We start from the raw sequence: 56,942 nt of genomic DNA on the forward strand, positions 1-56,942 counted from the left end.
CGACTCGCACTACACGTACGCCGGCGAGGCCTCCGCGCACGACGCGCTGCTCTGCATCCAGACCGGCAAGAACCTCTCCGACCCGGACCGCTTCCGGTTCGACGGCACGGGCTACTACCTGAAGACGACGGACGAGATGTACGCCGTCGACTCCTCCGACGCCTGGCAGCAGGGGTGCGCGAACACGCTGCTGGTCGCCGAGCAGATCGACACCACCGGGATGTTCGAGAAGCGCGACCTGATGCCGAAGTTCGACATCCCGGACGGCTTCACGGAGATCACCTGGTTCCAGGAAGAGGTCCGGGTCGGCATGAACCGCCGCTACCCCGGCGGCGTCCCCGAGGACCGGCAGAAGCAGGCCGAGTACGAGATGGACGTCATCATCCAGATGGGGTTCCCGGGATACTTCCTCGTCGTCGCCGACTTCATCATGTGGGCCAAGAACAACGGCATCGCGGTGGGCCCCGGCCGTGGCTCCGCGGCCGGTTCGATCGTCGCGTACGCAATGGGGATCACCGACCTCGACCCGATCGAGCACGGGCTGATCTTCGAGCGGTTCCTGAACCCCGAGCGTGTCTCCATGCCCGATGTCGACATCGACTTCGACGAGCGCCGGCGCGTCGAAGTGATCAGGTACGTGACGGAGAAGTACGGCGCCGACAAGGTCGCCATGATCGGTACGTACGGCAAGATCAAGGCCAAGAACGCGATCAAGGACTCCGCCCGCGTCCTCGGCTACCCGTACGCGATGGGCGACCGGCTCACCAAGGCCATGCCCGCCGACGTCCTCGGCAAGGGCATCGACCTCTCCGGGATCACCGACCCCAAGCACCCTCGCTACAGCGAGGCGGGCGAGATCCGGGGGATGTACGAGAGCGAGCCGGACGTCAAGAAGGTCATCGATACCGCCAAGGGCGTCGAGGGACTGGTCCGGCAGATGGGCGTGCACGCCGCAGGCGTCATCATGTCCAGCGAGCCCATCGTCGACCACGCCCCGGTCTGGGTGCGGCACACCGACGGCGTCACCATCACGCAGTGGGACTACCCGCAGTGCGAGTCGCTCGGCCTGCTGAAGATGGACTTCCTCGGCCTGCGCAACCTCACCATCATGGACGACGCCGTCAAGATGGTGGAGGCCAACAAGGGCGTCAAGCTGGAGCTGCTCTCCGTCCCGCTGGACGACCCCAAGACGTACGAGCTGCTGTGCCGCGGTGACACGCTCGGCGTCTTCCAGTTCGACGGCGGCCCGATGCGCTCCCTGCTGCGCCAGATGCAGCCCGACAACTTCGAGGACATTTCCGCCGTCTCGGCCCTGTACCGGCCGGGCCCGATGGGCATGAACTCGCACACGAACTACGCCGAGCGCAAGAACGGCCGCCAGGAGATCACTCCGATCCACCCGGAGCTGGAGGAGCCGCTCAAGGAGACGCTCGGCCTGACCTACGGCCTGATCGTCTATCAGGAGCAGGTGCAGAAGGCCGCCCAGATCGTCGCCGGGTACTCGCTCGGCGAGGCCGACATCCTGCGCCGCGTGATGGGCAAGAAGAAGGCCGACGAGCTGGCGAAGAACTTCGTGCTCTTCCAGGCGGGTGCGAAGAAGAACGGCTTCTCCGACGCGGCGATCCAGGCCCTGTGGGACGTGCTGGTCCCGTTCGCCGGGTACGCGTTCAACAAGGCGCACTCCTCCGCGTACGGCCTGGTCACCTACTGGACGGCGTACCTCAAGGCGAACTATCCCGCCGAGTACATGGCGGCGCTGCTGACCTCGGTCAAGGACGACAAGGACAAGTCCGCGGTCTACCTCAACGAGTGCCGTCGCATGGGCATCAAGGTGCTCCCGCCGAACGTCAACGAGTCCGAGTCGAACTTCGCCGCCCAGGGCGACGACGTCATCCTCTTCGGGCTGACGGCCATCCGTAACGTCGGACAGAACGTCGTCGACTCGATCATCCGGTGCCGCAAGGCGAAGGGGAAGTACAGCTCCTTCCCCGACTTCCTCGACAAGGTCGAAGCGGTCGTCTGCAACAAGCGGACCGTCGAATCACTGATCAAGGCCGGCGCCTTCGACGAGATGGGCCACACCCGCAAGGGCCTCGTCGCCCACCACGAGCCGATGATCGACAACGTGGTGCAGGTCAAGCGCAAGGAGGCCGAGGGACAGTTCGACCTCTTCGGTGGCGGCGAGGAGGACAGCGACGAGCCGGGCTTCGGGCTCGACGTCGAGTTCTCCGACATCGAGTGGGAGAAGTCGTATCTGCTGGCCCAGGAGCGCGAAATGCTCGGGCTGTACGTCTCCGACCACCCCCTCTTCGGTATCGAGCACGTCCTGTCCGACAAGTCCGACGCGGCGATCTCCCAGCTCACCGGCGGCGAACACGCCGACGGCGCGATCGTCACCATCGGCGGCATCATCTCCGGGCTCCAGCGCAAGATGACCAAGCAGGGCAACGCCTGGGCCATCGCCACGGTGGAGGACCTGGCCGGTTCCATCGAGTGCATGTTCTTCCCCGCCACTTACCAGCTGGTCTCCACCCAACTCGTCGAGGACACCGTCGTCTTCGTCAAGGGACGGCTCGACAAGCGCGAGGACATCCCGCGGCTGGTCGCCATGGAGATGCAGGTCCCCGACCTCTCGTCGGTAGGGACCAACGCACCGGTGGTGCTCACCATCCCCACGGTCAAGATCACGCCGCCGATGGTCGCCCGCCTCGGCGAGGTGCTCAGCAACCACCGCGGCAACACCGAGGTGCGGATCAAGCTCCAGGGCCCCCGGAAGACCACCGTCCTGCGGCTGGACCGGCACCGGGTCCAGCCGGACCCGGCGCTCTTCGGCGACCTGAAGGTGCTGCTCGGCCCGTCCTGCCTGGCCGGCTGAGCGACCACCGCACTCGCCACCGCACACACAGGAAGGGCGCCCCGCGAAGGCGGGAGCGCCCCTCTCCGGTTACCGGCTACAGGCCGGACCGGGGAAAAACAGGTCAGTTGTGGCCGAATCGCCGCTGGTGCTTACGGGCAACATCAGCAGGGCTGCCCTGGGCCTGCGACTGGGGCTTCATCTGCGACTCGTAAGCCGTCGACTTCGCCTCCTCCGCACCGCGCTCCGCGGCGGACACGCGGTCCTGCTGGCTGCTCTGCTTGCGGTTCTTGTTCTTGGCCATGGTGTTCCTCCTGTGCGGAATCTCGGGGCCAGGACCGCTGTCAGACTCACATATCAGGATATAGCCCGCATGTTGGATCATTACCGTGCGTAGTAAAGGGGTATCATGCGCCGATTTACCGATCCGCCACGCCGATGATCGAGTTCCGGCCGTCAAGCCCCCTGCTGTCGGGCAGACTCGAAGGAAACCCTGAGCAAAACCCATTCCCGATTTCTGGAAGAGGGTGGAACGCGTGGACCGTTGCGTCGTCCTGGTGGACGCCGGCTATCTGCTGGGAGCAGCCGCGAGTCTGCTGGCAGGAGAGCCCGCCCGTTCCCGCATCACCGTCGACCATGCGGCGCTGATCCAGGGCCTGCGCGAGCGAGCCGAGGCCGATACGGCGCAGCCGCTGCTGCGGATCTACTGGTTCGACGGGGCCCCCGACCGCGTACCCCAGCCCGAACACCGCAGGCTGCGGGTCATGCCCAGGGTGACCGTGAGGCTCGGGGCGCTCACCCGCAGTGACGGGCGATGGGCGCAGAAGGGCGTCGACGCCGCGATGCACGCCGAACTCACCGAGCTGGCCAGAAACCGCGCCTGCTCCGATGTGGTCCTGGTGACCGGCGACGGTGATCTGCTGCCCGGACTGATGTCCGCCAAGGAACACGGCGTCGCCGTCCATCTGTGGGCGGTCCAGGCCGCCGACGGCGACTACAACCAGTCCGAGGACCTGGTGGCCGAAGCCGACGAACGCAGGGTGCTCGACCGGGCCTGGATCACCCAGGCCGTACGGGCCAAGGACAACGGCGGCAGCTGCGCCCCGCCGCCCGCCCCCCGCCCCGAGATCGCCGCGATCCTCTCCGCACCGCTGCCCGAGGCGGCCCTCGCAGCCTCCGCCGAGCGGGCCTCGGAGGCCCAGGCGGCCGCCGCCCGCAACGGCGCGGCGGAGCCGGCCGTCAACGACACCGTGCACGCCCCGGTCGCGCACGGCGGCAGGGGCGTCCCCACCCCGAAGGATCTGGCAGGCAGCCTCCGCGGCCCCGGCGCCCTGCCGGCGCACGCCGCCCCGCCCCCGGCGAGCGCCACCCTGCGCTGGTCTTCGGAAAAGGGCTGGGTGGAGCGCGGGGGCCAGCTCGGCGAACCCGCCGAGACCGCGTCCCTGCCCACCCTCGCCCAGCTCACCTCCGCCGAGCAGCGCTGGGCGGACCGCGAGGAGGACATCACCACCGTCGGCGGCGACCCCTTCGAGGTGGGCCAGGTCTTTGCCCGGCGCTGGATGGAACGGCTGCCCGAGACCGTCCATCTGCAGAAGCTGTCGACCATGTACCCGCGTATCCCGCACCGCATCGACGGCGAGCTGCTGCGGTACGCGGCACGGTTCGGCCTGCTCGCCCACAAGGACGACCAGATCGACGAACACGACCGGTACGCGATCCGGGCGGGTTTCTGGCGCGAGATCGACGTACGTGCGGCGGCCGAACACGCCCCCGCGGCGGAGTAGTCCGGCAGCCCCGGGCGCAATACGGGGCATCCGACCCCGTACCCTCATACCTCGTGAGTACGGGCACAGCACAGGCGCAGACGGCGACCGGGACCGTGTGCGCGGTGCGTGATCTGGTCAAGACCTATCCCGCCGCCCGCGGCCGCCGCGGCGCACCCGCCACCCCGGAGGTGCGCGCCACCGACGGGATCAGCCTCGACGTCCGGCGCGGCGAGATCTTCGGACTGCTCGGGCCCAACGGAGCCGGCAAGTCCACTCTCGTCCGGCAGCTCACCGGGCTGATGCGGCCCGACTCCGGCAGCGTCGAGATGCTCGGCCACGACCTCGTACGCCACCCCGAGCGCGCCTCCCGGCTGATCGGCTACCTCGGGCAGGAGTCCACCGCCCTCGACGAGCTGACCGTGTCGCTCGCCGCCGAGACCACCGGGCGGCTGCGCGGGCTCGCGGTACGTGACGCCCGCGCCGCACGCGACGCCGTACTCGACGAGCTCGGCCTCACCGACATCGCCGCACGCCCCCTGAAGAAGCTCTCCGGCGGGCAGCGGCGGCTCGCCTGCTTTGCCGCGGCGCTGGTCGGGGAGCGCCCGGTGCTCGTCCTCGACGAGCCGACGACCGGGATGGACCCCGTCGCCCGGCGCGCAGTCTGGGCCGCCGTCGACCGGCGGCGCGCCGAGCGCGGTGTGACGGTGCTGCTGGTCACCCACAACGTGATCGAGGCCGAGACCGTCCTCGACCGGGTCGCCGTCATCGAACGCGGCAAGGTCATCGCCTGCGACACCCCGGCCGGGCTCAAGGAGCGCGTCGCGGGCGAGGTCCGGGTCGAGCTCGTGTGGCGCGAACGCGCGCCCCTGGACGTACCCGAAGTGGCCGCCCTGCGCGCCCTGGCCCAGGAGTCCGGGCGCCGCTGGGTGCTGCGGCTCGGGCCGGACGAGGCGCGCGCGGCGGTCGCGGCGGTGACGGGCGGGGCGGCGTTCGCCGCACTGGACGACTTCACGCTGGCGACGCCGAGCCTGGAGGATGTCTATCTGGCGCTCGGCGGGAATACGACGCAGGGGCTGGTGAAGGCGTGACCGGCGTGATCGGGTACGGATGCAGGGCCGGGCAGGGACCGAACAGGAGCAGCGCCAGGTGACGAGCATTGTTCCTGCAGAGGTGGCCGGTGCCGAGCCGGTGACCGAAAGACTTTCCCCCGCCGAGGACGGCGCGGGCGCCGTTGTCGCGCAGCTCGCGCCGCGCGCCAAGCTGTTCCCCTCGCTCGCCGCCGTCTACCGCGCCCAGCTGTCCCGGGCCAGGGTCGCCCGGATCCCGCTGCTCTTCGTGGCGACCTTCCAGTCCATCGGGATCATGATTCTGATGCGCGGGGTCGTCGACGGTGGTTCGGAGGCACGGGCCGTGGTCGCCGGATCCAGCGTCCTCGTCGTCGCCTTCGTCGCGCTCAACCTGCTCGCCCAGTACTTCGGGCAGCTGCGGGCCAGCGGCGGGCTGGACCACTACGCCACCCTGCCGGTGCCGCCCGCCGCGGTGGTGCTCGGTGCGGCCGGGGCGTACGCCTCCTTCACCGTGCCCGGCACGATCGTCACCGCGGTCACCGGGAGCGTGCTCTTCCAGCTGCCGATGACCCATCTGTGGGTGCTGGTCGCCGTCATCCCGCTCTCCGGGGCCGCGCTCTCCGGGCTCGGCGCCGCACTCGGACTGCTCGCACCCCGGCAGGAGCTGGCCACGCTGCTCGGGCAGCTGGGCATGTCGGCGGCGCTGCTGCTCGGGGTGCTGCCCGCCGGCCGGATGCCCGCGCCGATCGGCTGGGCCCGCGATCTGCTGCCCTCGACGTACGGGGTGGAGGCCCTGTCCCGGTCGTTCGGCGCCCATCCCGACTGGGCGGTCATCGCCCTCGATCTCGGCGTCTGCGCGGTCGTCGGCGTTCTCTCGCTGGCCGTGGCGACCTGGGCGTACCGCAGGGCAGCGGTCCGGTGAGGCGCGACACAGGGACGCCTGGCACGATGGCAGGGTGACTGCACCTCTGACGCCGCCCCACCGGCCCTCGCCCAACGATCCCTGGCACATCCCGCCGAAGGGCGATGGCTCCCACCCCGGGATGCTCCCGGAGTCGCAGGAGGAACACGACCTTCGGGCGGACCTGCGGCGGGCAGCCCTGATCACCGTCCTGTTGACGGTGGCCGGCGTCGCGCTCGGACTGCTGTGGCTGTGGCTGGCGCCGCGCGTCCCGCTGGTCTCCGACAACCAGGCGGTCTTCCTCAGCGACAGCGAGGGCGAGCAGGCGATCGGTTCCGACGGCACGTTCGTGCTGCTTGCGCTCGCATTCGGAGCAGTGGCTGCGGCGCTCGTCTTCTGGTTCCTCCGGCGGGGCGGGATCGCGCCCGTGGTCGGCCTCGCCCTGGGCGGGCTGCTCGGGTCGCTGGTCGCCTGGGGGATCGGCGTCTGGTTCGGGCCGGAGCGGGATGTGGTCGCCCACGCACGTGAGGTCGGCAAGGGCGTGGTGTTCGATGCGCCGCTCGAGCTGCATGCGAAGGGGGCGTTGCTGGTGTGGGCGCTGGCGGCGATGGTCGTACACCTGGCGCTGACGGCGATGTTCGGACCGCGGGATCCGGAGCCTGAGTGGGGGAGCTGGGGGGCGGAAGCACCTGGTGCGGCGCCGGGGCCTCCCACGAAGCCGTAGGGAGCCGGGGGCTGCTGCGCGGGCCCCTCGCCCCGCCCCGCCCGTTCCCGAAAACGGGGCTCCGCCCCGGACTCCGGTCCTCGACCGACGCGACGGGGTCGATGCTCCGAGTGGGCTCGGAAGGGCGCTTACGACCGGCCGATCGGCGCGAACAGCGCCCCCGTCAGCGACGCCAGATCCGCCGGGGACAGTTCGACCTCCAGGCCGCGGCGGCCGGCCGATACGCAGATCGTCTCGTGGGTCTGTGCCGACGCGTCCAGCACCGTCGGCAGCTGCTTGCGCTGTCCCAGGGGTGAGATGCCGCCCCGCACATAGCCCGTCGTACGTTCCGCCGCCGCCGGGTCCGCCATCGCTGCCCGCTTGCCGCCGACCGCCGAGGCCAGGGCCTTCAGGTCCAGGGAGCCGGCCACCGGGACGACCGCCACGGTCAGGTTGCCGTCCACGTCGGCCACCAGCGTCTTGAACACGCGGTCCGGGGAGACACCGAGCGCCTCGGCGGCCTCCTCGCCGTAGGAAGGGGAGGCCGGGTCGTGCTCGTACGCATGGGTGGTGAACGGCGTGCCCGCCACGGTCAGGGCGACCGTCGCCGGGGTACCGCCGGAGCCGGACTGCTGCTTCTTCGACTTCTTCGCCACGGGGCAGGGTCCTCGGGTGGTGGAGGTCAGTTGGGGTGGGTGGGGGCCCTGGTCAGGTCCACCGCGGGCAGCGACGGCAGATGGCGGATGACCGCCGTCTCGGACCGCAGCAAGGTCAGCTCCTCGCGCAGCCGCGTCGCCGTGTCCGGTGCCTGCAGCAGCCGCTGCTTGGTGGGGATGTCCAGGACGGCCGCGGCGGCCACCAGATAGGAGACGACCGACGGGTCGTCCGGCAGTTCCGCGCCCGTTGTCAGCGAGCGTTCGCTCGCTCCGGCCAGCCGCTTCTGGTAACTGCGGAACGCCCGCAGCACGCCCTCGGCGAGCGCACCGGCCTCCTCGCCGGAGTCCTCGTCGAGCTCTTCGAGTTCGGCCGTCAGATACGGGCCGCTCGCGTCGACCGAGAGCAGCTTGACCCGGGTCGTGCCGGTCGCCAGGACCTCGAAGCTGCCGTCCGCCCGCTCCCGGATCTTCGCCGCGTCGGCGATACAGCCGACCCGGTGGAAGGTCTGTACCGGGTCGGGGCCGAAGCCGTCCGAGGGGCCGCGTTCGGTGGCGGCGGGCGCCATGGCGGTGTCCGGCATGCCGACGGCCGTCGGGGCGGTCTCGCGGCCGTCGCGGATGGCGACCACGGCGAAGCGGCGCGGTTCGTCCTCATCGGTCTTCAGCAGCTCACGCATCATGGCGCGATAGCGCTCCTCGAAGACGTTGAGCGGCAGCACAAGGCCGGGGAACAGCACTGCGTTCAGCGGGAAGAGGGGCAGACGAGCGGTGGTCACAACGGTCAAGCGTAATGGCCGTGCGACCGGCCGTGGTCGGCCCGGTTCCACAAGGGCGTCGCGGAGGCCACCTGGAGCCGCGCCCCGTCCCGCGCATCCAGGAACTGGCCCAGCGGATCGTCGGACACCAACGACCACGGGAACGACGCCGCATGGGGTCCGATCAGCCGGAACTGCTCCAGTGCCTCGTTCCACCGGCCCCGCACGACCAGTACGTACGCCAGCAGATTGCGGACCTCGGCCGGCCAGGGATCGCCCGGCTCGAACGCGGCGGAAAGCGTGATCGCCAGATCCGCGGCCGTGTCGATCCGCTCCTCCAGCACCGACGTCGTCTTCACGTCCGGACCGGCGATCAGCAGCGCGAACGCGGCCCGCACCGGCAGCGCCTGCACCAGCGAGCTGGGCAGCGAGTCCTCGGCGGCCCGTTCGGCGAAGTCGAAGCACTCGCGGTGCGAGCCGTACCAGGCGGCGGAGAGGTACTGCAGCGCCGCGACATGGCAGCCGTAGTGGTGCGACGAGCGCCGGATCGCCTGCTCCCACAGCGCCTCGAAGGTGGTGTGCGAGGCATGCGTGCCGCGCGCGTGGTCCAGGGCGAGCCGCCAGGGCACCGGGTCGCGCGGATCGCTCTCGGCCGCCGCGGTGATGAGCGGACCCACGTCGCGCAACCGCTCCGCGCGGGCGGGCGACTCCCAGGCCCGGCGGACCGCCAGCTCGGCCTTGACGAGCAGCGCGTCCGGGTCGTCCGGGGCGGTGGCGAGCCAGTCGTTCAGCCAGCCGTCGCGGTTGCGGGCGAAGGTGGCGAGCCGGCTGAGGTAGCGGTCCCGGTTCTCCCACTCGGCCGCGTCCCGGGTGCCGGCGAGGAGCTTGGCAGCCGGCTCGTACTCGCCCAGGGCGGCGGCCACCAGAGCCGGGGAGAGCCTTTCGTCCGGGGCGTCGAGCAGCACCGCGTCGTCCGCGGGCAGTCCCGTGGACAGCCGCGGCGAGTGCCGGATCATGCGCGCGGTACGGAGCAGAGCGCGAAGGAATGACATGGTGCAGACCATTGAAAAGCGCTGGTCGGGGCAGCGCCAGAGGGGCACTGTGAAGCTTTGGTGCCGAGTACATGGGTTGCCCCGAAGGCGGTCAAGAAAAAGTAAAGGAATGCATGGAATCTGGCCTGATCCTGTTGTTCCGGCGGTGGGCGTCCGTCTCTTCGGCCGTCGGTCGGCCGGTCGTTCGAGCGTCCCGGCGAAGGGCGCCGGGACGCGTGCCGGCCGGGCGGCGGAAGAGGCTTGGGCGTTGGGGCGGAGCGGATGCGCCGCCCGGACCCGGCGAGGCCGGTCAGCCCCGGCGCAGCAGCCGGGACGCGCCCGCCGCCACGGTGGTGGCCAGTATCCAACCGAGCAGCACCAGCGCGGCCGACGCCCACTGCCAGCCGTCCTCCATCCGCCAGTACCCGTCCTGTCCGAGGTTGATCACGGGCACCAGCAGATCCAGTGCGTAGAGCGCCGCGTTCCACTCCGGGTGCTCGTCCCGCTTGATGGGCGCCGGGTCGTACTGCGAGAAGGCCACCGCCCCCGCCGCCCAGAGCACCGCCATCCACACCGCCGCCCGTCCCGGTCGGTAGCCGTACGCCACCGTCCAGTCCTGCAGGATCCCCCACAGCTTCGCGGCGGGCGGCAGCGTCTCGCGCCGCCGCCGCTGCTTGGCGAGCAGAACCTCACGGGCGTCCGCGTCCTCGCCGCAGTTGCGGAGCACGGTGGCCAGCCGCTCGTACGGCTCCGGCACGTACTCGGGGGTCGCCGCCGCCACCCACTCCAGGCGCCGGGAGAGCGGGAAGTGCCCGTACGGGACGAGGTTCTCGTACACGAAGCCGCCCATCGCGAGCCCGCCGGGCCCCGGCCAGCTGGTCGACACGTCGATCAGCGTGACGACCTTCGCGCCGTTCAGCACGACCCGGCCCTCCTCCGGCCGCTCCGCGTTGAACCGCAGCTCCGGGGCGACGATCCGGCGCAGCGACAGCTCCTCGTGGGGCGCCAGCACGAACCGCGCCTTGTGCAGATCGACCGCGTCGCCGAACCGCCCGTCGTCCAGCCGCACCCCGCCGCGGCACTCGAAGATCTGCGAACGGGTGCCGTGCGCCGGGGTCGGGGCCATGACGATGCCGTACGGGGGAGTGGTGCCCTGGTTCCCCGTGTCGACGCTCACCCAGGCCTCGGTCATGTATAACGTGCGCTCCACGGTCAGCTGCGGGGCGTTCAGCGCCCGCCGCCCCGGCCCGGCCCGCAGCCGGCTGCCGCGCAGGCTCATCGAGCCGCCGACCTTCGCCCCGCGCAGACTCAGCTCACCGCGTGCCTCCACCATCTCGGCCTGCAGGTCCTGCGCGACCGTGAGCCCGTCCCCGGCCAGGGCGCGGCCCTGCCGGTCGGCCCCCAGCTCGATCTGGTTGAGCAGCAGATCCGTGCCTATGTGGGCGTCGGTGAGCCGGATCCCGCGCTCGATCCGGCAGCGCGGCAGATGCAGATCGCCCTCGGTGCGCAGCCGGGCCGCATCCAGCCGGGGCACCGCACAGCCGACCATCCGTAACGTCGTGAAATGGCACTCGGGCAGCACCATCTCGTTCTCCAGACGGCAGCCCGTCAGCTCCACGTACGGCGCGACGCGCCCGCCCGCGAGATCCAGCGTGCCGGTGATCCGTACGCCCCGGAGCTTCAGCGCGGCGACACGCCCGGGCCGGGCCCGCGGACCGCTCAGCAGCAGCCGGGCGACGACCCGCGCGTCCACACTGCGCTCCGCGCCCCAGCCCGTCGGCGCGAACGGATCGTCCCGGAGCGGATCGCGGGCGCGCAGATCGTAGGTGCTGCCGCTTCGGAAGGCCTGCCACATGCCCAGCTCGGCCGCGCTGAGAGTGTCCGGAATGTCGCCGTTCTGCGGTTCGGCCACCGTGGCCCCCTCCGCTTGCAGTTGTTATTCCCTCTCTGTTCCCTCTGTGTGACGCCGTGAACGCCGGTGGTCAGCAGTGGCCGGGAGTAGTCGGCTGTGACCGCCGAGGCATGTATCAGTCAGTGATACGGGCGAACTGTCGCCGATGGCGGTCTGAGAGAATTGCGGTGTGATCTCTCGAATCGATCTGCGCGGCGGTGCCCTCCCCGAGGGCGGCGACCTGCGCGACCTGCTGCCCCGGGCCGAGTTCGACGTGGAGGCCGCACTGGAGACGGTGCGCCCCATCTGCGAGGACGTACGCCATCGTGGCTCAGCGGCAGTGATCGAGTGGGGAGAGAAGTTCGACGGCGTACGGATCGACTCGATCCGGGTCCCGGCCTCGGCGATCGCCGAGGCGCTGGAGCGGCTGGATCCCGCCGTACGGGCCGCCCTCGAGGAGTCGATCCGCCGCGCCCGCCTCGTCCACCACGAGCAGCGCCGCACCACGCACACCACCCAGGTCGTCCCCGGCGGCACGGTCACCGAGAAGTGGGTGCCCGTCGAGCGCGTAGGTCTGTACGTGCCGGGCGGGCGCTCCGTCTACCCGTCGTCCGTGGTCATGAACGTCGTACCGGCCCAGGAGGCGGGTGTCGAGGGCATCGCCGTCGCCTCCCCGCCGCAGAAGGAGTTCGGCGGCCTGCCGCACCCCACCATCCTCGCGGCCTGCGCCCTGCTCGGCGTCGACGAGGTGTACGCGGCCGGTGGCGCCCAGGCCATCGCGATGTTTGCGTACGGAACGGCCGAATGTCTTCCGGTGAACCTCGTCACCGGCCCCGGCAACATCTATGTCGCCGCCGCCAAGCGCCTCCTCAAGGGCCGCATCGGCATCGACGCCGAGGCAGGGCCCACCGAGATCGCGATCCTCGCCGACTCCACCGCCGACCCGGTGCACGTCGCCGCCGACCTGATCAGCCAGGCCGAGCACGACCCGATGGCCGCCGCGGTCCTCGTCACCGACTCCGAGGAGCTGGCCGTTGCCACCGAGGCCGAGCTGAAGCCGCAGGTCGCCGCGACCAAGCACGTCACCGACCGGATCGAGCCCGCGCTGGCCGGCCGCCAGTCCGCGATCGTCCTGGTCAACGATCTCGAGGACGGTCTCAAGGTCGTCGACGCGTACGCCGCGGAGCACCTGGAGATCCAGACCGCCGACGCCGCCGCCGTCGCCGACCGCGTCCGCAACGCCGGAGCGATCTTCGTCGGCCCGTGGGCCCCGGTCTCGCTCGGCGACTACTGCGCGGGCTCCAACCACGTCCTGCCGACCGGTGGCTGCGCCTGCCACTCCTCGGGCCTGTCCGTGCAGTCCTTCCTGCGCGGCATCCACATCGTCGACTACACGCGCGACGCGCTCGCCGAGGTCGCCCACCATGTCGTGACCCTCGCCGAGGCGGAGGACCTCCCCGCCCACGGCGCCGCGATCAAGGCCCGTTTCGCCGGCGGCGAGTTCGAGCGCAGTGGCTGGAAGGTTCCGCAGCAGTGACGAACAGCAAGTCGATCCGGATCGACGATCTTCCGATCCGGGACGAGCTCCGCGGCCAGTCCCCGTACGGCGCCCCGCAGCTCGACGTTGCGGTACGGCTGAACACCAACGAGAACCCGTACCCGCTTCCCGAGGCGCTCGTCGACCGGATTGCCGAGCGGGTCCGCGAGGCCGCCCGCGACCTCAACCGCTACCCCGACCGGGACGCCGTCGAGCTCCGTACCGAGCTGGCCCGGTACCTCACCCGCACCGCCGGGTACGAGGTGGCTCTCGCCAACGTCTGGGCGGCCAACGGCTCCAACGAGGTGCTGCAGCAGCTGTTGCAGACCTTCGGCGGCCCCGGACGCACCGCGATCGGCTTCGAGCCCTCGTACTCGATGCACGCCCTCATCGCCCGGGGGACCGGCACCGGGTGGATCTCCGGACCGCGCAAGGACGACTTCACCATCGATGTCGCGGCGGCCTGCGAGGCCATCGCCGAGCAACGCCCGGACATCGTCTTCATCACCTCGCCCAACAACCCCACCGGTACCGCCGTCGACGCCGAGACCGTGCGCGCGCTGTACGACGCCGCCCAGGCAGCCAGGCCGTCGATGGTCGTGGTCGACGAGGCGTACGGAGAATTCAGCCACCACCCCTCGCTGCTCCCGCTGATCGAGGGCCGGCCGAACATGGTGCTCTCGCGCACCATGTCGAAGGCGTTCGGCGCCGCCGGACTGCGGCTCGGCTATCTCGCCGCCGACCCGGCCGTCGTGGACGCCGTGCAGCTGGTGCGGCTGCCGTACCACCTGTCCTCCGTAACCCAGGCCACCGCGCTCGCCGCCCTGGAGCACACCGATACGCTCCTCGGGTACGTCGCCCAGCTGAAGAGCGAGCGCGACCGGATCGTCACCGAACTGCGCGCCCTTGGCTTCGACGTGACGGACTCGGACGCCAACTTCGTCCAGTTCGGCCGCTTCGCCGACAGCCACACCGCCTGGCAGCAGATCCTCGACCGGGGCGTCCTGGTCCGGGACAACGGCGTACCGGGATGGCTGCGGGTCTCCGCAGGAACCCCGGAAGAGAACGACGCGTTCCTCGATGCGGTACGCGAACTCAAGAAGGAGCACGACGCATGAGCCCCCGCGTAGGCCGCGTGGAACGCACCACCAAGGAGACGTCCGTACTCGTCGAGGTCAACCTCGACGGCACCGGCAAGGTCGACGTGTCGACCGGGGTCGGCTTCTACGACCACATGCTCGACCAGCTCGGCCGCCACGGCCTCTTCGACCTCACAGTGAAGACCGAGGGCGACCTGCACATCGACACGCACCACACCATCGAGGACACCGCCCTCGCCCTCGGCGCCGCCTTCAAGCAGGCTCTCGGCGACAAGGTCGGCATCTACCGCTTCGGCAACTGCACCGTCCCGCTCGACGAGTCGCTCGCCCAGGTCACCGTCGACCTCTCCGGCCGCCCCTACCTGGTGCACACCGAGCCGGAGAACATCGCGCCGATGATCGGCTCCTACGACACGACGATGACCCGGCACATCCTGGAGTCGTTCGTCGCCCAGGCGCAGATCGCCCTGCACGTCCACGTCCCGTACGGCCGCAACGCCCATCACATCGTGGAGTGCCAGTTCAAGGCGCTCGCCCGCGCCCTGCGGTACGCCTGTGAGCACGACCCGCGTGCTGCCGGAATTCTCCCCTCCACGAAGGGCGCACTGTGACCGGCCTCAACACCGTACTGATCGTCGTCGGCCTCTTCCTGGCCGGCGGCGTCTACTCCTTCTCGAAGCAGAAGATGCCCAAGGGCCTCATCGTGCTGCTCGGGATCGCCTCCGTGATGTGCCTGGTCGCAGGCGTCATGCGGATCCAGGGACTCTGGGACTGAGGGAGCGACCTGTGAGTGACCAGAAGAAGGTCGTCGTCTTCGACTACGGCTTCGGCAACGTGCGTTCCGCCGAGCGCGCCCTCGCCCACGTCGGCGCGGACGTCGAGATCACCCGCGACTACGAGAAGGCGATGAACGCCGACGGGCTGCTGGTGCCCGGCGTCGGTGCGTTCTCCGCCTGCATGGAGGGGCTGAAGAAGGCCCGCGGCGAATGGATCATCGACCGCAGGCTCTCCGGCGGCCGACCCGTGATGGGCATCTGCGTCGGCATGCAGATCCTCTTCGAACGCGGCATCGAGCACGGCGTGGAGACGGAAGGCCTCGACGAGTGGCCCGGTACCGTCGCCCCGCTGAAGGCCCCGATCGTCCCGCACATGGGCTGGAACACCGTGCAGGCCCCGGAGGACTCCGATCTCTTCGCCGGTCTCGACCCCGAGGACCGGTTCTACTTCGTGCACTCCTACGCCGTGCACGACTGGAGCCTCGAAGTCACCAACGCCAGGATCCGTGCCCCCCGGGTCACCTGGGCCACCCACGGCGAGCCGTTCGTTGCCGCAGTGGAGAACGGCGCCCTGTGGGCCACCCAGTTCCACCCCGAGAAGTCCGGCGATGCCGGCGCCCAGCTGCTGACCAACTGGATCGGAACACTCTGATGTCCACCAAGCTTGAGCTCCTCCCCGCCGTCGACGTCCGCGACGGCCAGGCCGTCCGCCTCGTGCACGGCGAGTCCGGCTCCGAGACCTCGTACGGCGACCCCCTGCAGGCCGCCCTCGCCTGGCAGCAGGCAGGCGCCGAATGGCTGCATCTGGTCGACCTGGACGCCGCGTTCGGCACCGGTGACAACCGGGCGCAGATCGCCGAGGTCGCCCGCTCCATGGACATCAAGGTCGAGCTGTCCGGTGGCATCCGTGACGACGCCTCGCTCGCCGCGGCCCTCGCCACCGGCTGCACCCGGGTCAACCTCGGCACCGCCGCCCTGGAGACCCCCGAGTGGGTCGTGAAGGTCATTGCCGAGTACGGCGACAAGATCGCCGTCGGCCTCGACGTCCGGGGCACGACGCTCCGCGGCCGCGGCTGGACCCGCGACGGCGGCGACCTCTACGAGACGCTCGCCCGCCTCGACTCCGAGGGCTGCGCCCGCTACGTCGTCACCGACATCGCCAAGGACGGCACGCTCCAGGGCCCCAACCTGGAGCTCCTGAAGAACGTCTGCGCCGCCACCGACAAGCCCGTCGTCGCCTCCGGCGGTGTCTCCTCGCTGGACGACCTGCGGGCGATCGCCTCGCTCGTGCCCGATGGGGTCGAGGGCGCGATCGTCGGCAAGGCGCTGTACGCGAAGGCGTTCACCCTGGAAGAGGCGCTGCAGGTGGTCTCCGCATGACCGACTCCGTCCGCCGTGTCTCCTCCGGGGCCCCCTGGGAGGAGAAGTTCGGCTACTCCCGAGCGGTGGAGCTGTCCAACGGGCTCGTCCTGGTGGCCGGCTGCACATCGGTGGTCAAGGGGCAGATCTCCGCGGGCGGCCCGTACGAGCAGGCCGTCGCCTCCTTCAACGTCGCCTTCGACGCGCTGAAGCAGGTGGGACTCGGCCGTGAGGACGTCGTCCGTACCCGGATGTACATCACGCACGCCCGGGACGTGGACGAGGTCGGCCGCGCCCACAAGGAGCTGTTCGACGACGTCCGCCCCGCCGCTTCCATGATCATCGTGTCCGGCTTCGTCGACCCCAGCCTGGTCGTCGAGGTCGAGATCGAGGCCTACCGGGCAGGTGTGCAATGAGTCTCGCGGTACGAGTCATCCCGTGCCTGGACGTCGACAACGGCCGGGTCGTCAAGGGCGTCAACTTCCAGAACCTGCGCGACGCGGGTGACCCCGTCGAGATGGCGAAGCTGTACGACGCCGAGGGCGCCGACGAGCTGACCTTCCTCGACATCACCGCGTCCAGCGGTGACCGGGAGACGACCTACGACGTGGTGCGCCGCACCGCCGAGCAGGTCTTCATCCCGCTCACCGTCGGCGGCGGCGTCCGCACCGCCGACGATGTCGACAAGTTGCTGCGGGCCGGCGCCGACAAGGTCGGCGTCAACACCGCGGCCATCGCCCGCCCGGACCTCATCCGGGAGATCGCCGAGCGGTTCGGCCGACAGGTCCTCGTGCTCTCCGTGGACGCCCGCCGTACCCCTGAAGGCACCTTCGAGGTCACCACGCACGGCGGCCGCAGGGGCACCGGCATCGACGCCGTCGAGTGGGCGCACCGGGCCGCCGAGCTGGGTGCGGGCGAGATCCTGCTCAACTCGATGGACGCGGACGGCACGAAGGACGGCTACGACACCGAGATGATCGCGGCGGTCCGGGGGCATGTGACCGTCCCGGTCATCGCCTCCGGTGGCGCGGGCCGGCTCGCGGACTTCGCGCCGGCCATCGCGGCGGGCGCCGACGCGGTGCTGGCCGCGTCCGTCTTCCACTTCGGTGATCTGAGGATCTCCGAGGTCAAGGGCGCACTGCGGGAGGCCGGGCACCCGGTCCGCTGACCGCGGAGTCATCGATCGCCGGACGGAGCCGATATGCGGTTCCGTCCGGCGATCGGCGTTCTGCGGTCCGTCCCTGCCCGATCGCGGCAGTCATGCACGAAACCCCGCAACTTTTATTGCGCAATAAATATTGTGCAAGTTTTCTTTCCTGTCTACGGTGAGGGGCATGGCAAGCAATGAACCGCGCCGGGTCTCGGATCTGGAGACCTTGAAGGCGTTCGGACACCCCCTGCGGATGAAGCTGTACCGAGCGCTCTACATCTCCCGCAAAGCCACCGCCTCCCAGCTCGCCGAGCTGGTCGACGAGGCGGTCTCGCTGGTCAGCTACCACCTGCGCAAGCTCGCCGACCACGGCCTGATCGAGGAGGCCGAGCAGCAGGGAAAGGACGGCCGCGAGCGCTGGTGGCAGCCCGCGTCGAAGGGGCTGAACGTCCACGACGAAGACTTCAGCGACGCGCCCGAGAAGGTCGCCACGCATGCCGCCGTCGGCAGGCTCTCCTTCGACCAGCACATCGAGCTGTACCGCCGTTACCTCGACTCGGCCCAGAGCTGGTCGATGAAGTGGCGCAGCGCCGCCTCCAGCTCCGAGTACCTGGCCCGGCTCACCGCCGACGAACTGGCCGCGCTCAACCGCGAAGTGCACGAGGTGATCGACCGGTACGAGGCGGCCGGCCGGGCCCGCGACGAGGCGGGGGACACCGAAGGGCGCGAGAACGTCGCCATGCATCTGTACGCATTCCCGTTCCGCATCTGAGCCGGCCACCCGAGAGGACGACCCTCATGACTGTCACCGTCACGGCCACGAGAGCTCCCGAACGCCCCGCCCACCGCGACGGCAACGTCCTGCGCTGGCTCGGCGCGTACACCGCGTCGATGGTCGGCGACAGCGTCTACTACATGGCGCTGGCCTGGGCGGCCACCCGCACCGGCACCGCCGCGCAGGCCGGCTTCGTCCTCGCCGCCGGATCCATACCCCGCGCCGTGCTGATGCTCGGCGGGGGAGTCCTCGCCGACCGGTTCGGGCCCCGGCGTCTCGTCATCGGCAGCGACGCCGTGCGCTGCCTGGTCGTCCTGGGCCTGGCCGGCGCCCTGATGTTCACCTCGCCCGCCCTGTGGATGCTGATCGCGGTCGCGCTCGTCTTCGGCGCGGTCGACGCGCTCTTCCTGCCCGCCGTGGGAGCTCTGCCGCCCAGGATCACCACCCCCGGACAGCTGGCCCGGATCCAGGGACTGCGCGGACTCGCCACCCGTACCGCCAATGTGGTCGGCGCACCGCTCGGCGGGGTCGCGGTGGCCGTCGGCGGACCCGTGCTCGCCTTCGCCGCGGCCGGGGTGCTCTTTGCCGTCTCACTGCCCCTGCTCGTCGTCGTACGGATCGCGCCCCTGCCCGACCAGGCCGGTGCCGAATCTCCCGGCACCGCATGGCGCGAACTGGCCGACGGGGTGCGCCACATCCGGCGCCATCCACTGCTCGGGCCGCTCGTACTCGTCCTCGCCGTCAGCGAGCTGGGTTTCGCGGGCCCGCTCAACCTCGGGCTGATCCTGCTTGCGAAGGAGCGCGGCTGGGGCGCCTCCGGGATGGGCTGGATCGTCGCCGCCTTCGGTATCGGCGCCGGCGCCGCGGGCCTGCTGCTCGCGGTCCGCGGGCGGCTGCCCCGGGCAGGGCTGATCATGTGCCTGACCGTGCTCGTCGGCGCGGTCGCCGCCGGGGCCCTCGCGTACGTCCCGTCGGTGCCGCTCGCCGCCGCCGTCGGCGCCGCGGTCGGGCTCTTCGCCGGACTGGGCGGGGCGCTGTGCGGGGCGCTGATGCAGTCCGCCACCGATCCCGCCTATCTGGGGCGGGTCACGTCGGTCTCGACGCTCTTCACCCATGCGGTCGCACCGCTCAGCTACCCGGTGACCGGCGCGGCCGTCGCCGCCTGGGGGACCGCGCCGGTCTTCGTCGCCGGCGCGGCGCTGGGCGGGGCGGGGGCCGTAACCGGTCTGGTCGTCAACCGGCTGCGCCGCGCGGAACTCCCGCGCTGACCCCGGCCCCGTACGCCCTACATGCCCAGCTCGGCCGTGCTCACCCGGGCAACCGCCTCCTTGTCGCCCTCCAGCTCCACCCGCGCCGCATCCTGCCGCCCCGACGCGAAGAGCAGCAGCTCGCCCGGCTCCCCGGTCACCGTCACCACCGGAGTGCCCTTGTGCGCCACGGCCGTCTGTCCGTCCGGACGACGCAGCACCAGCCCCACCGGGGCCTTGCGCCCCATCAGCCGCGCCGCCTTCTCCATGCGCGACCACAGGGCGTCGGCGAAGACCGGGTCCAGATCCCGCTGCGACCAGTCGGGCTGGGCCCGGCGCACGTCCTCCGCGTGGATGTAGAACTCCACCGTGTTGGCCGCCTCGTCCAGCTGCTTCAGTCCGAACGGCGACATCCGGGGCGGCCCCGTACGGATGAGCTGGATCAGTTCCTCGTACGGCTTCTCGGCGAATTCGGACTGGACCCGGTCGAGCCGGTTCTTCAGCGGGCTCAGCAGCACCCCGGCCGCCGCGTCCGGCCTGCGCTCGCGTACCACCACATGGGCGGCGAGGTCGCGGGTCGTCCAGCCGTGGCACAGGGTCGGGGCTTCGGGGCCCGCCGCCTCCAACAGGTCGGCGAGCAGAAGTCGTTCACGCTTTGCATGGGTCGACATGCCCGCCAGCGTACGACCGGGGTCCGCAGTCCGCCCAGTGGACGCCCCGCCGGACGGCGTCCGCGGCCACGGCACAATGGGGCACATGACCAGCACGCCCGCCCCCAGCACCCCGCCCGCCAGCAGCCTGGACCCCGCTGTCGCCGCCCGCCTCAAGCGCGACGCCGACGGTCTGGTTCCGGCCATCGCCCAGCAGTACGACACCGGTGAGGTGCTGATGCTCGGCTGGATGGACGACGAGGCGCTGCATCGCACCCTGACGACCGGCCGCTGCACCTACTGGTCCCGCAGCCGTCAGGAGTACTGGGTCAAGGGCGACACCTCCGGTCACATCCAGCTGGTCAAGTCCGTCGCCCTCGACTGCGACGCGGACACCGTCCTCGTCAAGGTCGACCAGACGGGCGCCGCCTGTCACACCGGCGACCGCACCTGCTTCGACGCCGACGTCCTCCCGCTCGGGCAGTAGGGTCAGCCGCCATGGATCTCGAGACCTTCCGCAAGCTGGCCGCCGACCGGCGTGTCATCCCCGTCAGCCGCCGGCTTCTCGCGGACGGCGACACCCCGGTCGCGCTCTACCGCAAGCTCGCGGGCGAGCGCACCGGCACGTTCCTCCTCGAATCCGCGGAGAACGGCCGCACCTGGTCCCGCTACTCCTTCATCGGGGTACGCAGCGCCGCCACCCTCACCACCCGCGACGGCCGGGCCCACTGGCTCGGCACCCCGCCCGTGGGCGTCCCCGTCGACGGCGACCCGCTGGTGGCCCTGCGCGCCACCATCGACGCCCTGCACACCCCGCGCGACCTGCACTCCGGCATGCCGCCCTTCACCGGCGGCATGGTCGGCTATCTGGGTTACGACGTCGTGCGCAGGCTGGAGAGGATCGGCGAGCACGGTGGCGACGATCTGAAGCTCCCCGAGCTGACCATGCTGCTCACCTCGGACCTCGCCGTCCTCGACCACTGGGACGGCAGCGTCCTGCTGATCGCCAACGCGATCAACCACAACGATCTGGAGACCGGCGTCGACGAGGCGTACGCCGACGCCGTCGCCCGCCTCGACGCCATGGAGGCCGATCTCTCCCGCCCGGTCGAGAGCGCCCCCGTCGCCCTCCCGCCGTCCGAACTCCCGCCGTACACCGCACTCTGGGGCGGCCAGGCCTTCCAGGACGCCGTCGAGGACGTGAAGGAGCGGATCAGGGCCGGCGAAGCGTTCCAGGTCGTCCCCTCCCAGCGCTTCGAGACCCCGTGCACGGCCGCCGCCCTGGACGTCTACCGGGTGCTGCGCGCCACCAACCCGTCGCCGTACATGTACCTCTTCCGGTTCGACGGCTTCGACGTCGTGGGCTCCAGCCCGGAAGCCCTCGTCAAGGTCGAGGACGGGCGCGCCATGGTCCACCCGATCGCCGGGACCCGGCCCCGTGGCATCACCCCGCAGGAGGACCAGGCCCTCGCCGACGAGCTCCTCGCGGACCCGAAGGAACGCGCCGAGCACCTGATGCTCGTCGACCTCGGCCGCAACGACCTGGGCCGGGTCTGTGTGCCCGGCAGCGTCGAGGTCGTCGACTTCATGTCGATCGAGCGGTACTCGCACGTCATGCACATCGTCTCCACCGTCACCGGCCGCGTCGCCGAAGGCCGTACCGCCTTCGACGTCCTCACCGCCTGCTTCCCGGCCGGTACCCTCTCCGGCGCCCCCAAGCCGCGCGCCATGCAGATCATCGAGGAGCTCGAACCCACCCGCCGCGGACTGTACGGCGGATGTGTCGGCTATCTGGACTTCGCCGGGGACTCCGACACCGCCATCGCCATCCGCACGGCGCTGCTGCGGGACGGCACGGCATACGTCCAGGCCGGAGCGGGAATCGTCGCCGACTCCGACCCGGTTGCCGAGGACACCGAGTGCCGTAACAAGGCCGCCGCGGTCCTGCGCGCCGTCCATACTGCCAACCGCCTCCACGAACGCTGACGAGGTAAGGGATAGTGGGGTACGTGAGTGCTGTCCCCGTACCCCAGCCCCGTGCCCAAGCCGCCACCGCGCCCGACACCACGGGAAGCCGCCGCAGCCTGGCCGCCGGCCTGCTTCTCGGGGCGGTCGGCGCCACCGTCGTCCTCCTCGCCTCCGGCCAGACCTGGGCGGAGGGCAAAGCCGCGGTCGGCGGCGGCTCCCTGCCACTGACCGCCGACGGCCAGGACGTCACCGGTCTCCCGGCGGCCCTCGCCATCGTCGGCCTGGCCGCCCTCGTCGCCGTCTTCGCCGTCCGCAGCGCCGGCCGGCTGCTCGTCGCCGGGCTGCTCGCCCTCAGCGGCCTCGGGGTCGGTGCCAGCGCCTACCTCGGCGCCTCCGACAGCGCGGCCCTCGACGAGAAGGCGGCGCAGACCACCGGCGACGCCTCCGCCACCATCGACGCCCTCAGCCACACCGCGTGGCCGTACATCACCGCCGCCGGCGGCCTGCTGATCCTCCTCGCCGGGCTGCTCGCCCTGCGGTACGGGAAGCTGTGGCCCACCATGTCGGGACGGTACGAACGCGACGGCACCCCGCGGCCCCGCAGGGCCCCCCGCACCGCCCCGGACCCGGACCGGCCCGAGGACCTGTGGAAGGCCCTTGACCGCGGTGAGGACCCGACGCGCGAGGTATGACCCCCCAGCTCACGTCGTACCCGCACGTACGGGACAATGATGGTGAGCTTTCTGCACAGCGGCAGCGCAGCGCACCACAGCGGCACCAGCTTTGCGTACAGCGATACCAACAGCGCAACACCAACGAGGAGCAACTCATGGCGGGCAGCAGCCACGGACACACCCCGGCCGCCTGGACGGGTGTCATCATCTCCTTCATCGGCTTCTGCATCGCAGGCGTCTTCATGGTCGCGGCCAACCCGCTCGGCTTCTGGGCCGGTATCGCGGTCATCTTCATCGGCGGGCTCGTCGGTCTCGCGATGAAGGCCGCCGGCCTCGGCATGCCGAAGGAGTCGGCCGAGATGGCCGCAGCCAGGGCGCGGGCCGGACAGGCTCAGGTCTCCTCCTGACCCCGGTCGGACCCATTGTGCGAGGCGCAGCCCGGACCGGGCTGCGCCTTTCCGCGTGACCGGGGACAATCACCGGGTGGACGCCTCCCCTTCTCCCGCAGCCGCACCGGGCCCGCACGGTCACCCGCCCGTGCCGGTCTTTCCGCCCGCGCCCGTGCCGCGGTCGGCCGTCCGCCGGCTCGCCACCCCCCTCGGGGTGATGGCCGCCGTGGTCGCGGCCTTCGGCTATGTCGGCGCCGTCGACCCCAACCAGCCGGGCCACTACCCGGTCTGCCCGTTGCTCCGGTTCACCGGCCTTTACTGCCCGGGCTGCGGCGGGCTGCGCAGCGCCCATGCCGTCGCCCACGGGGACATCGCCGCGGCCCTGGGCTCCAACGCCCTCGCGGTCGTCGGCTACGCGATCTTCGCCGTCGTGTGGGTGGTCTGGATGGTCCGCGCGAGCAGGGGACGGCCGCTACGGATCGATCTGCCACCGGTCTACTGGTGGGGGATCGGTGCCGTGCTCCTGATCTTCGCCGTGGTCCGGAATCTGCCGTTCGGATCGATGTTGGCGCCGTGAATGCCCAGGTAGTGGGACATCCGTCGGCCGGATGTGAGTCGGGGGCCCTCCTGCGGATACCATCGAGATGGCTGATCCTGTTCCCTCATCACCGTCCCGGAAGGGGGCCGCTCGCGTGAGTGTGCTCGACGAGATCATCGACGGCGTTCGCGCCGACCTCGCAGAGCGGCAGGCGCGCGTCAGCCTCGACGAGCTCAAGGAGCGCGCGGCGCGCGCTCCGGCTGCCAAGGACGGAGTCGCCGCCCTGCGCGGCGAGGGCGTGACCGTCATCTGCGAGGTCAAGCGCTCCAGCCCCTCCAAGGGGGCCCTGGCCGCGATCGCCGACCCGGCCGCGCTCGCCGCGGACTACGAGGCCGGTGGCGCGTCCGTCATCTCCGTCCTCACCGAGGAGCGCCGCTTCGGCGGTTCGCTCGCCGACCTGGAAGCCGTTCGCGCCAAGGTCGACATCCCGATCCTGCGCAAGGACTTCATCGTCACCTCCTACCAGCTCTGGGAGGCCCGCGCCTACGGCGCCGACCTCGCGCTGCTGATCGTCGCCGCTCTCGACCAGGAGGCACTCGTCTCGCTGATCGAGCGCGCCGAGTCCATCGGTCTGACGCCGCTGGTCGAGGCGCACGACGAGGAGGAGGCGGAGCGTGCCGTGGCCGCCGGCGCGAAGATCATCGGTGTCAACGCGCGCAATCTGAAGGACCTCAAGGTCGACCGCTCGACGTTCGAGCGCGTCGCCCCGGAGATCCCGGCGGGCATCGTCAAGGTCGCCGAGTCCGGCGTCCGAGGCCCGCACGACCTCATCGCCTACGCCAATGCCGGCGCCGACGCCGTGCTCGTCGGCGAGTCCCTGGTCACCGGCCGCGACCCGCGGGCCGCCGTCGCCGACCTGGTCGCCGCGGGCGCCCACCCGGCCCTGCGGCACGGACGGAGCTGACCCGCACCGTGTCCGCCGACCGTCCCGTGTTCCGCACCCGGCCGGGCCTGCGCCTCGCCGGTGTGACGGCTGCCCGGGACCCGCACGCGCCGCTGGCGCGCGGCTGCCGCCCCCGCGGCTGCCGCGCCCCCGCGCGCCGGGTGCACGGCCGGCGTGTGCGGTACGTGATCGGAGACGAGCCCGGCCAGGTCAACGGCATGCGATGGCGCCCGGGGACCGCGCTGTAGCGAGCCCCGGCCACGTACCCGCACCACACCTCTCGTACGTACGACCGCACCGCCCGACCGCCCTCGGTCGCGGCGGCGTCTCGCTCACGACGCATACGGTGAACCCACCCGTTGCCATGACGAGGAGCACGTCGGATGTCATCTGACTTCTTCATTCCGGACCCCGAGGGTCTGATCCCCAGCGCCGAGGGCTACTTCGGCGCGTTCGGCGGCAAGTTCATCCCGGAGGCGCTCGTCGCCGCCGTGGACGAGGTCGCCGTCGAGTACGACAAGGCGAAGGCCGACCCGGCCTTCGCCGCCGAGCTCAATGAGCTCATGGTCAACTACACCGGCCGGCCCAGCGCGCTGACCGAGGTGCCGCGCTTCGCCGAGCACGCGGGCGGTGCCCGGATCTTCCTCAAGCGCGAGGACCTCAACCACACCGGCTCGCACAAGATCAACAACGTGCTGGGTCAGGCGCTGCTCACCAAGCGCATGGGCAAGACCCGGGTCATCGCCGAAACCGGTGCCGGCCAGCACGGTGTGGCCACCGCGACGGCCTGCGCCCTCTTCGGTCTCGAATGCACCATCTACATGGGCGAGATCGACACCGAGCGGCAGGCGCTGAACGTGGCGCGGATGCGGATGCTCGGCGCCGAGGTCATTGCCGTGAAGTCCGGCTCCCGCACACTCAAGGACGCCATCAACGAGGCGTTCCGTGACTGGGTCGCCAACGTCGACCGCACGCACTACCTCTTCGGTACGGTCGCGGGCCCGCACCCCTTCCCGGCGATGGTCCGTGACTTCCACCGTGTCATCGGCGTCGAGGCCCGCCGGCAGATCCTGGAGCGGACCGGCCGGCTGCCGGACGCCGCGATCGCCTGTGTCGGCGGCGGCTCCAACGCCATCGGGTTGTTCCACGCGTTCATCCCGGACGCGCGCGTCCGGCTGATCGGCTGCGAGCCCGCCGGACACGGTGTGGAGACCGGCGAGCACGCGGCGACCCTGACCGCCGGCGAGCCCGGCATCCTGCACGGCTCGCGCAGTTACGTCCTCCAGGACGACGAGGGCCAGATCACCGAGCCGTACTCGATCTCGGCCGGTCTCGACTACCCGGGCATCGGCCCGGAGCACGCGTACCTCAAGGACATCGGCCGCGGCGAGTACCGCGCGGTCACCGACGCCGCCGCTATGCAGGCGCTGCGCCTGCTCTCCCGTACCGAGGGGATCATCCCGGCCATCGAGAGCGCCCACGCGCTGGCCGGCGCCCTGGAGGTCGGCAAGGAGCTCGGCAAGGACGCGCTGCTCCTGGTCAACCTGTCCGGTCGCGGCGACAAGGACATGGACACGGCGGCCCGATACTTCGGGCTGTACGACACGGACGCGACCGTCGAGGCGGACGCGGACAACAACGGCGCCGAGATCGAGGGGGACGTCAAGTGAGCGGCAACATCGAGCTGTTGAGCGCCACCCTCGCCGCGGCCAGGGCCGAGGACCGGGCCGCACTGATCGCCTACCTGCCGGCCGGGTTCCCGTCGGTCGACGGCGGTATCGAAGCCGTCAAGGCCGTCGTCGCCGGTGGCGCCGACGTCGTCGAGGTGGGCCTGCCGCACAGTGACCCGGTGCTCGACGGACCGGTCATCCAGACGGCCGACGACATCGCCCTGCGCGGCGGCGTGAAGATCGCCGACGTGATGCGTACGGTCCGCGAGGCCTACGAGGCGACCGGCGTCCCGATCCTCGTCATGACGTACTGGAACCCCATCGACCGGTACGGCATCGAGCGCTTCACCGCCGAGCTCGCCGAGGCGGGCGGCGCCGGGTGCATCCTGCCCGACCTGCCGGTCCAGGAGTCCTCCCTGTGGCGCGAGCACGCCGACAAGCACGGTCTCGCGACCGTCTTCGTCGTCGCGCCGAGCAGCAAGGACGAGCGCCTCGCCACCATCACCGCGGCCGGCTCCGGCTTCGTTTACGCGGCCTCGCTGATGGGCGTGACCGGCACCCGTGAATCGGTCGGCGAGCAGGCCCAGGACCTGGTGCGGCGCACCCGTGCCACCACCGGGCTCCCGGTCTGCGTCGGTCTCGGCGTCTCCAACGCCCAGCAGGCCGCCGAGGTCGCCGCCTTCGCCGACGGAGTGATCGTCGGCTCCGCCTTCGTCAAGCGGATGCTGGACGCCCCCGACGAGGAGTCCGGACTGACCGCAGTCCGCTCACTTGCGGGCGAACTGGCCGAAGGCGTTCGAAAGCGCTGACACCGGGCATCGCCCGAACGGGTGGACCTGGGACCGGGGAGGCACGTACGTGCCTCCCCGGTTCGTTGCTGCGGGTGTGAGCGAGAAGAACGAAGAAGGAAAAAGGGCCGCGCGCGACCGGCTCGTACAGCAGCGTGAGCGGGAGAAGGCGCGCGAGCGCCGCCGGCGCACGCTGATCGTCACCACCGGCGTGGTGGGTGTGCTGGCGCTGGCCGCCGTCATCGGCATCATCGCCGCGAATTCGGGCGGCAAGGGCGAGAAGGCGACCGGGGCGGGGCCAGTCGTCGCGCCGTCCGGTGCGACCGGCAAGGACAACCTGGCCATCCCGGTGGGTGCGGACAATGCCCCGTCCACGCTCACGATCTGGGAGGACTTCCGCTGCCCGGTCTGCGCGCAGTTCGAGAACGCGTTCCGGGACACGATCCACCAGCTGGAGAGCAGCGGACAGCTGAAGGTCGAGTACCACCTGGCCACGATCATCGACGGCAATCTCGGCGGCAGCGGCTCGCTGGACGCGGCCAATGCGGCGGCCTGCGCGCAGAACGTCGGCAAGTTCTCCGCGTACCACGACGTCCTCTACCGCAACCAGCCGCCGGAGACCGACGACGCCTTCGGCAAGAGCAGCAAGCTGATCGGGCTGGCGGGCAAGGTCGAAGGCCTCGACACCCCCGCCTTCCGTAGCTGCGTGGAGGACGGCACGCACAACACCTGGGTCCAGAAGTCCAACACCGCGTTTCAGAACGGCGGCTTCAAGGGCACGCCGACCGCGCTGCTCAACGGCGAATCGATCTTCCCGAAGAAGGGGAACGAACCGATCACCGTGGCAAACCTGAAGAAGTGGGTCGCCGAGGCGAACAAGGGGAAGCAGCCGGCGAAGGTCACCCCGGCGCCGACCGGTTCCTGACCCGGACCGGGGCCCGCCGGGGCGGCGATTCGATGATCGGCTCGTTACCCATACGTTGTCGGGCGGGTTGCCGTAGGTCCCGCCCGGCAGGGTAGCGTCGACCTTGCCATGGACCTTGCCTACATTCCCAGCCCGTCGACCGGCGTGATCGATCTCGGACCGATCCCGCTCCGCGGCTACGCGTTCTGCATCATCATCGGTGTGTTTGTCGCCGTCTGGTTCGGCAACAAGCGCTGGATTGCCCGGGGCGGCAGAGCCGGCACGGTGGCCGACATCGCCGTCTGGGCCGTGCCCTTCGGTCTTGTCGGAGGCCGGCTCTACCACGTCATCACCGACTACCAGCTGTACTTCAGCGACGGCGAGAACTGGGTCGACGCCTTCAAGATCTGGCAGGGCGGCCTCGGCATCTGGGGTGCGATCGCGCTCGGCGCGGTCGGTGCCTGGATCGGCTGCCGCCGCCGCGGGATCCCGCTGCCTGCCTGGGCCGACGCGCTCGCCCCCGGCATCGCCTTCGCCCAGGCGATCGGCCGCTGGGGCAACTGGTTCAACCAGGAGCTGTACGGCAAGCCGACGGATCTGCCGTGGGCCCTGAAGATCAGCGAAGGCCCCAACCGGGTCGCCGGTACGTACCACCCCACGTTCCTGTACGAGTCGCTGTGGTGCGTGGGCGTCGCACTGCTGGTGATCTGGGCGGACCGCCGCTTCAAGCTCGGACACGGGCGGGCGTTCGCGCTGTACGTCGCGGCGTACTGCACGGGGCGGGCGTGGATCGAGTACATGCGGGTCGACGAGGCCCACCACATTCTGGGCCTGCGCCTGAATGTGTGGACCGCGGTGATCGTCTTCGTCCTGGCGGTGACGTACATCGTGATCTCGGCGAAGGTGCGGCCGGGGCGCGAGGAGGTCGTCGAGCCGGGGGCCGCGGAGACCGCCGAGGTGGCCGAGGGCGTGGAGGATGCGGACGAGGGCTCGGAGGCGGCCGAAGGCGCGAAGGACGCGGACTCGGGCTCGGCCTCGAACGCCGATGGTGACGCCGAGCGTGACGACGAGGGCCGGGCGCCGGGGAAGAACGGCACCGCAGAGGCAGCGAAGAACGGCTGACGCCACCCATTTGTACGAGGGGCCCGAACCGGACGGTTCGGGCCCCTCGCCGTTCCCCCGGAGGCTCCGCCCCCGCCCCCCGTTCCTCAATCGCCGCAGGGGCTGGATTCGGTGTGCCGGAGGGGCTGGGTCTCCGTCGTCAGCTCACCCGTTCTGCCAGCGCAAGCGTCCGGTGGGCCGCTGCCACCACCGCCGCGTCCACGAATCGGCCGTCCGGCAGCGCCAGTGCGCCTGCCTCCGTGAGGGCCGCCGCCACGATTTCCTGGGCCGAGTCGATCTCCTCCGAAGTGGGCCGGAACGCCCGCTCGATAACCGGTAGCTGACGGGGGTGGATCGCCGCCCGGCCGATGAACCCCAGCGCGCGGCCGTGCGCGCAGGAGTGCCGCAGGCCGTCCAGGTCCCGTACGTCCGGGAACACCGACTGGGTCGGCGGGGCGAGGCCGGCCGCGCGGGCGGCGACCACCACCCGGCTGCGTGACCAGTCGAGGCCCCGGTCGTCCCGCACCCCCAGATCGGCCCGGAGATCGGCCTCGCCGAGGGCGATCGAGCGGACCTGGGGGTGGGAGGCCGCGACCGTGTACGCGTGCTCGATGCCGAGCGCCGACTCCAGCAGCGGACAGAGCGCCACGCCGGGGGCGAGCGCCGCGATGTGGTGGACGGTCGCGGAATGCGTGATCTTCGGCAGGCGCAGTTCGGCGAGGCCCGGCAAGCCGGCCAGGGCCAGGACGTCGGCCTCTGTGTGGACCCGGACATGCACCGGCGCGGCCGTGCCGGCGGCCGGTTCGGTGAGGAGCTCGACGGTGGCGGACCGGGCGTAGTCCTTGCGGTCCGGTGCGACCGCGTCCTCCAGGTCGACGATCACCACGTCCGCGCCCGAGTCGCGTGCCTTGCGCACCACGTCCGGCCGGTCCCCGGGAACGTACAGCCACGTCAGATGCACCTCTTCGGCTGAGGTCACAGGACGCCTTCCGCCCGTAGCCCGGCAATGTCCGGTCCTGACAGGCCGAGCCCGGTCAGGATCTCCTCGGTGTCCGCGCCGTGCGGACGGCCCGCCCAGCGGATCGAGCCCGGGGTCCGGGAGAGCCGGAAGAGGACGTTCTGCATCCGGAGCGGGCCCAGTTCGGGGTCGGGGACCTCGGCGACGGAGCCCAGGGCCCGGTACTGCGGATCCTCCATCACGTCCCGGATGTCGTGAATGGGGGCGATGGCCGCCTCCGCCTTCTCGAACGCGGAGATCGCGTCGTCGCGGGTGTACCGGGCCATCCAGGTGCCGACCGCCTCGTCGAGTTCGTCGGAGTGTTCGGCGCGGGTGGTGCCGGAGGCGAACCACGGCTCGTCGATCAGCTCCGCCCGGCCGACCAGACGCATCACGCGTTCGGCGATGGACTGGGCGGAGGTGGAGACGGCGACCCACTGGCCGTCGGACGTGCGGTACGTATTGCGCGGGGCGTTGTTGCGCGAGCGGTTGCCGGTGCGTTCCTGGACGTAGCCGAGCTGATCGTACCAGAGCGGCTGCGGGCCGAGCACGGTGAGGATCGGCTCGATGATCGCCAGGTCGACGACCTGGCCCTCCCCGGTGCGGTCCCGCCCGGCCAGCGCCGCCATCACGGCGTACGCGGTGGCGAGTGCGGCGATCGAGTCGGCGAGGCCGAAGGGCGGCAGGGTCGGCGGCCCGTCCGGCTCGCCGGTGATCGCGGCGAAACCACTCATCGCCTCGGCGAGTGTGCCGAAGCCGGGACGGCGCGCGTACGGGCCGAACTGGCCGAAGCCGGTGACCCGGGTCAGCACCAGCCGCGGGTTGACCGCGTGCAGTTCCTCCCAGCCGATGCCCCACCGCTCCAGCGTCCCCGGCCGGAAGTTTTCGATGATCACATCGCTGGAGGCGGCCAGCCGGAGGAGGACGTCGCGCCCGCCGGGAGTGGAGAGGTCGAGGGTGAGATTGCGCTTGTTGCGGCCGAGCAGCTTCCACCACAGGCCGATGCCGTCCTTCGTCGGGCCGTGGCCACGCGACGGGTCGGGCTTGCGTGGATGCTCGACCTTGATCACCTCGGCGCCGAAGTCGCCGAGCATGGTGGCCGCGAGGGGGCCGGCGAAGAGCGTGGCGAGGTCGAGGACCCGCAGACCGGAGAGGGGTGCTTCCGTGGGCGCGGTCATGCGGCGTCGATCTCACTGCGGTACGGCATGGAGGTCGAGGCACCGGCCTTCTGTACGCAGAGCGCCGCAGCGGTCGACGCCCAGGCGAGGGCCTCCGGTACGGCCCGTCCTTCGCCGAGGGCCACGGCGAGCGCCCCGACGAAGGTGTCCCCGGCTCCGGTGGTGTCGACAGCGGTCACCTCCGGGGCGGGGAAGTGGACCGTTTCGCCGCCCCGGGCCGCGTACAGGCAGCCCTTCGAACCGAGGGTGATGACGACCTCGGGGACGCGTCGGAGCAGGATCTCGGCCGCCGCGTGGGGTTCGGTCTTCCCGGAGAGTGCGGCCGCCTCGTGCTCATTGGGGATCAACAGGTCGACGGTGTCGAAGAGCTCGTCCGGCAGGGGTTGTACGGGGGAGGGGGTGAGGATCGTCCGTACGCCCTGCGCATGGGCCATCCGGGCCCCTTCGACCACGGCCGACAGGGGCAGTTCCAGCTGGAGGAGGAGCAGATCGGCCTCCGCGATGGCGGCCATCTCGCCGGGGCCGAGCGTGTGGACGGTGCCATTGGCGCCGGGGATCACCACGATGGCGTTGCCGCCCGTGTCGTCGACGACGATGTGCGCCGTGCCGCTGGGGCCCTCGGCGGTGTGCAGCAGATCGGTTTCGACGCCCGCGTGCTCCAGTTCGGCCCGGAGCTGCGCCCCGTACGCGTCGTCGCCGACCGCGCCGATCATCAGCACGTCAGCGCCTGCGCGGGCGGCGGCGATGGCCTGGTTGGCGCCCTTGCCGCCGGGGATGGTGCGGAACTCCCTTCCGGTGACGGTCTCCCCGCGCTCCGGGGCCCGTGCGACGTAGGCGACAAGGTCCATATTGGTGCTGCCGAGCACCGCGATGGCGGTCATGGGCGGAGTGCCTCCTGGTAGGTCAGTTCAGCGAGTGCGTCGAAGCCGACGGAGTCGAAACCCGGGACGGATGTGGCGAGACGGTTCTTGAGCGGGGTGGTCCACCGGACGGGCAGCGCGTCGGGCCGGCCGGCCAGCAGACCGGCCAGCGACCCGGCGGTCGCACCGTTCGAGTCCGTGTCCCAACCGCCGGAGACCGCACGGCAGATGGAGCCGGAGAAGTCGCCGTCGGCGTGGGTGAGAGCGGCGGCGAGCAGCGCGGCGTTGGGCAGCACATGGACCCAGTGGTACGCGCCGAACGCGGCGTGCAGCCGGTCGGCGACCGCATCGAAGTCCGGCTCCCCGCTGGCCGCGTCGATCCCGGTGCGGACCGCGTGTGCGAACCGCGAGCGCGGCGGTACGACGCGCAGCCCGGTCGCGAGGCAGCCGTGTACATCGGTCTCCCCGCCGGCCGCCTCGGCGAGCGCGGCAGCGGTGAACATCGCCCCGTACACGCCGTTGCCGGTGTGGGTGAGGACCGCGTCCCGGTGGGTCTGCTCGGCGGCGGCCGCCGGGTCGCCGGGGTGTGTCCAGCCGTGCACATCGGCGCGGATCCGGGCGCCGATCCACTCCCGGAACGGGTTGCGGTGCCGGGCGGTGTCCGGCGGCTCGATTCCGTCGAGCAGATTGCGGTACGCCACTCGCTCGGCGGTGAAGGTCCGGCCGGCGGGGAGTTCGTCGAGCCAGAGCCGGGCGAGATCGGCGGTGGAGAAGGACGGTCCGTACCGCTGGATCAACAGCAGGGTGAGGAGTGGGTAATTGAGATCGTCGTCCTCCGGCATCCCGTCGATGTTCTCGGCGAGCGAGGTGGCGGCGGAGCGGCGGTTCCAGGGGTACGCGGCGGTCAGCTCGTCGGGCAGGCCCCTGGCGGTGAACCAGGTGGCGAGCGGCCAGTTCCCGGTGGCGCGGGCCAGTGCGCGGATCCCCGCGAGAGGCAGTTTCTCGACGGGCTTGCCGAGCAGGCAGCCGGCGGCGCGGCCCAGCCAGGCCGCCTCCAGCCGGGCCTTGCCGACCGTCGGAAGCTCCGCGCGCGGAGCCGGCCAGTGCGGGCAGGCCGCCCGGATCGCGGCCAGATCCGTCGGCTCGTCGACGGCCGACGTGGAGTCGAGCAGCGCGAGTTCGTCGAGCAGCCGCTCGGCGAGCGCGCGGAGTGCGGGCGGCGCGGGGGGCGTCGACGCGCCCGCGCGCTCCGGGGCGGGGGCGCCGCCCGCCGCGTACCAGCGGCGCTCGATGTCCCGCATGTCCCGTCCGTCCTCGGCCGCCTGGCGCAGTTCGTGCCCGATCAGATCCTCCGGCTGCACCCAGGTGACCCGCACAGTCACGGCGTACCTGCCAGCGTCGCGAACGCCGCCTCGTGCGTACGCCGCCGGGCGGTGTCCCGTACGAACACCTCGCGGGCGACGTCCGTCAGTGTCCGCGCCGGTGCGTGCAGATCGAGGCGGCTGGCCTCGGCGACCGTTTTCACCCAGGTGGCGGGGATCGCCGCCTCGCCGTGCAGCGCGCCGGCGAGCGCACCGCTCATTGTGGCGATCGAGTCGCAGTCCCGGCCGTAGTTGACCGAGCCGAGCACCGCGTGCCGGTAGTCGCCGTCCGCGACGAGCAGCATTCCGAGGGCGATCGGCAGCTCCTCGATGGCGTGCAGCCGGGACGGGCGGCGGGCGCCGAGGGACGGTGCGCGGTAGTCGGGTCCGACGGTGTCGAAGGGGGCGACGGCGGTACGCAGTGGTGTCAGTGCCGTCTCGAAGTCCCGGTACCGCACGGCCACTTCGCAGACCGCTTCGATGGCGGCCCGCGTCCCGTCCTTGGCGAGCGACAGACAGGCGTCGACGACGGTGGCGGGCGTCGCGTCCGGCGCACAGGCGGCGGCGACGGCCGCCGCGAAGACTCCGGCGGCCTCCCTCCCGTACGACGACTGATGGGCGCCCGCGACGTCCAGCGCCTCGGCGTACGCGGCCTGCGGATGGGCGGCGTTGACCAGGCCGACCGGCGCCATGTACATCGCCGCCCCGCAGTTCACGATGTTCCCGGAGCCCGCCTCGCGCGGATCGACATGACCGTAGTGAAGCCGGGCGACGATCCATTTCTCGGCGAGGAAGATCCGATGCAGCGGCAGCGCCTCGGCCTCCAGCTCCGGGATCCAGCGGGGGGTCGAGATCAGCTCCGGTACGAGATGGTCGGCGACGCAGTACGCGTCGAGATGGTCCCTTACGGTGCCGTACACCCGTACCAGCGCATGGGTCATCAAGGTGTCGTCGGTGACGTGACCGTCGCCTTTGTGATACGGGGCGATCGGGCGGGCGGTGCGCCAGTCCTCGCCGTCCCACGGGCCCACGATGCCGGTGATCCGGCCGCCGTGGCGTTCGACGATCTGCTCGGGGGACCGGCCCTCGACCGGCCCGCCGAGCGCGTCGCCGACGGCGGCGCCGACGAGGGCGCCGGTGATCCGGTCATCGAGACCGAGCGCGGTGGGTGGTTTGTTCTGAATCGGCGTCATGCCGGAATTGTCCACCCGAAGGGGCTGGTTCCGTGTCTGTCAGCAGCCCGGCGAGTTCGATGAGATCGGTGCCCGCGAGACGGGGCAGCGCGCACCCCGCGAGGGTGCGGCAGGCCTCGCGCCAGCCGTCCGGGACGGCGGCGATGCCGCCGAGCGCACCGGTCAGCGCGCCGGCCAGGGCGGGCGCCGAGTCCGCGACCCGCGACAGACAGGCCGCCGCGGGAATGGCCTGGGCGATCTCGCCACGGGCCGCGGTGGCCAGGGCCAGGGCGACCGGTACGGTCTCGGCCGCGGCGATCCCGTAGCTGTAGACATGGTCGACGATCTGGTGCTCCAGTACCGGTACGAGCGCGAAGGCGCCGGCTGCCTCGCCGACGAAGTCGCGGGCGATCCGGACGGCGTGAGCGGCGTTGCGGGCGATCTCGGTGCCCTCGGGGAGCTGGACGAGCGCGGCGTTCACCGCGGTGTCGACATCGGCCCCGCCCAGCGCCTCGGCGATCGCGGCGGCCATCGCACGGGCGCCGTGCACACCGTCGCCGTCCTGGGTGTAGCGGGCATCGAACTCGGCGAGTTCGGCGGCGGCCCAGGGTCGGCCGGGGTGGACGACCGCCAGCACGGCAGCCCGTACACAGGCCGCGTCGTCGAAGTAGTGCGGGTTGTCGTGACCGGTGGCGGGTGGCCGCAGCCCGGCGGCGAGATTGCCGAGCCCGGCCCGGACCGAGATCCGGGCGCGCAGCGGGAGAACCGCCGACTCGACCTCGGGCGCCCGTGCGGCGGCCGCGGCCACCTCGGCGGCCAGCGCGTTCCACGCGACATCGATGGCGGCCCGCATCCGGCGGTCGGGGGAGAGGCCGTGCAGCGGGCCGGCCGCCGAAGCCAGCACGGTCCCGGCGGCGAACGCGGCCCACTCGGCGTCGTCGGAGGGACCGAGCCGCAGTGGCTCGGGCGGCTGGTTGAGCGCGATGGGCACCGGGAGGGTGGTGGTGGCGTTCTGCTCGGCGAAGGTGTCGAGCTCCCGGGTGAGCCGACGCGTCCATTCGGGCATCCGGGCCGCCCGGTGACGCGCCGCGGGCCACCCGGCGGCATCCCCGGAGGCCAACCCGAGCAGGAGCCCCTCGATCCGGGCCCGGCGCCCCGGCAGGGGTCGGTTCAGGGCCGGGGTGGAACGGTTCTTCGGGTGGGGCTCGGTGTCCCGCGCGGTAGTCATGACACCACCGCCGCGGGTCCGTCCGCGGCGGACGGACCCGACGGCCCGTCGACGGGGGCGGCGGCGTGCCGGGCTGTGGCGGGGCGGGTGCCTACGGAACTGCCGCCGGACCCGCCGGCTGCGCCGGTCCCGTGGCCGTTGCCGATCCCGCTGTCCCTGCGGTTCCCGCCGTTCCCCGCACCGTCCGGCTCGTCCGTCTCGTCCGGTGTGAGCAGCTCCGCGATGTCCAGGACGTGATGGCCCCGCATCGACGGCAGGCAGCTGCCTCGGACCGGGCCGATCGCCCGCCCCCAGTTCCGGGGGATCGCGGATACCCCGCCCAGCGCGCCGGCCAGTGCACCCGCCACCGCTGCCGTGGTGTCCGCGTCGCGGCCCATGTTGACCGCCGTGAGCACCGCCGTACGGAAGTCACCGCGCGCCGCCGCGAACGCGCCGAACGCCAGGCCCACCGCCTCCGGTGCCAGGTCCGTCCACGGGTAGCCGCCCACCACCACCGCGGAGCGCACCGCGCGTTCCCTCGTGAGGCGGTCGGGGTGCTTGTGCTGCGCGGCCGTCACAGCCCGCCGCAGCGAGCGCGCGGTCCAGGAGTCCATCGGTACGACGGACAGGGCGGCCGCGATCACGGACGTGACCCCCGCTCCCGCCATCGCGGCGGCCACCCCGGCCGCCACCGCCTGGCCGCCGTAGATGCCCTCACCGTCGTGGCTGACCTGCCCGTCGATCGCGACCAGGCGCGCGGCCTCCGCCGGCCGGCCTGCCGCGAAGACTCCGAACGGGGCCGCGCGCATCGCGAGCCCGTCGCTCCAGGCGTGCCGGTGCTGGGCGGAGATCGGGGCGGCGAGGCCCCGGCGCAGGTTCTCCAGGGTGCCGCGCTCGCTGAACCCGGCACCGCGGAACGGCCCCTCGTCCAGGTCGGCGATCCACAGATGCCAGGCCCGCTCGACATGGGTGACGGTCAGCGCCGAGCCGTGCCGGGCGAGCAGCAGCCCGGAGAAGATCGCGTACTCCGTGTCGTCGGTACCGGCCGGGTCGTCGCTGACGAAGCCTTCGATCCGGCCCCAGCGACGGCGGATCTCGGACGGTCGCAGGTTCTCCGCGGGTGCGCCCAGCGCATCGCCCACGGCAAGGCCGAGGAGCGCACCCCTGGCCCGGTCGGCCCGGTCGGGGCGGCCGGCACCGTCGGTGACGCTCGCGTCGGCGCGGTGCGCGTCGTTCCTGGCTGCCTCCGCCGTGCCCCCGCCCGTGCGCGGTTCTGCCGGATTGCCTGCAATCAACTCCATCGCGTCGACCCTTCGCTCGTACCGAGCCAGTTCTCGTACCTGTCCGATCTGTGCCACGCGGAGCACCGACAGAGGCCGATAAACACAACAAAAGGGCCACTCGGATGACGGGATCCCCTTCGTAAGGCAGGCCGTACTTACCTGGTCAGAGGCCAGGTAAGTACGGCCTGGCTTGCTGGCGGGGGATCCTTTTCGTGCGTACTTTCGGTGGTGTTGAGCGGGGGTGGGCGAGCAGAACCCGCTGCTGGAGAAGGGGAGAGCTGTGTCCATCATCGAGACCGACGCCGTACTGCACGAGGCGCACCGCGACAACCACACCCACCGTGATGTGAACGGCGGCTGGCTGCGTCCGGCGGTCTTCGGCGCGATGGACGGGCTGGTCTCGAACCTGGCGCTGATGACCGGCGTCGCGGGTGGCTCGGTCTCCCAGCAGACGCTTGTGATCACCGGCCTGGCGGGTCTGGCCGCCGGTGCCTTCTCGATGGCGGCCGGCGAATACACCTCCGTGGCTTCGCAGCGCGAGCTCGTCGAGGCCGAACTCGACGTCGAGCGGCGCGAGTTGCGCAAGCACCCGATGGACGAGATGGAAGAGCTCGCCGCGCTCTACGAGTCCCGCGGCGTCGACCCCGGGCTCGCCCGCGAGGTCGCCCAGCAGTTGTCCCGCGACCCCGATCAGGCCCTGGAGATACACGCCCGCGAGGAGCTCGGCATCGACCCGGGCGATCTGCCCTCGCCGCTCGTCGCCGCCGTCTCGTCGTTCGGCGCCTTCGCGATGGGCGCGCTGCTGCCCGTACTGCCGTATCTGCTCGGTGCGAGCGCGATGTGGCCCGCGGTGCTGCTCGCGCTGATCGGCCTCTTCGGCTGCGGGGCGGTGGTGGCGAGGGTGACGGCCCGCAGCTGGTGGTTCAGCGGGCTGCGGCAGCTGGTGCTCGGCGGGTCGGCCGCCGCGATCACGTACGGCCTGGGCACCTTGTTCGGTGTGGCCGTCGGCGGCTGATCGCGCCCGCGCCACCCGCACAATCCGCCTGCAGGCAATCTGCCTGCAATCCGTGTGACGTACGTCTTGGGTTCCGCCTCTGGGCGGAACCACCCCAACGGACGTAAAATGAGTCTCTATACAGTGCTGCACATAAGTAGCCGTTACTCGGCGGTTTCGTTTCGTTTACCACTGGGCATGAGCCGTAGACACCGCAGGCAACGACGCCTGCTCTCTGTGGTCCCCCGGGCGCCGATCCTCCGACTGCGACCCGCTCCATCGCTCCATGCGGTGTCCGCATGTTGGAACGGGCTATCCGCTTCTTGAGAAGCGGCCCATCATGTAACCTGCACGAAATTTCGCAGAGGGCCAACGTCGTCCCTCGGCACTGCATATGCCACGACGACGACGGGAGAGCCAATGCGTTCCGACGCCTGGTCGCCCATGGACGGTCGCCCCGCCCAGCAGGGGATGTACGACCCCCGTAACGAGCACGACGCCTGTGGTGTCGGGTTCGTGGCCACTCTTACCGGTGTGGCCAGCCATGAGCTGGTCGAGCAGGCGCTGACCGTACTGCGCAACCTCGAGCACCGCGGCGCCACCGGATCCGAGCCCGACTCGGGCGACGGCGCCGGAATCCTGCTCCAGGTACCGGACGCCTTCCTCCGCGCAGAGGTCCCCTTCGACCTCCCGGAGGCCGGTGGCTACGCCGTCGGAATCGCCTTCCTGCCCGCGGACGACTCCACCGAGGCCGTCCAGAAGCTCGAGAAGATCGCCGCCGAGGAGGGCCTGAAGGTCCTCGGCTGGCGCGAGGTCCCGGTCAGCCCCGACCTCCTAGGCAGCGGCGCCCGCGCCACCATGCCCGAGTTCCGCCAGCTCTTCGTCGCGGACGGCGAGAACGCCGGCATCGCGCTCGACCGCAAGGCTTTCGTGCTGCGCAAGCGCGCCGAGCGTGAGGCCGGGGTGTACTTCCCCTCGCTCTCCGCCCGCACGATCGTCTACAAGGGCATGCTCACCACCGGGCAGCTGGAGCCGTTCTTCCCGGACCTCTCCGACCGCCGTCTCGCCACCACGGTCGCGCTGGTCCACTCGCGGTTCTCCACGAACACGTTCCCGAGCTGGCCGCTCGCCCACCCGTACCGCTTCGTCGCGCACAACGGCGAGATCAACACGGTCAAGGGCAACCGCAACTGGATGAAGGCCCGCGAGTCCCAGCTCGCGTCGAGCCTCTTCGGTACGGAGCAGCTGGACCGGATCTTCCCCGTCTGCACCCCGGACGCCTCCGACTCCGCCTCCTTCGACGAGGTCCTGGAACTGCTCCACCTCGGCGGCCGCTCGCTGCCGCACTCGGTGCTGATGATGGTCCCCGAGGCGTGGGAGAACCACGACTCGATGGACCCGGCCCGGCGCGCCTTCTACCAGTACCACTCCACGATGATGGAGCCCTGGGACGGCCCGGCCTGCGTCACCTTCACCGACGGCACCCAGGTCGGCGCGGTCCTCGACCGCAACGGTCTGCGCCCCGGCCGTTACTGGGTCACCGACGACGGCCTCGTCGTCCTCTCCTCCGAGGTCGGTGTCCTGGACATCGCCCCCGCGAAGGTCGTCCGCAAGGGCCGCCTCCAGCCCGGCAAGATGTTCCTCGTCGACACCGCCGAGGGACGCATCATCGAGGACGACGAGATCAAGGCGGGCCTCGCCGCCGAGCAGCCGTACCAGGAGTGGCTGGAGACCGGCGAGATCGAGCTGGAGGATCTCCCCGAGCGCGAGCACATCGTGCACACGCACGCCTCCGTCACCCGTCGCCAGCAGACCTTCGGCTACACCGAGGAAGAGCTCCGCGTCATCCTCGCGCCGATGGCCCGCACCGCCGGCGAGCCGCTCGGCTCCATGGGCACGGACTCGCCGATCGCGGCCCTGTCCGAGCGCCCCCGGCTGCTCTTCGACTACTTCACCCAGCTGTTCGCACAGGTCACCAACCCGCCGCTGGACGCCATCCGCGAGGAGCTCGTCACCTCGCTGCGCTCCACGCTGGGCCCGCAGGGCAACCTGCTGGAGCCGACCGCCGCGTCGTGCCGCAGCGTGACGCTGCCGTTCCCGGTGATCGACAACGACGAGCTGGCCAAGCTGATACACATCAATGCCGACGGCGACATGCCGGGCATGAAGGCCGCCACGCTCTCCGGTCTCTACCGGGTCAGCGGCAGCGGTGAGGCCCTCGCTGCCCGGATCGAGCAGATCTGTACCGAGGTCGACGCCGCCATAGAGGACGGCGCCCGCCTGATCGTCCTGTCCGACCGGCACTCCGACGCCGAGCACGCCCCGATCCCGTCGCTGCTGCTCACCTCGGCCGTCCACCACCACCTCATCCGTACCAAGCAGCGCACCCAGGTGGGTCTGCTGGTCGAGGCCGGGGACGTTCGCGAGGTCCACCACGTCGCGCTGCTGATCGGTTACGGCGCCGCCGCGGTCAACCCGTACCTGGCGATGGAGTCCGTCGAGGACCTGGTCCGGGCCGGCACGTTCATCGAGGGCATCGAGCCCGAGCAGGCCATCCGGAACCTGATCTACGCGCTCGGCAAGGGCGTCCTGAAGGTCATGTCCAAGATGGGCATCTCGACCGTCGCCTCCTACCGCGGCGCCCAGGTCTTCGAGGCCGTCGGCCTGGACGAGGCCTTCGTCGCGAAGTACTTCAACGGCACCGCGACCAAGATCGGCGGCGCCGGCCTCGACGTCGTCGCCAAGGAGGTCGCCGCCCGGCACGCCAAGGGCTACCCCGCCTCCGGTATCTCCGCCTCGCACCGCGCGCTGGAGATCGGTGGCGAGTACCAGTGGCGCCGCGAGGGCGAGCCGCACCTGTTCGACCCGGAGACGGTCTTCCGCCTCCAGCACGCGACCCGCAACCGCCGGTACGACATCTTCAAGAAGTACACGGACCGGGTGAACGAGCAGTCCGAGCGCCTGATGACGCTCCGCGGCCTGTTCGGCTTCAAGTCGGGCCGCGAGGCGATCCCGGTCGACGAGGTCGAGTCCGTCTCCGACATCGTCAAGCGGTTCTCCACCGGCGCCATGTCGTACGGCTCGATCTCCCGCGAGGCGCACGAGACCCTCGCCATCGCCATGAATCAGCTGGGCGGCAAGTCCAACACCGGTGAGGGCGGCGAGGACGCCGACCGGCTCTACGACCCGGCGCGCCGCTCGTCCATCAAGCAGGTCGCCTCCGGCCGCTTCGGTGTGACCAGCGAGTACCTGGTCAACGCGGACGACATCCAGATCAAGATGGCGCAGGGCGCCAAGCCCGGCGAGGGCGGCCAGCTGCCCGGCCACAAGGTCTACCCGTGGGTCGCCAAGACCCGGCACTCCACCCCGGGTGTCGGTCTGATCTCCCCGCCGCCGCACCACGACATCTACTCCATCGAGGACCTGGCTCAGCTGATCCACGACCTCAAGAACGCCAACCCCGCGGCCCGCATCCACGTGAAGCTGGTCTCCGAGGTCGGCGTCGGCACGGTCGCCGCGGGTGTCTCCAAGGCGCACGCGGACGTCGTCCTGATCTCCGGCCACGACGGCGGAACGGGCGCCTCGCCGCTCACCTCGCTGAAGCACGCGGGCGGCCCCTGGGAGCTCGGCCTCGCCGAGACCCAGCAGACCCTGCTGCTCAACGGCCTGCGCGACCGCATCGTCGTGCAGACCGACGGCCAGCTGAAGACCGGCCGCGACGTCGTCATCGCCGCGCTGCTGGGCGCCGAGGAGTTCGGTTTCGCGACCGCGCCGCTCGTCGTCTCCGGCTGCGTCATGATGCGCGTCTGCCACCTCGACACCTGCCCGGTCGGCATCGCCACCCAGAACCCGGTCCTGCGCGACCGGTTCTCCGGCAAGGCCGAGTACGTCGTCAACTTCTTCGAGTTCATCGCCCAGGAAGTCCGGGAGATCCTCGCCGAGCTCGGCTTCCGTACGATCGAAGAGGCCGTCGGCCACGCGGAGCTGCTGGACACCGACCGTGCGGTCACGCACTGGAAGGCGCAGGGCCTCGACCTGGAGCCCCTGTTCTACGTCCCGGAGCTGCCCGAGGGTGCGGTCCGCCACCAGCAGATCGAGCAGGACCACGGTCTCGCCAAGGCCCTCGACAACGAGCTGATCAAGCTCGCCGCAGACGCCCTGAACGCGGACAGCGCCGAGGACGCCCAGCCGGTCCGGGCCCAGATCGCGATCCGGAACATCAACCGGACCGTCGGCACCATGCTCGGCCACGAGGTGACGAAGAAGTTCGGCGGTGCCGGTCTGCCGCAGGACACCATCGACATCACCTTCACCGGCTCCGCCGGCCAGTCGTTCGGCGCGTTCGTGCCGAGCGGTGTGACGCTGCGCCTGGAGGGCGACGCCAACGACTACGTCGGCAAGGGCCTCTCCGGCGGTCGCGTCATCGTCCGCCCGGACCGCGGCGCCGACCACCTCGCCGAGTACTCCACCATCGCGGGCAACACCATCGCCTACGGCGCGACCGGCGGCGAGCTGTTCCTCCGCGGCCGCACCGGTGAGCGGTTCTGCGTCCGCAACTCCGGCGCGACCGTCGTCTCGGAAGGCGTGGGCGACCACGGCTGCGAGTACATGACCGGTGGTCACGCCGTCGTCCTCGGCGAGACCGGACGCAACTTCGCCGCCGGTATGTCGGGCGGTGTCGCGTACGTCGTCGACCTGGACCGCGACAACGTCAACGTCGGCAACCTCGGTGCGATCGAGGAACTCTCCGACACCGACAAGCAGTGGCTGCACGACGTCGTGCGCCGCCACCAGGAGGAGACGGGCTCCACCGTCGCCGAGAAGCTGCTTGCCGAGTGGGACAGCGCCGACGGCGGTGTCTCCCGCTTCAGCAAGATCATCCCGTCCACCTACAAGGCAGTGCTCGCCGCCAAGGACGCCGCTGAGCTCGCCGGTCTCTCCGAGCAGGAGACCACCGAGAAGATGATGGAGGCGGCGACCAATGGCTGACCCCAAGGGCTTCCTGACCACCGGGCGCGAGGCCGCCAAGACCCGCCCCGTGGGCGAGCGCGTCAAGGACTGGAACGAGGTCTACGTTCCGGGCTCGCTGCTGCCGATCATCAGCAAGCAGGCCGGCCGCTGCATGGACTGCGGCATCCCGTTCTGCCACAACGGCTGTCCGCTGGGGAACCTCATCCCCGAGTGGAACGACTACGCCTACCGCGAGGACTGGACGGCCGCGTCCGAGCGCCTGCACGCGACGAACAACTTCCCGGAGTTCACCGGCCGCCTGTGCCCCGCTCCGTGCGAGTCGGCGTGTGTCCTCGGCATCAACCAGCCGGCCGTCACCATCAAGAACGTCGAAGTCTCGATCATCGACAAGGCGTGGGACAGCGGCGACGTCACTCCGCAGCCCCCCGAGCGCCTGTCCGGCAAGACCGTCGCGGTCATCGGCTCGGGCCCGGCGGGTCTCGCCGCCGCCCAGCAGCTGACCCGGGCCGGTCACACGGTCGCCGTCTATGAGCGTGCGGACCGCATCGGAGGCCTTCTCCGGTACGGCATCCCCGAGTTCAAGATGGAGAAGTCGCACATCAACCGCCGCATCGAGCAGATGCGAGCGGAAGGCACCAAGTTCCGTACGGAGGTGGAGATCGGCAAGGACCTCGATGCCGCCAAGCTCCGCCGCCGGTACGACGCGGTCGTCATCGCCGCCGGTGCCACCGTCTCCCGCGACCTGCCCGTCCCGGGCCGTGAGCTGAACGGCGTGCACTTCGCGATGGAGTACCTGCCGCTCGCCAACAAGGTGCAGGAGGGCGACCTGACGGTCTCCCCGATCTCCGCCGAGGGCAAGCACGTCGTCGTCATCGGCGGCGGCGACACCGGCGCCGACTGCGTCGGTACCGCCCACCGGCAGGGCGCGGCCTCCGTCACCCAGCTGGAGATCATGCCGAAGCCGGGCGAGGAGCGGAACACCAACCAGCCCTGGCCGACCTTCCCGATGCTGTACAAGGTCACCTCGGCGCACGAGGAGGGCGGCGAGCGGGTCTACTCCGTCTCCACCACCCACTTCGAGGGCGACGAGGACGGCAACGTCCAGGCGCTGCACCTCGTCGAGGTGGAGTTCAAGGACGGCAAGCTGGAGCAGAAGCCCGGCACCGAGCGGCGGATCCCGGCGCAGCTGGTCACGCTCGCCATGGGCTTCACCGGTACCGACCAGTCCAACGGCCTCGTCCAGCAGTTCGGTGTGGAGCTCGACGAGCGCGGCAATGTCGCGCGCGACGCGGACTACGCCACCAACGTCGAAGGTGTCTTCGTCGCCGGTGACGCGGGCCGCGGCCAGTCCCTCATCGTGTGGGCCATCGCCGAGGGCCGCTCCGCGGCGCGTGGTGTGGACCGCTTCCTGACCGGGGCCAGCGCACTGCCGGCCCCGATCCGCCCGACGGACCGTTCCCTGACGGTCTGAGCACCACCAGCAGTACCAACAACAGACGTCCCGTACAACGGCGTACGGAACTGAACGCGGCGCCTGCCCGTCCCCGACCGGACGATTCGGCAGGCGCCGTGGCGCGTCCGGGGACGCCCCGTACCGGCGGGCCGGACGGCTCAGGCCACTGCCCCACCGGTCAGCTGTGATGTCTTGAGCGCCACCAGGGCGACCAGCAGCGCGAACAGCACCGCACACCCGGCGATCTGCACGGCGGTACGGTGCTTCGCCGGCGCGTAGGCGAGCACGGCCATGACGATGCCGCCCGTGAGAAGGCCGCCCAGATGCCCCTGCCACGACGTGAACCGTGCGGAGATCAGCATCCAGATCAGGAACCCGGCCAGGAACCGGTTGACTGCCTGCATGTCCCGTCCGAGCCGCCGGTTGATGACGTAGAAGGCCGCCGCGAGCCCGAAGATCGCCCCTGATGCGCCCACCGCGGTGTCGCCCGGCGCAATCAGGTACACCAGCACCGAACCGCCCAGCGCGGACAGCAGATACAGCGCGAGAAAGCGCCCTCGGCCGAGCTGCTCCTCGACGACCCGGCCCAGATTCCACAGCCCGTACATGTTGAAGAGGATGTGCAGCACCCCGAAGGGCAGGGAACCGAACGACGACTCGCCCGGCGGAAGATGCAGGAATGCCCCGGTCAGCAGCCGGTACCACTCGCCGTCCACCACACCGACCGCGTCGAACCCGGGGATGTCGCCGCTCTCGTACACGTACTGACTGCCGTCGGAACCGTTCAGACCCGCGCCGAGCATCCCGAACCGGTCGACGATATCCGGACGGATCAGCTCGCCCAGATACGCCAGTATGTTCAGGCCCATCAGTACGTACGTCACGACGGGCACCGCCGTCCTCGACACCGCGCCGCCGAAGACCGTGCGGGCCTGCCGGACCGAGCGCTGTCCCTCCTTCACACACTCCACGCAGTGGTGGCCGACAGCGGCTTCCCGCATGCAGTCGGGGCAGATGTAGCGGTCGCAGCGGGTACAGCGCACATACGTCTCGTACGACGGATGGCGGTAGCACGTGGTGACGGCGGCCTCCATGGCCGGCTCCTTCACTGGTGGGCGGTCACGAGGGCCGGTGGGGCGGCGGCGATCAAGATAGCGAACGCCGCCCGCCCGGGGCATACCCGGGTGGCTTACGCTCGGGGTTATGAGACGTTGAGGAACGAAGAATCTGCCTCTCCTGACGAGGGAACCGCTGGCCCCAGCCGGTGGGGGAATCACTTCCCTGGTTTGTGGTAGTTTCCGGATATCCTGCAAGGGATCGGTTAGGGCTGGACCGCAACCTTCGGGTTGGAAGCCCCCCTCCTTGCAGGTGGGGGAGCGGAGTCACGAAGGAGTACTACGAGGATGTGGCCAGCAGCATCCGGGCCCTGGTGACCGGGTGCTGGGTCTTTCGGTGCACCTGGACGACGACGGCCGCGTACCGGTCGTCTTCTTCTCCACGGACATCGACGCCGTCACCGACATAGCCCTGGACAACCTCCGCGGCCGGGTCGATGCGATCGTGGCGGGCCTGGGGCACATGGGGAAGACCAGCTATCACCTGGCCATGGACGCCGTCATCGACTGCTACGTCGACAGCGGCTCCATTGCGCCCGCGTTCGTCGTCTTTCAGACGGACGGCGGCCCGATCAACAAGCTCGCGGCGGAACGCTATCTGTCCAAGGCGGCGAAGCTGCCGATGTTCTGGCAGTTCATCGGCTTCGGCAACAAGCGCAGTTCGCAGTTCAACTTCCTGCACAAGCTCGACGAACTGGCCGTTCCCGCACAGCGTCCCGTCGACAACGCAGGCTTCTTCCACGCCGGACTCGACCCGCGGCAGGTCCCGGACGCCGATCTGTACGACCGGCTCGTCGCCGAATTCCCGCACTGGCTGGCCGCGGCCCGAGCACAGAGGATCGTCAAGTGACGCTACGAGTACTGAGGGCGGCCGACCGCACGGCCGTGCCCTGGAAGAACGGCGGGGGAGTCACCCGGGAGATCGCCGCGTCCCCCGAGGGCGCACCGCTGGACGACTTCGACTGGCGGGTCAGCCTCGCCGATGTGTCCGCGGACGGGCCGTTCTCCTCGTTCCCGGGCGTCGACCGCACGCTGACCGTGGTCGAGGGCGCCGGGATGGATCTGATGGTGGGCGGCGAACACCACATCGTCGACGAGCAGTACTGGCCGCACGACTTCCCCGGAGAGCTGGAGACGGACGGCCGGCTGCTCGGCGGTCCGGTCGTGAACCTCAATGTGATGTACCGCAGGGAACGTACGACGGCGGAGGTCGCGGTCGTACGCGGCACCCTCCGGCTGCTGGCGCCGCAGAGCGGTACGGTCCTGGCCGTCGCGCTGGAGGACGGTGCGGTGCTCGACGGCCACGACATCGAACTCGACTGCTACGACGCGGTGGTGGCCGACAGCGCATCGCCCGGAGTGCTACGGACCCAGGGCTGGGCGCTCCTGGTCACGCTGTCCGTCAGGTAGCTGCGGTCACGCGCCGGGAACCCGGTAGCGGTGCGCCTTCGACATCTTCGGCGGTCCGGACGTCATGGGCAGGCCCAGCTTCTCGGCGACCGGCAGCATCACGCTGCCGAACTTCTCCGCGGCCTCCGGGGACTCCCACAGGTCGAAGAGCTCCACGCCCGAATCGGTCACTGTGCAGACCTGCGACAGGCAGCCGGCGAAGGGGTCTCCGGGCAGTGCCTGAAGTTCCCTCTGGAGAGCGTCGTACTGGTCGGCCGTGACGCCCGACAGAGTGGCATGCACCAAGATCGCCATCGTCAATCACCTCGGGTTCACGGGATCAGTCCCTCCCCGCCGCCACGCTGACGGCCAGGCGCCTCGTACAGCAGAACACGATCGACCCGGGACGGCATCCGATCGGGTGGCCGCCCGGAAAACCGGACAGTAGATGTCGGGTTTCAAGGGTTCGATGGAGTCATGACATCGACTTCCTGGGCAGCGTTCCAGTCGGCGGAGCCGGACTTCGCCGAGACCGTTCAGGCCCGCTTCGGGCTGTACAAGCACCACGTCCTGGCCACCCTTCGCAAGGACGGATCGCCGCGTGTGACCGGGCTGGAGGTGGACTTCCGCTTCGGTGAGCTGTGGCTCGGCATGATGCCGAACTCGCGCAAGGCACTGGACCTGCGGCGTGATCCCCGGTTCGCGGTGCAGGCCAACCCGGGACCGGACGACACGATGGCCGACGCCGACGTCCGGATCTCCGGCCGCGCGGTGGAGGAGACCGACCCCGACGTCCTGGCCCGCTTCGTCGAGGAGGCAAAGCCACCGGAGCCGTTCCACCTGTTCCGCACGGAACTGACGGAGGTGGTCCGCACGGGGTTGAAGGGCGAGGAACTGATCGTCCAGACCTGGCGCCCGGGCACCCCACTGCGCACGTTCCACCGCGGAAATGACGACAGCACCCCGCGCGAGGCAATCTGAGGCGACCGGGCCGGCCCGGGCCGCCGGCCCGGGCCACGTCAAGTCCGGCAGGCGGGAGAATCAAGCCCGTCGAGAGGGTCCCATGCCTTCGGACCTCGGACCATGGCGGGACATCAAGGGCAGAGCGGCCACCGGGCGCCCCCGGTCACCAGCCGCCCCCGGCAATCCCCCCGCACCCCCCAGGCATCCCGCAACGGCCCCGCCTTCCGTACCCACACCGACAGATCCAGCTCCTCCGTATACCCCACCGCCCCATGCAGCTGCAGCGCCGCCCGCGCCGCCGCGTACGCCGCTTCGCCCGCCACGACCTTCGCCGCCGCCACATCGGCTCCCGCGCGCGGCGACCCTTCGGCGAGCGCCGCCGCAGCCCCGTACAGCAGCGGGCGGGCGAACTCCAGGCCGATCAGCGTGTCCGCCAACCGATGCTTGACCGCCTGGAACGATCCGATCGCCACCCCGAACTGGGTGCGCTGCTTCACGTACGCGACCGTGGCCCGCAGCAGCGCCTCGCCCGTCCCGAGCGCCTGCGCCGCCGTGGCGAACGCCGCCCAGTCCGCCGCCGCGCCGGCCGCCTCCACCACCCGCGGCCCCGAGGCGAGCACCTGCCCGCCGGGCTCGACCCGGAACAGCCTCCGTGCCGGATCGGACGAAGCGCGGAGCGGGCCGTGTCCGGACGCGAGCCGCAGCTCGTCCCCGGACACCGCGAAGACCGCGTCCACGGCGTCCGCGTCCAGCGCGAACGCCCCGTCGTCGAGCAGGAGCGTCGCCGACACCGCCCCCGACGCCATCCGGGGCAGCCACTCCTTCGCCACCGGACTGCCCACCCCGCTCAGCAGTACCCCCGCCGCCACCGTCTCCACCACCGGCCCCGGCACCGCGTGCCGCCCCAGCTCCAGGAAGGCCACCGCGAGTTCCACCGGAAGCGGTCCGACACCCTCGTACGCCTCCGGTATCGCGAGCGCGAACACCCCCGCCTCCGCGAGCCGCGTCCACAGGGCCCGCCCCGGTCCGTGGTCCCCGGCGCCCCACGCCCGGACGGTCGCCGGCGTCTTCGCGGCCGACAGCATCGCGTCCAGCGAGCGGGCGAAATCCCGCTGCTCGTCGTCGAGGAGGAATCGCATCAGCGCCGTCCCTTCGGCAGGCCGAGCAGCCGCTCGGCGATGATGTCCCGCTGGATCTCGTTCGTGCCGGCGTAGATCGGGCCCGCGAGGGAGAAGACGTATCCCTGCGCCCACTCGCCCTCCGCGAGTTCGCCGTCCGGGCCGAGCAGATCGAGTGCCGTCTCGTGCAGCGCGATGTCGTACTCCGACCAGAACACCTTGTTCAGACTCGACTCGGCGCCGGTGCCCCCCGCTTCCGGCGCCGTTCGAGCGGGCGGACCCCCTTCGCCCGCCGCGAAGCGCGACGCATGGGCGTACGTGAACAGCTGGTACGCGCGCGCCCCGATCACCGCGTCCGCGACCCGGTCCCGCATCGCCGTGTCCGACGGGTCGCCCTGGGTACGCCACAGCTCGGCCAGCCGGTCCGCGGCGGCCAGGAAGCGGCCGGGGGAGCGAAGCGTCAGCCCGCGCTCGTCGCCCGTGGCCGACATGGCGATACGCCAGCCCTGGCCCGGCTCGCCGATGATGTCCTCGTCCGGTACGAACACCTCGTCCAGGAAGAGTTCGGCGAAGGCCGGCTTGCCGTCGAGCCGTCCGATCGGCCGGACGGACACCCCCGGCGCCGACAGGTCGAACATCAGATACGTCAGCCCGTGGTGCGGCTTCGCGGCCTCGGGGTCCGTACGGAAGATCCCGAACGCCCGGTCCGCGAACGCGGCCCGTGACGACCAGGTCTTCTGCCCCGACAGCAGCCAGCCGCCGTCCGTGCGCACCGCGCGCGACCGCAGCGACGCCAGGTCCGAGCCCGACTCCGGCTCGGACCAGGCCTGCGCCCAGATCACCTCGCCACTGGCCATCGGCGGCAGGAGCCGGGCCCGCTGCTCGTCCGTCGCGTGGTCGAAGAGAGTCGGGGCGAGCAGGTTGATGCCGTTCTGCGAGACCCGGCCGGGGCCGCCCGCCGCGTAGTACTCCTCCTCGAAGATCAGCCACTTGAAGATGTCGGCGCCCCGGCCGCCGTAGGCGGACGGCCAGGAGACGACCGACCAGCGGTCCGCGTACAGCCGCGCCTCCCACTCCCTGTGCGCGGCGAAACCCTCCGCGGTCTCCAGGGAGGGCAGCGGTTCGGCGGGCACATGGGCCCGGAGCCACTGCCGGGCCTCGGCCCGGAACGCGTCCTGATCGGGGGTGAAGGTCAGATCCATCGGACGCCCGCCCTCTCTGTCGTCATCGGGCCGATTCTTCCCTAACAAGTGTTTGGTAGGTTAACGTACGGGCACGAGGCCGTCGAGGAGCCGGGAACCCGAGGAGGCAGGGGCGTGAGCGCACCGCAGTACATACCGGGACACCGGCTGCTGACCGGCCGCACCGCCGTCATCACTGCGGCGGCCGGCGCCGGGATCGGCGGCGCCACCGCCCGCAAATTCCTGGAGGAAGGCGCCCGCATCGTCATCGGCGACGCCCACGCCCGCCGGCTCAAGGAGACCGAGCAGGCGCTCGCCGAGGAGTTCGGCGCCGCAAACGTCACCTCACTGCCCTGCGACGTCACCGACGAGACCCAGGTCCAGGCCCTCTTCACCCACGCCGAACAGGCCCACGGCAGCCTCGACATCGTCGTCAACAACGCCGGACTCGGCGGTACCGCCGAGCTCACCGAGATGACCGACGCACAGTGGTCCAAGGTCCTCGACGTCACCCTGAACGGCACCTTCCGCTGCACCCGCGCCGCCCTGCGCTCCCTCAGGTCCGCGGGCCGCGGCGGTGTCGTCGTCAACAACGCCTCGGTCGTCGGCTGGCGTGCCCAGACCGGCCAGGCCCACTACGCGGCCGCGAAGGCGGGCGTCATGGCGCTCACCCGGTGCGCCGCCGTCGAGGCCGCCGCATACGGCGTACGGGTCAACGCCGTCGCTCCCAGCCTCGCCATGCACCCGCACCTGGTGAAGGTCACCTCCGCCGATCTCCTCGACGAACTGACCGGCAAGGAGGCCTTCGGCCGGTATGCCGAACCGTGGGAGATCGCCAACGTCATCGTCTTCCTGGCCAGCGGCTACTCCTCGTACATGACGGGCGAAGTGGTCCCCGTCAGCAGCCAACGTGCCTGACCGGACGCCCGCCGGTGCGTCCGCAGGGGGCAGCGCGCGGGCGGAGAATGGGCGGGTGCCTACCAAGAAGAAGCCCCAGGTGACCCCTTCGCCCGAGCGGCGCCGGGAACTGCTCGACACCGCCGCCGAGGTCTTCGCCGCGCAGGGATACAACGCCACCACCGTCCGCAGGATCGCGGACGAGGCGGGCATGCTCGCGGGCAGCCTCTACTACCACTTCGATTCCAAGGAATCGATGATCGACGAGATCCTCTCGACCTTCCTCACCGAACTCTGGGCGGGGTATGACGCGGTGCTCGCCGCCGGCCTCGGCCCCCGCGAGACGATCGAGGCCCTCGTCACCGAGTCCTTCCGGGAGATCGACCGGCACCGCGCAGCCGTCGCCATCTACCAGAAGGAGTCCAAGCACCTCGCCACCCAGCCGCGCTTCGCCTATCTCGTCGACTCCCAGCAGAAGTTCGAGAAGGCCTGGCTCGGCACGCTGGAGCGCGGCGTCGCCGCCGAGGTCTTCCGCGCCGACCTCGACATCCGGCTCACGTACCGGTTCGTCCGCGACACCGTCTGGGTCGCGGCCTCCTGGTACCGGCCGGGCGGACAGCACAGCCCCGAGGAGATCGCCCGCCAGTACCTCTCGATGGTCCTGGACGGCATCGCCCTCGACACCTGACCCCACCCGAGCTCACCGAGGAGCAGCAGCCATGGCCGAGGCCTACATCGTCGAAGCGGTCCGCACCCCCGTCGGCCGCCGCAGGGGTGGCCTCGGTGCCGTCCACCCCGCCGACCTCGGCGCTCATGTTCTGCGGGCCCTCGTCGAACGCACCGGCATCGACCCGGCGGCCGTCGAGGACGTCGTCTTCGGCTGCCTCGACACCGTCGGACCGCAGGCCGGTGACATCGCCCGGACCTGCTGGCTGGCCGCCGGACTGCCCGAAGAGGTCCCTGGCGTCACCATCGACCGCCAGTGCGGCTCCTCGCAGCAGGCCGTCCACTTCGCCGCCCAGGGCGTCCTCTCCGGCACCCAGGACCTGGTCGTGGCGGGCGGCACCCAGAACATGACGCAGATCCCGATCGCCTTCGCCTCCCGTCAGGCCGCCGAACCCCTCGGCCTCACCGAAGGCCCGTACGCGGGCAGCGAGGGCTGGCGCGCCCGGTACGGGGACCAGCCGGTCAACCAGTTCCACGGCGCCCAGCTGATCGCCGAGAAGTGGGGCATCAGCCGTCGCGACATGGAGGAGTTCGCGCTCCGCTCCCACCGGCGGGCGATCCGCGCCGTCGACGAGGGCCGCTTCGCCCGCGAGACCGTCGCGTACGCGGACGTCACCGTCGACGAGGGGCCGCGCCGCGACACCACCCTGGAGAAGATGGCCGCACTCCCGCCGGTCCTGGACGGTGGCACGATCACCGCCGCCTGCTCCTCCCAGGTCTCCGACGGGGCCGCAGCGATGCTCATCGCCTCCGAACGCGCCGTCGCCGAACACGGCCTCACCCCGCGCGCCCGCATCCACCACCTCTCGGTACGCGGCGAGGACCCCATCCGGATGCTGTCGGCTCCCATCCCGGCCACCGCGTACGCGCTGAAGAAGGCCGGCATGACCATCGACGACATCGACCTGGTCGAGATCAACGAGGCGTTCGCACCGGTGGTGCTGGCCTGGCTGAAGGAGACCGGCGCCGACCCGGACAAGGTCAACGTCAACGGCGGGGCGATCGCGCTCGGTCACCCACTCGGCGCCACCGGCACTCGACTGATGACGACGCTGCTGCACGAGCTGGAGCGCACGGGCGGCCGCTACGGTCTGCAGACCATGTGCGAGGGCGGCGGACAGGCGAACGTGACGATCATCGAAAGGCTCTGAGCCGGGCGCGCCAAGGCTCCCGGGCGACCGCGACGCGCGGCGGTGGGGCGGATCACACCGCGGATCTGCAGAACGTGCTACGGTTGCCGAGTTGCAGTTTTGGTACCCATGAACTTTATGTGCGCCTGACGGGAATGCTTCCTCAGGCGCATTATTGTTTTCCGGCTTTCTCCGGATGGGGCTCAATGCGGCGACTTGGAATTCGTAAAGTGCGGATTTCCGGCACTGCACCTCTTTAGGAGAATGACATGGCTACTGGAACCGTGAAGTGGTTCAACTCGGAAAAGGGCTTCGGCTTCATCGAGCAGGACGGCGGCGGCGCCGACGTCTTCGCCCACTACTCCAACATCGCCACCTCGGGCTTCCGTGAGCTCCAGGAGGGCCAGAAGGTCTCCTTCGACGTCACGCAGGGCCAGAAGGGCCCGCAGGCGGAGAACATCGTCCCGGCCTAATTGCCGCGACGCGCACCTCGCAGCCGGGGCCCGCACCGTGAAGGTGCGGGTCCCGGCTTGTGCTGTCCCGGGGATGCGCCGAAAGTCCCGGACAGTCCCCAGTAGTTCCCAGGAATCCCCAGGAGGGCAATTCCGTATGACCCGCTCCGAACGCCAGGACCGACCCGCCCGCACTCGCCCGTCGAGGGGGCGCGGCACGGCCCCGGCACAGGCAACCGCCAAGGGTTCCGGCAAGGGATCCGGCAAGGCGTCGCCCCGTCGCAGGGCCACGCCGCCGCAGGGTGAATTCGCCCTGCCCGAATCCATGACCCCCGCACTGCCCGCCGTCGAGGCGTTCGCCGAGCTGGACATGCCCGCCGCCCTGCTGAAGACCCTTGCCGCGCAGGGCGTCACCGACCCGTTCCCGATCCAGGGCGCCACCCTGCCGAACTCGCTCGCCGGCCGGGACATCCTCGGCCGCGGCCGCACCGGCTCCGGCAAGACCCTGGCTTTCGGTCTCGCGCTCCTCGCCCGCACCGCCGGCCGGCGGTCCGAGCCGCGCGCCCCGCTGGCGCTCGTCCTCGTCCCGACCCGCGAGCTCGCCCAGCAGGTGACCGACGCGCTGACGCCGTACGCGACGTCCGTGAACCTGCGCCTCGCCACCGTCGTCGGCGGCATGTCGATCACCAAGCAGTCCGGCACGCTGCGACGCGGCGCCGAGGTGCTCGTCGCCACGCCCGGCCGGCTGAAGGACCTCATCGAGCGCGGCGACTGCCGGCTCGACCAGGTCTCCATCACCGTCCTCGACGAGGCCGACCAGATGGCCGACATGGGCTTCATGCCGCAGGTCGTCGCGCTGCTCAAGCAGGTCGAGCCGGACGGTCAGCGGATGCTGTTCTCCGCGACCCTGGACAAGAACATCGACCGGCTGGTCAAGATGTTCCTGACCGACCCGGTCGTGCACTCGGTCGACCCGTCCGCGGGCGCCGTCACCACCATGGAGCACCACGTGCTGCATGTGGCCGACGAGACCGACAAGAAGGCCGTCGCCACCAGGATCGCCGCCCGCGAGGGCCGGGTGATCATGTTCGTGGACACCAAGCGGGCTGCCGACCGCTTCGCCAAGCGGCTGCTGGCCAGCGGTGTACGGGCTGCCGCCCTGCACGGCGGACGGTCCCAGCCGCAGCGCAACCGGACGCTCGACCAGTTCAAGAACGGCCAGGTCACCGCGCTCGTGGCGACCAACGTCGCGGCCCGTGGCATCCACGTCGACGACCTCGACCTGGTCGTGAACGTGGACCCGCCGACGGACCACAAGGACTACCTCCACCGCGGTGGGCGCACGGCGCGCGCCGGGGAGTCCGGCAGCGTCGTCACGCTGGTGCTGCCGGAGGAGAAGCGGGAGATGACCCGGCTGATGGCTGACGCGGGCATCGCTCCGCGGACCACCCGGATCAAGTCCAGCGACGAGGAACTCACCCGGATCACCGGGGCCCGTGAGCCGTCCGGCATCGCGATCGTGGTCGAGGTCCCCCAGCCGACGCAGCCGAAGCCGCGGACGCGGTCCGGCGGTGCGGGCGCCGGTACCGGCGGTGCGTTCCGCGCGGGCAGCCGGGGCCGCGGCCGTCGCGGCGGAGCCGGTGCCGGTTCCGGTTCCGGGTCCGGGTCCGCTCAGGGCGGCGGCGAGATGCGCTCGGGCGGTGCGGCTCGGTCCGGCGGTGGGGTTCGGGCCGGTGGCTCGGGACGCGGCAACGGTTCGGGCGCAGGCGCGGGGCGTGCGGGTGGCTCCGGGCGAAGCAATGGCAGTGCGGCCGCGCGAGGCCGCAGGGCGGCGTAGCAGCGTACGCGGTGCGGTGACAGGTCGACGACCGGGTCACCGCACCGGGGCGCTGCCCCGGACGCCGGTCTCAATCGCCGGACAGGCCTGATGTATCCGCCTGTCCGGCGAGCGAGGCCAATGCCTCCAACGCCCGCTGTGCCTCCTTCATCAACCGGCCCACCAGCTCCTCACAGCTCGGCAGGTCCTCGATGACGCCCGCCACCTGGCCCGACGCCATCACCCCCAGATCCGTCCGGCCGTCGACCATGGATGCCTTCAGCAGCATCGGGGTGTTGGCCGCCAGCAGCACCTGGCTCCAGGACAGATCCTTGCCGTGCCTCATCGCGAGGCCGTCGCGCACCATCCGGGACCAGCTGAGCCCCGAGATCCGCTTGAAACCCGCCGCCCGGCGCACCGCCTGGACCAGGGCCCTGGTGCGGCCCGCGTGCTCCAGCGCGGCGACCATCTCCGTACGCAGCATCCGGTGCGGCAGCCCGTCCACCGCCGTGGTGACCGTGACGTCCCTGACACCCGCCGCCAGATAGCGGGCCTTCACCGCGTCCGGGACCGTCGAGTCCGACGTCAGCAGGAACCGCGTGCCCATCGCGATGCCCGCCGCCCCGTACGCCAGCGCCGCGACCAGCCCGCGGCCGTCGTGGAAGCCTCCCGCCGCGATCACCGGGATGTCCACCGAGTCCACCACCTGCGGCAGCAGCACTGTCGTCGCCACCTCGCCCGTGTGCCCGCCGCCCTCGCCGCCCTGCACGATCACCGCGTCCGCGCCCCACGCCGCGACCTTCTCGGCATGACGCCGCGCGCCGACCGACGGCACGACGACCACCCCCGCGTCCTTCAGCTCGGAGATCAGTTCCTTCGACGGGGCCAGCGCGAACGACGCGACCTTCACGCCCTCGTCGACGACGATCCGTACGCGCTCGCGCGCGTCACCGGCGTCGGCGCGCAGATTGACCCCGAACGGCGCCTGCGTACGGGACTTGACCTCCCGTACCGCCGCGCGCAGCTGCTCCACGGTCATCGTCGCGGAAGCCAGAATGCCCAGCGCACCGGCCTCGGCGGTGGCGGAGACCAGCCGGGGCCCGGCGACCCAGCCCATGCCGGTCTGCACGATCGGGTACCGGACGCCGACCAGTTCGGTGAGGGGTGTGCGCATCGGATCCATCAGGTCCTGACCTCGCGGTCACGGGCGCCGTCCGGGTCGATGACGTCGCGGATCAGTCGGAGCTCCTCGAGGGTCGGCTCGCGGGTGTACGGGACGTCGTCCGCGATCGTCAGCGCGAAGCCGGTGGCCTCGCGGACCTGGTCCGCGGTGACGCCCGGGTGCAGCGAGGCAAGGCGCATCGAGCGGTCCGCGGTCGCGAAGTCGAGGACGCCGAGGTCGGTGACGACACGCGGGATGCGGTGGTAGCGGGTCGCCGACGGGCCGGCGGCCGCCGCACTGTCGTAACCGACCCCGCTGATCATG

General features: G+C 71.0%; 55 protein-coding genes and 1 pseudogene (2 of these 56 cut by a window edge). 37 read left to right on the plus strand and 19 right to left on the minus strand.

Features of this window, described 5'->3' with window-relative positions:
- A protein-coding gene (gene dnaE / locus OHA03_RS22745) for a DNA polymerase III subunit alpha (RefSeq protein WP_267005640.1) crosses the window boundary here: on the plus strand, nt 1-2,875 show its 3' portion. The gene continues 662 nt to the left of window position 1, outside the view; only the last 2,875 of its 3,537 coding nucleotides appear in the window; its start codon lies off the left edge, out of view; its stop codon occupies nt 2,873-2,875.
- A gap of 103 nt (nt 2,876-2,978) precedes the next feature.
- Here the strand turns inward: dnaE and OHA03_RS22750 are convergent, their stop codons facing one another.
- A complete protein-coding gene (locus OHA03_RS22750; RefSeq protein ID WP_030972857.1) occupies nt 2,979-3,158 on the minus strand; it encodes a hypothetical protein in 180 nt (59 codons plus the stop codon).
- Nucleotides 3,159-3,381: 223 nt separating this feature from the next.
- On the opposite strand from OHA03_RS22750, the gene OHA03_RS22755 reads away from it, so the two are divergent.
- From OHA03_RS22755 to OHA03_RS22770, 4 genes are all read left to right on the plus strand, one after another.
- Nucleotides 3,382-4,638, plus strand: a complete 1,257-nt coding sequence (locus OHA03_RS22755) for an NYN domain-containing protein (protein WP_267005641.1) — start codon at nt 3,382-3,384, stop codon at nt 4,636-4,638.
- 95 nt (nt 4,639-4,733) lie between these two features.
- Complete coding sequence (locus tag OHA03_RS22760) at nt 4,734-5,708, plus strand: ABC transporter ATP-binding protein (protein WP_267008128.1); 975 nt, start codon at nt 4,734-4,736, stop codon at nt 5,706-5,708.
- A gap of 58 nt (nt 5,709-5,766) precedes the next feature.
- Nucleotides 5,767-6,609, plus strand: coding sequence for an ABC transporter permease (locus OHA03_RS22765; protein ID WP_267005642.1), 843 nt, complete (start codon nt 5,767-5,769; stop codon nt 6,607-6,609).
- Between the two features lie 34 nt (nt 6,610-6,643).
- Nucleotides 6,644-7,312, plus strand: coding sequence for an ABC transporter permease (locus OHA03_RS22770; RefSeq protein ID WP_267005643.1), 669 nt, complete (start codon nt 6,644-6,646; stop codon nt 7,310-7,312).
- A gap of 128 nt (nt 7,313-7,440) precedes the next feature.
- Here the strand turns inward: OHA03_RS22770 and ybaK are convergent, their stop codons facing one another.
- The 4 genes from ybaK to OHA03_RS22790 form a co-directional block, all read right to left on the minus strand.
- Nucleotides 7,441-7,947, minus strand: coding sequence for a Cys-tRNA(Pro) deacylase (ybaK, locus tag OHA03_RS22775; RefSeq protein ID WP_267005644.1), 507 nt, complete (start codon nt 7,945-7,947; stop codon nt 7,441-7,443).
- 26 nt (nt 7,948-7,973) lie between these two features.
- Nucleotides 7,974-8,723, minus strand: coding sequence for an LON peptidase substrate-binding domain-containing protein (locus OHA03_RS22780; RefSeq protein WP_267005645.1), 750 nt, complete (start codon nt 8,721-8,723; stop codon nt 7,974-7,976).
- Nucleotides 8,724-8,728: 5 nt separating this feature from the next.
- A complete protein-coding gene (locus OHA03_RS22785; protein WP_267005646.1) occupies nt 8,729-9,766 on the minus strand; it encodes a hypothetical protein in 1,038 nt (345 codons plus the stop codon).
- Nucleotides 9,767-10,043: 277 nt separating this feature from the next.
- On the minus strand, nt 10,044-11,645 hold the full coding sequence (locus OHA03_RS22790; protein ID WP_267005647.1) for an oxidoreductase: 1,602 nt from the start codon (nt 11,643-11,645) through the stop codon (nt 10,044-10,046).
- 169 nt (nt 11,646-11,814) lie between these two features.
- Here OHA03_RS22790 and hisD point away from each other — a divergent pair, with 169 nt between their 5' ends.
- The 10 genes from hisD (at nt 11,815) to OHA03_RS22840 (ending at nt 19,589) form a co-directional block, all read left to right on the plus strand.
- Nucleotides 11,815-13,161 carry a histidinol dehydrogenase gene (gene hisD / locus OHA03_RS22795; RefSeq protein ID WP_267005648.1) on the plus strand — a complete coding sequence of 449 codons (1,347 nt, stop codon included), beginning with the start codon at nt 11,815-11,817 and terminating at the stop codon, nt 13,159-13,161.
- Nucleotides 13,158-14,279, plus strand: a complete 1,122-nt coding sequence (locus OHA03_RS22800; protein ID WP_267005649.1) for a histidinol-phosphate transaminase — start codon at nt 13,158-13,160, stop codon at nt 14,277-14,279. Before hisD ends, OHA03_RS22800 begins: the two co-directional genes overlap by 4 nt.
- Nucleotides 14,276-14,872, plus strand: a complete 597-nt coding sequence (hisB, locus tag OHA03_RS22805) for an imidazoleglycerol-phosphate dehydratase HisB (RefSeq protein WP_030919430.1) — start codon at nt 14,276-14,278, stop codon at nt 14,870-14,872. The genes OHA03_RS22800 and hisB overlap by 4 nt, the downstream gene beginning before the upstream one ends.
- Nucleotides 14,869-15,036 (plus strand): hypothetical protein, encoded by a 168-nt coding sequence (locus tag OHA03_RS22810; RefSeq protein WP_267005650.1) that lies wholly within the window; start codon nt 14,869-14,871, stop codon nt 15,034-15,036. Before hisB ends, OHA03_RS22810 begins: the two co-directional genes overlap by 4 nt.
- 11 nt (nt 15,037-15,047) lie before the next feature.
- On the plus strand, nt 15,048-15,689 hold the full coding sequence (gene hisH / locus OHA03_RS22815) for an imidazole glycerol phosphate synthase subunit HisH (protein WP_267005651.1): 642 nt from the start codon (nt 15,048-15,050) through the stop codon (nt 15,687-15,689).
- Complete coding sequence (priA, locus tag OHA03_RS22820) at nt 15,689-16,417, plus strand: bifunctional 1-(5-phosphoribosyl)-5-((5-phosphoribosylamino)methylideneamino)imidazole-4-carboxamide isomerase/phosphoribosylanthranilate isomerase PriA (protein ID WP_267005652.1); 729 nt, start codon at nt 15,689-15,691, stop codon at nt 16,415-16,417. Before hisH ends, priA begins: the two co-directional genes overlap by 1 nt.
- Complete coding sequence (locus tag OHA03_RS22825) at nt 16,414-16,812, plus strand: RidA family protein (RefSeq protein ID WP_267005653.1); 399 nt, start codon at nt 16,414-16,416, stop codon at nt 16,810-16,812. The genes priA and OHA03_RS22825 overlap by 4 nt, the downstream gene beginning before the upstream one ends.
- On the plus strand, nt 16,809-17,564 hold the full coding sequence (hisF, locus tag OHA03_RS22830) for an imidazole glycerol phosphate synthase subunit HisF (RefSeq protein WP_267005654.1): 756 nt from the start codon (nt 16,809-16,811) through the stop codon (nt 17,562-17,564). The genes OHA03_RS22825 and hisF overlap by 4 nt, the downstream gene beginning before the upstream one ends.
- A 166-nt stretch (nt 17,565-17,730) precedes the next feature.
- Complete coding sequence (locus OHA03_RS22835) at nt 17,731-18,318, plus strand: transcriptional regulator (RefSeq protein ID WP_267005655.1); 588 nt, start codon at nt 17,731-17,733, stop codon at nt 18,316-18,318.
- A 26-nt stretch (nt 18,319-18,344) separates the two neighbouring features.
- Nucleotides 18,345-19,589 (plus strand): MFS transporter, encoded by a 1,245-nt coding sequence (locus OHA03_RS22840; RefSeq protein ID WP_267005656.1) that lies wholly within the window; start codon nt 18,345-18,347, stop codon nt 19,587-19,589.
- Nucleotides 19,590-19,606: 17 nt separating this feature from the next.
- Here the strand turns inward: OHA03_RS22840 and OHA03_RS22845 are convergent, their stop codons facing one another.
- A complete protein-coding gene (locus OHA03_RS22845) occupies nt 19,607-20,239 on the minus strand; it encodes a TIGR03085 family metal-binding protein (RefSeq protein WP_030972824.1) in 633 nt (210 codons plus the stop codon).
- An 85-nt stretch (nt 20,240-20,324) separates the two neighbouring features.
- Between OHA03_RS22845 and hisI the strand changes: the two genes are divergently transcribed.
- The 11 genes from hisI to lgt all read left to right on the plus strand — a co-directional run bounded on the left by hisI (nt 20,325) and on the right by lgt (nt 29,214).
- Nucleotides 20,325-20,705, plus strand: coding sequence for a phosphoribosyl-AMP cyclohydrolase (gene hisI / locus OHA03_RS22850; RefSeq protein ID WP_267005657.1), 381 nt, complete (start codon nt 20,325-20,327; stop codon nt 20,703-20,705).
- A gap of 11 nt (nt 20,706-20,716) precedes the next feature.
- A complete protein-coding gene (locus tag OHA03_RS22855) occupies nt 20,717-22,204 on the plus strand; it encodes an anthranilate synthase component I (RefSeq protein ID WP_267005658.1) in 1,488 nt (495 codons plus the stop codon).
- A 14-nt stretch (nt 22,205-22,218) separates the two neighbouring features.
- On the plus strand, nt 22,219-22,878 hold the full coding sequence (locus OHA03_RS22860) for a TIGR02234 family membrane protein (RefSeq protein ID WP_267005659.1): 660 nt from the start codon (nt 22,219-22,221) through the stop codon (nt 22,876-22,878).
- Between the two features lie 137 nt (nt 22,879-23,015).
- Nucleotides 23,016-23,267 (plus strand): HGxxPAAW family protein, encoded by a 252-nt coding sequence (locus OHA03_RS22865; protein WP_030972817.1) that lies wholly within the window; start codon nt 23,016-23,018, stop codon nt 23,265-23,267.
- Between the two features lie 130 nt (nt 23,268-23,397).
- On the plus strand, nt 23,398-23,826 hold the full coding sequence (locus OHA03_RS22870) for a DUF2752 domain-containing protein (RefSeq protein WP_267008129.1): 429 nt from the start codon (nt 23,398-23,400) through the stop codon (nt 23,824-23,826).
- 115 nt (nt 23,827-23,941) lie between these two features.
- Entirely contained in the window at nt 23,942-24,751 is an 810-nt protein-coding gene (gene trpC / locus OHA03_RS22875; protein WP_030972813.1) for an indole-3-glycerol phosphate synthase TrpC, read from the plus strand.
- 26 nt (nt 24,752-24,777) lie between these two features.
- Entirely contained in the window at nt 24,778-24,978 is a 201-nt protein-coding gene (gene trpM / locus OHA03_RS22880) for a tryptophan biosynthesis modulator TrpM (RefSeq protein ID WP_267008130.1), read from the plus strand.
- 135 nt (nt 24,979-25,113) lie between these two features.
- Complete coding sequence (gene trpB / locus OHA03_RS22885; protein WP_267005660.1) at nt 25,114-26,400, plus strand: tryptophan synthase subunit beta; 1,287 nt, start codon at nt 25,114-25,116, stop codon at nt 26,398-26,400.
- Nucleotides 26,397-27,209, plus strand: a complete 813-nt coding sequence (gene trpA, locus OHA03_RS22890) for a tryptophan synthase subunit alpha (protein WP_267005661.1) — start codon at nt 26,397-26,399, stop codon at nt 27,207-27,209. Before trpB ends, trpA begins: the two co-directional genes overlap by 4 nt.
- A 76-nt stretch (nt 27,210-27,285) precedes the next feature.
- The gene (locus OHA03_RS22895; protein ID WP_267005662.1) at nt 27,286-28,113 is read left to right on the plus strand and encodes a thioredoxin domain-containing protein; all 828 of its coding nucleotides are present in this window, start codon (nt 27,286-27,288) and stop codon (nt 28,111-28,113) included.
- A 108-nt stretch (nt 28,114-28,221) separates the two neighbouring features.
- Complete coding sequence (gene lgt / locus OHA03_RS22900; protein ID WP_267005663.1) at nt 28,222-29,214, plus strand: prolipoprotein diacylglyceryl transferase; 993 nt, start codon at nt 28,222-28,224, stop codon at nt 29,212-29,214.
- 139 nt (nt 29,215-29,353) lie between these two features.
- On the opposite strand, the gene OHA03_RS22905 is transcribed toward lgt, so the two are convergent.
- Genes OHA03_RS22905 through OHA03_RS22935 form a run of 7 tightly spaced genes read right to left on the minus strand, consistent with a single transcriptional unit; the run spans nt 29,354 to nt 37,269 of the window.
- On the minus strand, nt 29,354-30,172 hold the full coding sequence (locus OHA03_RS22905; protein WP_267005664.1) for a CoA ester lyase: 819 nt from the start codon (nt 30,170-30,172) through the stop codon (nt 29,354-29,356).
- Nucleotides 30,169-31,368 carry a CaiB/BaiF CoA-transferase family protein gene (locus OHA03_RS22910; protein ID WP_267005665.1) on the minus strand — a complete coding sequence of 400 codons (1,200 nt, stop codon included), beginning with the start codon at nt 31,366-31,368 and terminating at the stop codon, nt 30,169-30,171. Before OHA03_RS22910 ends, OHA03_RS22905 begins: the two co-directional genes overlap by 4 nt.
- The gene (rbsK, locus tag OHA03_RS22915) at nt 31,365-32,249 is read right to left on the minus strand and encodes a ribokinase (RefSeq protein ID WP_267005666.1); all 885 of its coding nucleotides are present in this window, start codon (nt 32,247-32,249) and stop codon (nt 31,365-31,367) included. The genes OHA03_RS22910 and rbsK overlap by 4 nt, the downstream gene beginning before the upstream one ends.
- Nucleotides 32,246-33,610 (minus strand): ADP-ribosylglycohydrolase family protein, encoded by a 1,365-nt coding sequence (locus tag OHA03_RS22920; protein ID WP_267005667.1) that lies wholly within the window; start codon nt 33,608-33,610, stop codon nt 32,246-32,248. Before OHA03_RS22920 ends, rbsK begins: the two co-directional genes overlap by 4 nt.
- The gene (locus OHA03_RS22925; RefSeq protein WP_267005668.1) at nt 33,607-34,782 is read right to left on the minus strand and encodes an ADP-ribosylglycohydrolase family protein; all 1,176 of its coding nucleotides are present in this window, start codon (nt 34,780-34,782) and stop codon (nt 33,607-33,609) included. Before OHA03_RS22925 ends, OHA03_RS22920 begins: the two co-directional genes overlap by 4 nt.
- The gene (locus tag OHA03_RS22930) at nt 34,736-35,989 is read right to left on the minus strand and encodes an ADP-ribosylglycohydrolase family protein (RefSeq protein WP_267005669.1); all 1,254 of its coding nucleotides are present in this window, start codon (nt 35,987-35,989) and stop codon (nt 34,736-34,738) included. The genes OHA03_RS22925 and OHA03_RS22930 overlap by 47 nt, the downstream gene beginning before the upstream one ends.
- Nucleotides 35,986-37,269: an ADP-ribosylglycohydrolase family protein gene (locus OHA03_RS22935; protein ID WP_267005670.1), complete on the minus strand. Its 1,284-nt coding sequence runs from the start codon at nt 37,267-37,269 to the stop codon at nt 35,986-35,988. Before OHA03_RS22935 ends, OHA03_RS22930 begins: the two co-directional genes overlap by 4 nt.
- 262 nt (nt 37,270-37,531) lie before the next feature.
- On the opposite strand from OHA03_RS22935, the gene OHA03_RS22940 reads away from it, so the two are divergent.
- The 3 genes from OHA03_RS22940 (at nt 37,532) to OHA03_RS22950 (ending at nt 44,687) form a co-directional block, all read left to right on the plus strand.
- Nucleotides 37,532-38,266: a VIT1/CCC1 transporter family protein gene (locus OHA03_RS22940; protein ID WP_267005671.1), complete on the plus strand. Its 735-nt coding sequence runs from the start codon at nt 37,532-37,534 to the stop codon at nt 38,264-38,266.
- Between the two features lie 399 nt (nt 38,267-38,665).
- Entirely contained in the window at nt 38,666-43,234 is a 4,569-nt protein-coding gene (gene gltB, locus OHA03_RS22945; protein WP_267005672.1) for a glutamate synthase large subunit, read from the plus strand.
- A complete protein-coding gene (locus OHA03_RS22950; protein WP_267005673.1) occupies nt 43,227-44,687 on the plus strand; it encodes a glutamate synthase subunit beta in 1,461 nt (486 codons plus the stop codon). The genes gltB and OHA03_RS22950 overlap by 8 nt, the downstream gene beginning before the upstream one ends.
- A 140-nt stretch (nt 44,688-44,827) precedes the next feature.
- On the opposite strand, the gene OHA03_RS22955 is transcribed toward OHA03_RS22950, so the two are convergent.
- Nucleotides 44,828-45,763 carry a rhomboid family intramembrane serine protease gene (locus OHA03_RS22955; protein WP_267005674.1) on the minus strand — a complete coding sequence of 312 codons (936 nt, stop codon included), beginning with the start codon at nt 45,761-45,763 and terminating at the stop codon, nt 44,828-44,830.
- A gap of 281 nt (nt 45,764-46,044) precedes the next feature.
- Between OHA03_RS22955 and OHA03_RS22960 the strand changes: the two are divergent.
- A pseudogene (locus tag OHA03_RS22960) lies at nt 46,045-46,634 on the plus strand (VWA domain-containing protein); the annotation flags it as partial.
- The gene (locus tag OHA03_RS22965) at nt 46,631-47,194 is read left to right on the plus strand and encodes a HutD family protein (protein ID WP_267005675.1); all 564 of its coding nucleotides are present in this window, start codon (nt 46,631-46,633) and stop codon (nt 47,192-47,194) included. The pseudogene OHA03_RS22960 and the gene OHA03_RS22965, both read left to right, overlap by 4 nt.
- Nucleotides 47,195-47,200: 6 nt before the next feature.
- Here the strand turns inward: OHA03_RS22965 and OHA03_RS22970 are convergent, their stop codons facing one another.
- Nucleotides 47,201-47,488, minus strand: coding sequence for a hypothetical protein (locus OHA03_RS22970; protein WP_267005676.1), 288 nt, complete (start codon nt 47,486-47,488; stop codon nt 47,201-47,203).
- 162 nt (nt 47,489-47,650) lie between these two features.
- Here OHA03_RS22970 and OHA03_RS22975 point away from each other — a divergent pair, with 162 nt between their 5' ends.
- Complete coding sequence (locus tag OHA03_RS22975; RefSeq protein WP_267005677.1) at nt 47,651-48,154, plus strand: pyridoxamine 5'-phosphate oxidase family protein; 504 nt, start codon at nt 47,651-47,653, stop codon at nt 48,152-48,154.
- 113 nt (nt 48,155-48,267) lie between these two features.
- Here OHA03_RS22975 and OHA03_RS22980 read toward each other — a convergent pair whose 3' ends face one another.
- Together OHA03_RS22980 and OHA03_RS22985 are read right to left on the minus strand one after the other, a co-directional pair.
- Nucleotides 48,268-49,275, minus strand: a complete 1,008-nt coding sequence (locus tag OHA03_RS22980) for an acyl-CoA dehydrogenase family protein (protein WP_267005678.1) — start codon at nt 49,273-49,275, stop codon at nt 48,268-48,270.
- A complete protein-coding gene (locus tag OHA03_RS22985) occupies nt 49,275-50,456 on the minus strand; it encodes an acyl-CoA dehydrogenase family protein (protein ID WP_267005679.1) in 1,182 nt (393 codons plus the stop codon). The genes OHA03_RS22980 and OHA03_RS22985 overlap by 1 nt, the downstream gene beginning before the upstream one ends.
- Before the next feature lie 114 nt (nt 50,457-50,570).
- Between OHA03_RS22985 and OHA03_RS22990 the strand changes: the two genes are divergently transcribed.
- The 5 genes from OHA03_RS22990 (at nt 50,571) to OHA03_RS23010 (ending at nt 55,477) form a co-directional block, all read left to right on the plus strand.
- Nucleotides 50,571-51,353 (plus strand): SDR family oxidoreductase, encoded by a 783-nt coding sequence (locus OHA03_RS22990; RefSeq protein ID WP_267005680.1) that lies wholly within the window; start codon nt 50,571-50,573, stop codon nt 51,351-51,353.
- Between the two features lie 55 nt (nt 51,354-51,408).
- Nucleotides 51,409-52,020, plus strand: coding sequence for a TetR/AcrR family transcriptional regulator (locus OHA03_RS22995; RefSeq protein WP_267005681.1), 612 nt, complete (start codon nt 51,409-51,411; stop codon nt 52,018-52,020).
- A gap of 31 nt (nt 52,021-52,051) precedes the next feature.
- Nucleotides 52,052-53,209: an acetyl-CoA C-acetyltransferase gene (locus tag OHA03_RS23000; protein ID WP_267005682.1), complete on the plus strand. Its 1,158-nt coding sequence runs from the start codon at nt 52,052-52,054 to the stop codon at nt 53,207-53,209.
- A gap of 248 nt (nt 53,210-53,457) precedes the next feature.
- Nucleotides 53,458-53,661 (plus strand): cold-shock protein, encoded by a 204-nt coding sequence (locus OHA03_RS23005; protein ID WP_003969786.1) that lies wholly within the window; start codon nt 53,458-53,460, stop codon nt 53,659-53,661.
- Between the two features lie 136 nt (nt 53,662-53,797).
- The gene (locus OHA03_RS23010) at nt 53,798-55,477 is read left to right on the plus strand and encodes a DEAD/DEAH box helicase (RefSeq protein WP_267005683.1); all 1,680 of its coding nucleotides are present in this window, start codon (nt 53,798-53,800) and stop codon (nt 55,475-55,477) included.
- 70 nt (nt 55,478-55,547) lie between these two features.
- Here the strand turns inward: OHA03_RS23010 and OHA03_RS23015 are convergent, their stop codons facing one another.
- Together OHA03_RS23015 and OHA03_RS23020 are read right to left on the minus strand one after the other, a co-directional pair.
- Nucleotides 55,548-56,630 (minus strand): nitronate monooxygenase family protein, encoded by a 1,083-nt coding sequence (locus OHA03_RS23015; RefSeq protein ID WP_267005684.1) that lies wholly within the window; start codon nt 56,628-56,630, stop codon nt 55,548-55,550.
- 8 nt (nt 56,631-56,638) lie between these two features.
- On the minus strand, nt 56,639-56,942 hold the end of the coding sequence (locus tag OHA03_RS23020) for a CoA-transferase subunit beta (protein ID WP_267005685.1). Its footprint extends 461 nt past the window's final position; 304 of the gene's 765 nt are visible here — the last part of the coding sequence; its start codon lies beyond the right edge, outside the window — the gene reads right to left on this strand; the stop codon is at nt 56,639-56,641.

This window comes from Streptomyces sp. NBC_00154 (assembly GCF_026342835.1).
Lineage (GTDB): Bacteria > Actinomycetota > Actinomycetes > Streptomycetales > Streptomycetaceae > Streptomyces.

Coding starts and splice junctions, on each gene's coding strand:
- OHA03_RS22975 (WP_267005677.1), top strand. CDS start 47,651: ATGACATCGACTTCCTGGGCAGCGTTCCAGTCGGCGGAGCCGGACTTC.
- OHA03_RS22930 (WP_267005669.1), bottom strand. CDS start 35,989: ATGACTACCGCGCGGGACACCGAGCCCCACCCGAAGAACCGTTCCACC.
- hisI (WP_267005657.1), top strand. CDS start 20,325: ATGACCAGCACGCCCGCCCCCAGCACCCCGCCCGCCAGCAGCCTGGAC.
- OHA03_RS23010 (WP_267005683.1), top strand. CDS start 53,798: ATGACCCGCTCCGAACGCCAGGACCGACCCGCCCGCACTCGCCCGTCG.
- OHA03_RS22955 (WP_267005674.1), bottom strand. CDS start 45,763: ATGGAGGCCGCCGTCACCACGTGCTACCGCCATCCGTCGTACGAGACG.
- trpB (WP_267005660.1), top strand. CDS start 25,114: ATGTCATCTGACTTCTTCATTCCGGACCCCGAGGGTCTGATCCCCAGC.
- OHA03_RS22910 (WP_267005665.1), bottom strand. CDS start 31,368: ATGACCGCGCCCACGGAAGCACCCCTCTCCGGTCTGCGGGTCCTCGAC.
- OHA03_RS22825 (WP_267005653.1), top strand. CDS start 16,414: ATGACCGACTCCGTCCGCCGTGTCTCCTCCGGGGCCCCCTGGGAGGAG.
- OHA03_RS23000 (WP_267005682.1), top strand. CDS start 52,052: ATGGCCGAGGCCTACATCGTCGAAGCGGTCCGCACCCCCGTCGGCCGC.
- OHA03_RS23015 (WP_267005684.1), bottom strand. CDS start 56,630: ATGCGCACACCCCTCACCGAACTGGTCGGCGTCCGGTACCCGATCGTG.
- OHA03_RS22935 (WP_267005670.1), bottom strand. CDS start 37,269: ATGGAGTTGATTGCAGGCAATCCGGCAGAACCGCGCACGGGCGGGGGC.
- OHA03_RS22845 (WP_030972824.1), bottom strand. CDS start 20,239: ATGTCGACCCATGCAAAGCGTGAACGACTTCTGCTCGCCGACCTGTTG.
- OHA03_RS22855 (WP_267005658.1), top strand. CDS start 20,717: ATGGATCTCGAGACCTTCCGCAAGCTGGCCGCCGACCGGCGTGTCATC.
- gltB (WP_267005672.1), top strand. CDS start 38,666: ATGCGTTCCGACGCCTGGTCGCCCATGGACGGTCGCCCCGCCCAGCAG.
- OHA03_RS22950 (WP_267005673.1), top strand. CDS start 43,227: ATGGCTGACCCCAAGGGCTTCCTGACCACCGGGCGCGAGGCCGCCAAG.
- OHA03_RS22925 (WP_267005668.1), bottom strand. CDS start 34,782: ATGACGCCGATTCAGAACAAACCACCCACCGCGCTCGGTCTCGATGAC.
- OHA03_RS22750 (WP_030972857.1), bottom strand. CDS start 3,158: ATGGCCAAGAACAAGAACCGCAAGCAGAGCAGCCAGCAGGACCGCGTG.
- priA (WP_267005652.1), top strand. CDS start 15,689: ATGTCCACCAAGCTTGAGCTCCTCCCCGCCGTCGACGTCCGCGACGGC.
- OHA03_RS22985 (WP_267005679.1), bottom strand. CDS start 50,456: ATGGATCTGACCTTCACCCCCGATCAGGACGCGTTCCGGGCCGAGGCC.
- OHA03_RS22840 (WP_267005656.1), top strand. CDS start 18,345: ATGACTGTCACCGTCACGGCCACGAGAGCTCCCGAACGCCCCGCCCAC.
- hisB (WP_030919430.1), top strand. CDS start 14,276: ATGAGCCCCCGCGTAGGCCGCGTGGAACGCACCACCAAGGAGACGTCC.
- OHA03_RS22835 (WP_267005655.1), top strand. CDS start 17,731: ATGGCAAGCAATGAACCGCGCCGGGTCTCGGATCTGGAGACCTTGAAG.
- hisF (WP_267005654.1), top strand. CDS start 16,809: ATGAGTCTCGCGGTACGAGTCATCCCGTGCCTGGACGTCGACAACGGC.
- OHA03_RS22970 (WP_267005676.1), bottom strand. CDS start 47,488: ATGGCGATCTTGGTGCATGCCACTCTGTCGGGCGTCACGGCCGACCAG.
- rbsK (WP_267005666.1), bottom strand. CDS start 32,249: ATGACCGCCATCGCGGTGCTCGGCAGCACCAATATGGACCTTGTCGCC.
- OHA03_RS23005 (WP_003969786.1), top strand. CDS start 53,458: ATGGCTACTGGAACCGTGAAGTGGTTCAACTCGGAAAAGGGCTTCGGC.
- OHA03_RS22785 (WP_267005646.1), bottom strand. CDS start 9,766: ATGGTCTGCACCATGTCATTCCTTCGCGCTCTGCTCCGTACCGCGCGC.
- lgt (WP_267005663.1), top strand. CDS start 28,222: ATGGACCTTGCCTACATTCCCAGCCCGTCGACCGGCGTGATCGATCTC.
- OHA03_RS22865 (WP_030972817.1), top strand. CDS start 23,016: ATGGCGGGCAGCAGCCACGGACACACCCCGGCCGCCTGGACGGGTGTC.
- OHA03_RS22980 (WP_267005678.1), bottom strand. CDS start 49,275: ATGCGATTCCTCCTCGACGACGAGCAGCGGGATTTCGCCCGCTCGCTG.